This window comes from Streptomyces glaucus, from assembly GCF_039533365.1.
Lineage (GTDB): Bacteria > Actinomycetota > Actinomycetes > Streptomycetales > Streptomycetaceae > Streptomyces > Streptomyces glaucus.
Map to the genome: position 1 here is coordinate 1 of NZ_BAAATK010000044.1, position 56,101 is coordinate 56,101.

Annotated in this window: 51 protein-coding genes (1 of these 51 cut by a window edge); 27 read left to right on the plus strand and 24 right to left on the minus strand. The window is 75.0% G+C overall.

Annotated elements, in window-relative coordinates; all coding sequences use genetic code 11:
• Positions 1-190: 190 nt before the first annotated feature.
• Positions 191-421 (plus strand): hypothetical protein, encoded by a 231-nt coding sequence (locus tag ABD363_RS25630; protein WP_344607601.1) that lies wholly within the window; start codon positions 191-193, stop codon positions 419-421.
• A 9-nt stretch (positions 422-430) separates the two neighbouring features.
• Here ABD363_RS25630 and ABD363_RS25635 read toward each other — a convergent pair whose 3' ends face one another.
• The 3 genes from ABD363_RS25635 to ABD363_RS25645 form a co-directional block, all read right to left on the minus strand.
• The gene (locus tag ABD363_RS25635; RefSeq protein WP_344607603.1) at positions 431-1,621 is read right to left on the minus strand and encodes an amidohydrolase; all 1,191 of its coding nucleotides are present in this window, start codon (positions 1,619-1,621) and stop codon (positions 431-433) included.
• Positions 1,622-2,002: 381 nt separating this feature from the next.
• On the minus strand, positions 2,003-3,370 hold the full coding sequence (locus tag ABD363_RS25640; protein ID WP_344607605.1) for a trypsin-like serine protease: 1,368 nt from the start codon (positions 3,368-3,370) through the stop codon (positions 2,003-2,005).
• Between the two features lie 146 nt (positions 3,371-3,516).
• Positions 3,517-5,181, minus strand: a complete 1,665-nt coding sequence (locus ABD363_RS25645; RefSeq protein ID WP_344607607.1) for an alkaline phosphatase D family protein — start codon at positions 5,179-5,181, stop codon at positions 3,517-3,519.
• A 292-nt stretch (positions 5,182-5,473) separates the two neighbouring features.
• Between ABD363_RS25645 and ABD363_RS25650 the strand changes: the two genes are divergently transcribed.
• From ABD363_RS25650 to ABD363_RS25665, 4 genes are all read left to right on the plus strand, one after another.
• Positions 5,474-7,009: an FAD-dependent monooxygenase gene (locus ABD363_RS25650; RefSeq protein WP_344607609.1), complete on the plus strand. Its 1,536-nt coding sequence runs from the start codon at positions 5,474-5,476 to the stop codon at positions 7,007-7,009.
• A gap of 59 nt (positions 7,010-7,068) precedes the next feature.
• Positions 7,069-7,770 carry a helix-turn-helix transcriptional regulator gene (locus ABD363_RS25655; RefSeq protein WP_344607611.1) on the plus strand — a complete coding sequence of 234 codons (702 nt, stop codon included), beginning with the start codon at positions 7,069-7,071 and terminating at the stop codon, positions 7,768-7,770.
• The gene (locus ABD363_RS25660) at positions 7,767-8,744 is read left to right on the plus strand and encodes a pyridoxal-phosphate dependent enzyme (RefSeq protein WP_344607613.1); all 978 of its coding nucleotides are present in this window, start codon (positions 7,767-7,769) and stop codon (positions 8,742-8,744) included. The genes ABD363_RS25655 and ABD363_RS25660 overlap by 4 nt, the downstream gene beginning before the upstream one ends.
• A gap of 130 nt (positions 8,745-8,874) precedes the next feature.
• Positions 8,875-9,234: a cupin domain-containing protein gene (locus ABD363_RS25665; protein WP_344607615.1), complete on the plus strand. Its 360-nt coding sequence runs from the start codon at positions 8,875-8,877 to the stop codon at positions 9,232-9,234.
• Between the two features lie 542 nt (positions 9,235-9,776).
• Here ABD363_RS25665 and ABD363_RS25670 read toward each other — a convergent pair.
• From ABD363_RS25670 to rhaI, 6 genes are all read right to left on the minus strand, one after another.
• Positions 9,777-10,445 carry a LutC/YkgG family protein gene (locus tag ABD363_RS25670; RefSeq protein WP_344607617.1) on the minus strand — a complete coding sequence of 223 codons (669 nt, stop codon included), beginning with the start codon at positions 10,443-10,445 and terminating at the stop codon, positions 9,777-9,779.
• On the minus strand, positions 10,442-11,929 hold the full coding sequence (locus tag ABD363_RS25675; RefSeq protein WP_344607619.1) for a LutB/LldF family L-lactate oxidation iron-sulfur protein: 1,488 nt from the start codon (positions 11,927-11,929) through the stop codon (positions 10,442-10,444). The genes ABD363_RS25670 and ABD363_RS25675 overlap by 4 nt, the downstream gene beginning before the upstream one ends.
• A complete protein-coding gene (locus ABD363_RS25680; RefSeq protein WP_344607621.1) occupies positions 11,926-12,681 on the minus strand; it encodes a (Fe-S)-binding protein in 756 nt (251 codons plus the stop codon). The genes ABD363_RS25675 and ABD363_RS25680 overlap by 4 nt, the downstream gene beginning before the upstream one ends.
• 74 nt (positions 12,682-12,755) lie before the next feature.
• Positions 12,756-14,207: a rhamnulokinase gene (locus ABD363_RS25685; RefSeq protein ID WP_344607623.1), complete on the minus strand. Its 1,452-nt coding sequence runs from the start codon at positions 14,205-14,207 to the stop codon at positions 12,756-12,758.
• Positions 14,208-14,212: 5 nt separating this feature from the next.
• Complete coding sequence (locus tag ABD363_RS25690) at positions 14,213-16,252, minus strand: bifunctional aldolase/short-chain dehydrogenase (protein WP_344607625.1); 2,040 nt, start codon at positions 16,250-16,252, stop codon at positions 14,213-14,215.
• A gap of 111 nt (positions 16,253-16,363) precedes the next feature.
• Positions 16,364-17,524: an L-rhamnose isomerase gene (gene rhaI / locus ABD363_RS25695; RefSeq protein WP_344607627.1), complete on the minus strand. Its 1,161-nt coding sequence runs from the start codon at positions 17,522-17,524 to the stop codon at positions 16,364-16,366.
• A 289-nt stretch (positions 17,525-17,813) separates the two neighbouring features.
• Here rhaI and ABD363_RS25700 point away from each other — a divergent pair, with 289 nt between their 5' ends.
• The 9 genes from ABD363_RS25700 (at position 17,814) to ABD363_RS25740 (ending at position 27,905) form a co-directional block, all read left to right on the plus strand.
• A complete protein-coding gene (locus ABD363_RS25700) occupies positions 17,814-19,328 on the plus strand; it encodes a sugar ABC transporter ATP-binding protein (RefSeq protein ID WP_344607629.1) in 1,515 nt (504 codons plus the stop codon).
• 124 nt (positions 19,329-19,452) lie between these two features.
• Positions 19,453-20,493 (plus strand): ABC transporter permease, encoded by a 1,041-nt coding sequence (locus ABD363_RS25705; protein ID WP_344607631.1) that lies wholly within the window; start codon positions 19,453-19,455, stop codon positions 20,491-20,493.
• Entirely contained in the window at positions 20,486-21,496 is a 1,011-nt protein-coding gene (locus tag ABD363_RS25710; RefSeq protein ID WP_344607633.1) for an ABC transporter permease, read from the plus strand. The genes ABD363_RS25705 and ABD363_RS25710 overlap by 8 nt, the downstream gene beginning before the upstream one ends.
• A 29-nt stretch (positions 21,497-21,525) precedes the next feature.
• Complete coding sequence (rhaS, locus tag ABD363_RS25715; protein WP_344607635.1) at positions 21,526-22,608, plus strand: rhamnose ABC transporter substrate-binding protein; 1,083 nt, start codon at positions 21,526-21,528, stop codon at positions 22,606-22,608.
• Between the two features lie 17 nt (positions 22,609-22,625).
• Entirely contained in the window at positions 22,626-22,946 is a 321-nt protein-coding gene (locus tag ABD363_RS25720; protein WP_344607637.1) for an L-rhamnose mutarotase, read from the plus strand.
• Positions 22,947-22,962: 16 nt separating this feature from the next.
• Complete coding sequence (locus ABD363_RS25725; RefSeq protein WP_344607639.1) at positions 22,963-24,381, plus strand: BNR repeat-containing protein; 1,419 nt, start codon at positions 22,963-22,965, stop codon at positions 24,379-24,381.
• An 83-nt stretch (positions 24,382-24,464) separates the two neighbouring features.
• Positions 24,465-25,490 carry a LacI family DNA-binding transcriptional regulator gene (locus ABD363_RS25730; protein ID WP_344607641.1) on the plus strand — a complete coding sequence of 342 codons (1,026 nt, stop codon included), beginning with the start codon at positions 24,465-24,467 and terminating at the stop codon, positions 25,488-25,490.
• A gap of 98 nt (positions 25,491-25,588) precedes the next feature.
• Positions 25,589-26,890: an alpha/beta fold hydrolase gene (locus ABD363_RS25735; RefSeq protein WP_344607643.1), complete on the plus strand. Its 1,302-nt coding sequence runs from the start codon at positions 25,589-25,591 to the stop codon at positions 26,888-26,890.
• A gap of 289 nt (positions 26,891-27,179) precedes the next feature.
• Entirely contained in the window at positions 27,180-27,905 is a 726-nt protein-coding gene (locus ABD363_RS25740; protein WP_344607645.1) for a DUF2470 domain-containing protein, read from the plus strand.
• A gap of 96 nt (positions 27,906-28,001) precedes the next feature.
• Here ABD363_RS25740 and ABD363_RS25745 read toward each other — a convergent pair whose 3' ends face one another.
• Positions 28,002-29,252, minus strand: a complete 1,251-nt coding sequence (locus ABD363_RS25745) for an FUSC family protein (RefSeq protein ID WP_344607647.1) — start codon at positions 29,250-29,252, stop codon at positions 28,002-28,004.
• A 407-nt stretch (positions 29,253-29,659) separates the two neighbouring features.
• On the opposite strand from ABD363_RS25745, the gene ABD363_RS25750 reads away from it, so the two are divergent.
• The gene (locus ABD363_RS25750) at positions 29,660-31,036 is read left to right on the plus strand and encodes an erythromycin esterase family protein (RefSeq protein WP_344607649.1); all 1,377 of its coding nucleotides are present in this window, start codon (positions 29,660-29,662) and stop codon (positions 31,034-31,036) included.
• Between the two features lie 11 nt (positions 31,037-31,047).
• On the opposite strand, the gene ABD363_RS25755 is transcribed toward ABD363_RS25750, so the two are convergent.
• Both ABD363_RS25755 and ABD363_RS25760 read right to left on the minus strand, forming a co-directional pair.
• Entirely contained in the window at positions 31,048-31,542 is a 495-nt protein-coding gene (locus tag ABD363_RS25755; protein WP_344607651.1) for an FBP domain-containing protein, read from the minus strand.
• Positions 31,543-31,678: 136 nt separating this feature from the next.
• A complete protein-coding gene (locus ABD363_RS25760) occupies positions 31,679-32,329 on the minus strand; it encodes a PAS domain S-box protein (RefSeq protein ID WP_344607653.1) in 651 nt (216 codons plus the stop codon).
• 151 nt (positions 32,330-32,480) lie between these two features.
• Here ABD363_RS25760 and ABD363_RS25765 point away from each other — a divergent pair, with 151 nt between their 5' ends.
• The 3 genes from ABD363_RS25765 (at position 32,481) to ABD363_RS25775 (ending at position 37,564) form a co-directional block, all read left to right on the plus strand.
• Entirely contained in the window at positions 32,481-35,651 is a 3,171-nt protein-coding gene (locus ABD363_RS25765; RefSeq protein ID WP_344607655.1) for a cytochrome P450, read from the plus strand.
• A gap of 314 nt (positions 35,652-35,965) precedes the next feature.
• Positions 35,966-37,255 (plus strand): ROK family transcriptional regulator, encoded by a 1,290-nt coding sequence (locus tag ABD363_RS25770; RefSeq protein ID WP_344607657.1) that lies wholly within the window; start codon positions 35,966-35,968, stop codon positions 37,253-37,255.
• Positions 37,256-37,318: 63 nt separating this feature from the next.
• Positions 37,319-37,564: a hypothetical protein gene (locus ABD363_RS25775; protein WP_344607659.1), complete on the plus strand. Its 246-nt coding sequence runs from the start codon at positions 37,319-37,321 to the stop codon at positions 37,562-37,564.
• A 75-nt stretch (positions 37,565-37,639) separates the two neighbouring features.
• On the opposite strand, the gene ABD363_RS25780 is transcribed toward ABD363_RS25775, so the two are convergent.
• The 3 genes from ABD363_RS25780 to ABD363_RS25790 form a co-directional block, all read right to left on the minus strand.
• Entirely contained in the window at positions 37,640-38,668 is a 1,029-nt protein-coding gene (locus tag ABD363_RS25780) for an SDR family oxidoreductase (RefSeq protein ID WP_344607661.1), read from the minus strand.
• Between the two features lie 435 nt (positions 38,669-39,103).
• Positions 39,104-40,420 carry an aromatic acid exporter family protein gene (locus ABD363_RS25785; protein ID WP_344607663.1) on the minus strand — a complete coding sequence of 439 codons (1,317 nt, stop codon included), beginning with the start codon at positions 40,418-40,420 and terminating at the stop codon, positions 39,104-39,106.
• A 30-nt stretch (positions 40,421-40,450) separates the two neighbouring features.
• A complete protein-coding gene (locus tag ABD363_RS25790; protein ID WP_344607665.1) occupies positions 40,451-41,122 on the minus strand; it encodes an HAD family hydrolase in 672 nt (223 codons plus the stop codon).
• A 294-nt stretch (positions 41,123-41,416) separates the two neighbouring features.
• Here ABD363_RS25790 and ABD363_RS25795 point away from each other — a divergent pair, with 294 nt between their 5' ends.
• The 3 genes from ABD363_RS25795 to ABD363_RS25805 are packed head-to-tail and all read left to right on the plus strand — an operon-like array spanning position 41,417 to position 43,536.
• Positions 41,417-42,226: an SDR family oxidoreductase gene (locus ABD363_RS25795; RefSeq protein ID WP_344607667.1), complete on the plus strand. Its 810-nt coding sequence runs from the start codon at positions 41,417-41,419 to the stop codon at positions 42,224-42,226.
• A 10-nt stretch (positions 42,227-42,236) separates the two neighbouring features.
• Positions 42,237-43,253 carry a DNA topoisomerase IB gene (locus ABD363_RS25800; protein ID WP_344607670.1) on the plus strand — a complete coding sequence of 339 codons (1,017 nt, stop codon included), beginning with the start codon at positions 42,237-42,239 and terminating at the stop codon, positions 43,251-43,253.
• A 43-nt stretch (positions 43,254-43,296) separates the two neighbouring features.
• Positions 43,297-43,536, plus strand: a complete 240-nt coding sequence (locus tag ABD363_RS25805; RefSeq protein ID WP_344607672.1) for a hypothetical protein — start codon at positions 43,297-43,299, stop codon at positions 43,534-43,536.
• A gap of 48 nt (positions 43,537-43,584) precedes the next feature.
• Here the strand turns inward: ABD363_RS25805 and ABD363_RS25810 are convergent, their stop codons facing one another.
• The 4 genes from ABD363_RS25810 to ABD363_RS25825 form a co-directional block, all read right to left on the minus strand.
• Positions 43,585-44,154, minus strand: coding sequence for a VanZ family protein (locus ABD363_RS25810; RefSeq protein ID WP_344607674.1), 570 nt, complete (start codon positions 44,152-44,154; stop codon positions 43,585-43,587).
• A gap of 106 nt (positions 44,155-44,260) precedes the next feature.
• Positions 44,261-44,923: a DUF4230 domain-containing protein gene (locus ABD363_RS25815; RefSeq protein ID WP_344607676.1), complete on the minus strand. Its 663-nt coding sequence runs from the start codon at positions 44,921-44,923 to the stop codon at positions 44,261-44,263.
• Positions 44,924-45,057: 134 nt separating this feature from the next.
• On the minus strand, positions 45,058-45,438 hold the full coding sequence (locus tag ABD363_RS25820; RefSeq protein WP_344607678.1) for an anti-sigma factor antagonist: 381 nt from the start codon (positions 45,436-45,438) through the stop codon (positions 45,058-45,060).
• Positions 45,439-45,639: 201 nt separating this feature from the next.
• The gene (locus ABD363_RS25825) at positions 45,640-46,590 is read right to left on the minus strand and encodes an NADP-dependent oxidoreductase (protein WP_344607680.1); all 951 of its coding nucleotides are present in this window, start codon (positions 46,588-46,590) and stop codon (positions 45,640-45,642) included.
• Between the two features lie 385 nt (positions 46,591-46,975).
• On the opposite strand from ABD363_RS25825, the gene ABD363_RS25830 reads away from it, so the two are divergent.
• Entirely contained in the window at positions 46,976-47,368 is a 393-nt protein-coding gene (locus ABD363_RS25830) for a VOC family protein (protein WP_344607682.1), read from the plus strand.
• Positions 47,369-47,397: 29 nt separating this feature from the next.
• Here the strand turns inward: ABD363_RS25830 and ABD363_RS25835 are convergent, their stop codons facing one another.
• Complete coding sequence (locus ABD363_RS25835) at positions 47,398-47,697, minus strand: DUF4235 domain-containing protein (protein WP_344607684.1); 300 nt, start codon at positions 47,695-47,697, stop codon at positions 47,398-47,400.
• A gap of 103 nt (positions 47,698-47,800) precedes the next feature.
• The gene (locus ABD363_RS25840; RefSeq protein WP_344607686.1) at positions 47,801-48,826 is read right to left on the minus strand and encodes a glutathione S-transferase family protein; all 1,026 of its coding nucleotides are present in this window, start codon (positions 48,824-48,826) and stop codon (positions 47,801-47,803) included.
• A gap of 282 nt (positions 48,827-49,108) precedes the next feature.
• On the opposite strand from ABD363_RS25840, the gene ABD363_RS25845 reads away from it, so the two are divergent.
• The gene (locus tag ABD363_RS25845; protein ID WP_344607701.1) at positions 49,109-50,077 is read left to right on the plus strand and encodes a cation diffusion facilitator family transporter; all 969 of its coding nucleotides are present in this window, start codon (positions 49,109-49,111) and stop codon (positions 50,075-50,077) included.
• Between the two features lie 155 nt (positions 50,078-50,232).
• Here ABD363_RS25845 and ABD363_RS25850 read toward each other — a convergent pair whose 3' ends face one another.
• Both ABD363_RS25850 and ABD363_RS25855 read right to left on the minus strand, forming a co-directional pair.
• Positions 50,233-50,682: a nitroreductase family deazaflavin-dependent oxidoreductase gene (locus tag ABD363_RS25850; RefSeq protein WP_344607688.1), complete on the minus strand. Its 450-nt coding sequence runs from the start codon at positions 50,680-50,682 to the stop codon at positions 50,233-50,235.
• Positions 50,683-51,190: 508 nt separating this feature from the next.
• Entirely contained in the window at positions 51,191-51,391 is a 201-nt protein-coding gene (locus ABD363_RS25855; protein ID WP_344607690.1) for a hypothetical protein, read from the minus strand.
• Between ABD363_RS25855 and ABD363_RS25860 the strand changes: the two genes are divergently transcribed.
• Together ABD363_RS25860 and ABD363_RS25865 are read left to right on the plus strand one after the other, a co-directional pair.
• Positions 51,390-52,586, plus strand: a complete 1,197-nt coding sequence (locus tag ABD363_RS25860) for a cytochrome P450 (protein WP_344607692.1) — start codon at positions 51,390-51,392, stop codon at positions 52,584-52,586. The genes ABD363_RS25855 and ABD363_RS25860 overlap by 2 nt on opposite strands.
• A gap of 13 nt (positions 52,587-52,599) precedes the next feature.
• Complete coding sequence (locus tag ABD363_RS25865) at positions 52,600-52,800, plus strand: ferredoxin (RefSeq protein WP_344607694.1); 201 nt, start codon at positions 52,600-52,602, stop codon at positions 52,798-52,800.
• A gap of 57 nt (positions 52,801-52,857) precedes the next feature.
• Here ABD363_RS25865 and ABD363_RS25870 read toward each other — a convergent pair whose 3' ends face one another.
• Positions 52,858-53,412 (minus strand): TetR/AcrR family transcriptional regulator, encoded by a 555-nt coding sequence (locus ABD363_RS25870; RefSeq protein ID WP_344607696.1) that lies wholly within the window; start codon positions 53,410-53,412, stop codon positions 52,858-52,860.
• 93 nt (positions 53,413-53,505) lie between these two features.
• Here ABD363_RS25870 and ABD363_RS25875 point away from each other — a divergent pair, with 93 nt between their 5' ends.
• Positions 53,506-53,964, plus strand: a complete 459-nt coding sequence (locus ABD363_RS25875; protein WP_344607698.1) for a nuclear transport factor 2 family protein — start codon at positions 53,506-53,508, stop codon at positions 53,962-53,964.
• Positions 53,965-54,394: 430 nt separating this feature from the next.
• On the plus strand, positions 54,395-56,101 hold part of the coding region annotated (locus ABD363_RS25880; RefSeq protein ID WP_344607700.1) for a type I polyketide synthase (this coding region is incomplete at its 3' end). The annotated region continues 4,078 nt past the right edge of the window; 1,707 of 5,785 annotated nt are visible.

A 56,101-nucleotide genomic window follows, 5' to 3' on the forward strand; every position in this document is an offset into this window, starting at 1 on the left:
GCCCTGAAAGGGCAACCACCCGCCAGCCGCGTCCCCAACCTCACGGGTCAGTACAACTAGCGGTCCCCGGACCGTGGGAGGGCTCACACGCCCGGGCGCGACGCCGCCGGCGCGCCCGGGCGGCGGCCGTTTCCGCTCCCGGCCCCGGGGGAACCCGCACAGCCCCTGAGACCCGACCGGAGGTGCGGAGATGACCGACCAGCACGACGCTCATGAGGACCCCCGGGCCGACCAGTACGCGCGGGCGCGGGACGAGGACGAGCCGGGCGCGCACTCCGGCTCCGAGAGCCAGGCGCGGGAGCGCACGGTCCCGGGGACGGCGAGCGCCAAGGAGGGCTACCAGACCGGGCGCGGCACGACGGCCGGCAAGCCCCTGGAGGGCGTGGAGGCCGAGGAGGGGGAGGAGCCGGGCCGGGAGTGACGGCCGGCGTCACTCCCCGGCGGCCGGCGCCGCCCGGTGCCGGGCCCGGGCCTCCTCGCGCAGCTCCGGGTCGAGCAGGACGTCCGCCGCGGTGCACGCCAGCGCCTCCGTCGCCGCGGCCAGCACCTCGCGGGCCCGGCCGGAGGCGGCGGCCTCGGCGAACCCGGGGGTGTGGTCGGACCCGTCCTCGCCCATGATCGCGACGAACGGGTGGATCGCCGGCACCCGCGCGCTGACGTTGCCGATGTCCGACGACCCCAGGTACACCCCGGGCACGGGCGGCGTGAGCGCGATCCCCGCCCGGGCCAGGTGCCCGGCGAACCGGTCGGAGAGCACGCCGCTGTCCCGGAAGTGCTCGTAGCGGACCGTGGCGCGCTCCACCTCGGCCCGGGTGCCGGTGGCCCGGGCGACGCCCTCGGCGCAGGTGCGCAGCTGCCCGGCCAGCTCCTCCAGCGCCCCGGTGGTGGCCGCCCGCAGCCCGAACAGGCCCTGCGCGTACTCGGGGACGATGTTGGTGGCCGTGCCGCCGTGGGTGATGATGCCCTGCACGTGCGAGGCCTCCGGCAGGCGCCGCCCCACCACGCCCAGCACGTTGAACAGCTCGATCAGCGCCGCCAGCGCGTCGACGCCCTCGGTGGGACTGCCCGTGGGGTGCGCGGCCCGCCCGTGGAAGGCCACCCGGTACTGCACCTGCGCGGTCAGCGGCGCCCGCCGCCAGTCGTGCACCCCCGGGTGGAACATCAGCGCCGCGTCGACGTCGTCGAACACCCCCGCCTCCACTTCGGCGGCCTTCCCGCCGCCGCCCTCCTCGGCGGGCGTGCCCACGGCCAGCACGCAGCCGGGGGAGCCGTCCAGCGCGACGCGCGCCGCGAGCGCCGCGCCCAGGCCGGCGGCGGCGATGAGGTTGTGGCCGCAGGCGTGGCCGAGGCCGGGCAGGGCGTCGTACTCCAGCAGCAGCGCCACCGCGGGACGGCCGCGGCCGGCGCGGGCGGCGAACGCGGTCGGCAGGCCCGCCACCCCGCGCTCCACCGCGAACCCGGCGCGTTCCAGCTCGCCGGTGAGCAGGGCCGCCGCCCGGTGCTCGGCGAAGGCGTACTCCGGGTCGGCGTGCAGCCGCAGCGCGATGTCCCACAGCGCGTCGGCCCGGCCGGTCACCTCCTCGTGGATCTTCCGGTGGATGTCGTCGAGTGCGCGGGTCACGCGGCCTCCCGGGGCTCGGATGCGGCGGATGTCGTCGCCCACCGGGTTCCGCCGTCCGGGCGCCATGACACCCGCGGTGTTCCGGCGGGCACGCGCCGCGACACCGCGGGACGGCGTGCCCGGCGGCCGTGCCGCGGCCCCGGACACCGGTATGTGCGCACGGCGGCGCGGTTCCGGCGCCCCGCCGTCCTTCCGCAGCGGGGCGGCCCCCGGCCGGCGGGCGTTCCCGGGCTTCCGGCCCGGCACCGCCCCGGCCGGGGCGCCCGCCCGCCGGTACCGCGCCCGGGACGCGTCCGCGGCCACCGCGTACGCCTCCCCCGCGGAGGACCGGCCGGCGCCGGCCCAGTGCGGGGCCCCCGCGCCGGGCCGGCCGCGCGCCTCCTACACCCGCTGCCACAGGGCCGGGGTGCCCTCGGGCGGCCAGCCCTGCTGCGCCTGGTGGCTCTGCAGGCACCGGTAGCGCACACCGGCGCGGGTCACCGTGGCGCCGGCGGCGTAGACACGGCCCGCGGCCCACGCGGTCGCCGCCGCGCCGTCCTGGGCGGCGTCCTGGCCGGACGCCGTCCTCAGGGTGAGGCCGAAGTCGTCGAGGATCGGGTTGACCGGCTGGTGGAACGTGATCCCGCCGCTGGTGCAGTCGCCGGTGCCGCCCGAGGTGACGCCCTGGGCCTGGGAACCCCAGACGTAGGGGCCGCCCGAGTCGCCGGGTTCGGCGCACACCGTGGTCCGGGTCAGGCCGTGGACGGTGCCCTCGGGGTAGCTGACGCTCGTGTCGTGCTGCCGGACGGTGCCGCAGCGCCAGCCCGTGGTGGAGCCGGCGCGGCAAATCGACGCCCCGACGAGGGCCTCCGCCGAGCCGGTGATCCTCGTCCGCGTGCCGCCCTGCCCGCGGACGTCGGCCGTCGCGGCCCACCCGCTGTCGACGCCCACCCAGGCCATGTCCTTGCCGGGGAACACCGCGGCCCGGAACGTCCCCTGGTCGCTCCGGTCGGAGCCGGTGGTCCGGGCGCCCGCCCGGCCGCAGTGCCCCGCCGTGACGAAGCCCTGCTGCGCGCCTTTGGTGACGGAGAAACCGACGGTGCAGCGGGCCCTGCCGTCGATGTGGTAGGCGTCACCGCCGACGAGGTCCGCCAGCACCCGCGGCCGGAGCGCCGACACCCGGACGGCCACGCCCTGCGCCTGGACACCGGCGGCCCTGATGAGGGCGTCGGCGGCGGACCGCTTCGTGGCCTGGACGACGACCCGGTTCGCCGGCACGTCGACGTACCGGACGGGGGTGTCGGAGGTCTTCGCCCGGGCGGCGGCCGCGTCCAGCTTCCCCTTGACCGCCCGCAGGCCGGCGAGCGGGGTCCGGACGACGACGGCCCTGGCGCCCTGGGCCCGGATGACGGGCGCGTCCGCGGCGCGGGTGGTCGCGACGGTGAGCTCGGCGGAGGTCGCGCCGCGCACCCAGGCGCCGGCGAAGCGGTCGCCCAGGGCGCCGCGCAGGCGGCCCGCCCGGGCGCCGGCTTCCGCCTCGTTGACCAGCCGGGCGGCCGCCTGGTCCGGGGTCAGCCCCAGGTCGCGCTGGAGCGCGCGCAGCACCTCGGGCGACGGCCGGTCGGCACCGAGCGTCTGGGCAGCGCCGGGCCGGGAGTCCGGCGCGGGCGGCCGCGCGGCCGCCGCGGCCGCGGGGAGCGAGGTCAGGACGAGGGCGCCGAGAGCGGTCAGGGCGGCCCGGCGCCGGGCCGCGGCGTGTCTGCCGACCATGCGATGTACCTCCTGCGAGTACGGGGGGGACTGCGGGGAGGTCATAGGCCTTGCCGCAACGGCCCGGACCGATGTCACGGACGGTCCCGCTTCGCGCGATGGGGGACGCCGGGGGTGCCATGTGCAGTACGCGGGCCCGGGGCGGCTCACGCGGGTTTCAGGCCCGGCGCGCCCACCTCGGTGACGAAGGACGCGGCCGTGGTGACGGGGGCACCGGGCGTGGTGACGGCGGGGACGGTCCGGAAGTCGATCCGGGCGTCGCTACGTCCGAGTCCGACCCGGACGTAGCCGCGCCTGCCGTCGTAGAACCGCAGGTGCGGGTTGGCCCTCAGGTACGTGTCCCAGGTGGCCGGTCGCTCCGTGCCGTCCCCGCCGCTGGTCACGGAGGTGGCGGTCAGTTCCGTGCCGACGGTCCTCGACCCCGGGTCGTCGAAGTCCTCCTTGATGTCGAAGGCGTACGCCACGTGGACGTCACCGGTGAGCACCAGCCAGTTGTCCACGCCGGCCGCCCTCGCCCCGGCGACGACCCGGTCGCGGGAGGCGCGGTAGCCGTCCCAGGCGTCCATGGAGACCCTGGCCGGGTCGCCCAGGTCGAACTTGCGCTGGGAGAAGCACACCTGCTGGGGCGTCACGTTCCACAGCGCGGTCGAGGTCCGCCAGCCGTCGATCAGCCAGCGTTCCTGCGCGTCCCCGGTGATGGTCCGCCCGGGGTCGTCCGACTCGGGCCCCGGCACGTGCGGCCGGTCGCCGTAGGCCTGGTCGGAGCGGTACTGGCGGGTGTCGAGGACGTCGAACTGGGCGAGCGTGCCCCAGTGCAGCCGGCGGTACAGCAGCGCGTCGGGGCCCTGGGCCAGCTGGGCGGCCCGCAGCGGCTGGTTCTCCCAGTACGCCCGGTAGGCGGCGGCCCGCCGCACCAGGAACTGCTCCGGCGGGCTGCCGTTCTCGTCGACGGCGCCGGCGTAGTTGTTCTCGGTCTCGTGGTCGTCCCAGGTGACCACGAAGGGATGGGCGGCGTGCACGGCCCTGAGGTCCGGGTCGCTCTTGTACAGCGCGTAGCGCATCCGGTAGTCCGCCAGCGTCGTCGTCTCCCGGGCGAACACGTCGGGCAGCCCGGCGCCGGTGTAGCGGCGTGCGCCGCCCACGGCGTCGACGGGGTACTCGTACAGGTAGTCGCCGAGGTGGAGGACCACGTCGACGTCGTCCTCGGCGAGGTGCCGGTGCACCGTGTAGTAGCCGTCGTGGTAGGCCTGGCAGGCGACGGCGGCGAGCCGGAGGGCGGCGGTGTCCTCGCCCGGGCCGGGGGCGGTGCGGGTGCGGCCGGCCGGGCTGATCCAGGCGCCGGCCCGGAACCGGTAGTGGTACTCGGTGCCGGGCGCGAGGCCCTTGACGTCGACGTGCACGCTGTGGCCGTACTCGGGATGGGCCTCGGCGACGCCCCGCTGCTCGACGCGGGCGAAGAGCTCGTCCCGGGCCACCTCCCACTCCACGGCGACGCGCTGCACGCCCAGCCCGCCGTCCGGCTCGAACGGGGCGGGAGCGAGCCGGGTCCACAGCACCACCGAGTCCGGCAGCGGGTCCCCCGAGGCGACTCCGAGGGTGAACGGGTCGTCGGTGATGCGGGCCGCGTCGCGCACGGGGACGGCGTACGCGCCGCGGACCGGCAGGTTGGTGCCGAAGGCGAGCGCGGACGCCGTCGCGGTGACGGTGAGGAAGCGCCGGCGGGCCAGGTGCGGGGCGGCGGCGCGCAGCGCGGCGTCGTGCGGGGAGAAGGCGTGCTCGGACAGTGCTTCGGGACGGTCCGTCGGCGCCATCTGGTGTCCTCTCGTACGGGGCGGGCGGCTCCACGGACGCGCGGCACGCGCGACCGGGTCGCCCCGGGCGGCCGCCCCCGCGCCCACCGGTCCGCGGATGTGGATCACGCATGCTAGGCGGACGGGACGCGCGGAACCGGCAGGGCGTGCGGAGCGGTCACACGGGAGGCGGTACGGGCGCCGGGCCGGCGCGGCGCCGCCGGGGCCGGCGGGGTGACGGCCCGGCGCCGGCCGGCGCGGCGTCCGGCGGCGCCGCCGGGCCGCCACCCGCGTCCCGCACTACCGTGGACCCATGACGGCACCCGTGGACGTGCTGGTGGTCGGCGCCGGGCCCACCGGGCTCGCGCTCGCCGCCCAACTGCGCGCCTTCGGGGCCCGGTTCCGCATCGTCGACCGTGCGCCCGGCCCGGTGCGCGAGTCCCGGGCGCTCGCCGTCCAGCCCCGCACCCTGGAGGCGCTGGCGGGCTTCGGCGTGACGGACGACCTGGTCGCCCGCGGCAGCCCCGCGCTGCGGCTGCGGCTGCACCTGCCCCGGCGCGAGGTGCGGCTGCCGCTCTTCGACACCGGGCTGGCCGGCACCGCCTACCCCTTCCTGCTCTTCCTGTCGCAGGCGGAGACCGAGCACGTCCTCGGCGCGCACCTGCGCGCGCGGGGCGTGCCGGTCGAGCGCGGCACCGCCCTGGCCGGACTGCGGCGGCGGGGCCCGTACGCCGACTGCCTGCTGCGCGGCGCCGACGGGCGGGAGGAGACGCTGCGGGCCCGTTACGTCGCCGGATGCGACGGCGCCCACAGCGCCGTCCGCGACCTCGCGGGCATCGGCTTCGAGGGGCGCGCCTACCCGCAGACCTTCCTGCTCGCCGACCTGGAGGTGGACGGCCTGGAACCCGGCGCCGTGCACACGTATCTGAGCGGGGCGGGCGTGCTGTTCTTCTTCCCGCTCGGCGCCCCGGCCGGCTGGCGGATCCTCGCGATGCGGCCGCCCGGCGCCCCGGACGCCGAGGTGACGCTGCCGCTGCTGCAGCGGATCGCCGACCGGTACACGGCGGGCCGGGCGCGGCTGCGGGACCCGGTCTGGACGACCGCCTTCCGCATCCACGACCGCGGCGCCGCCCGCTACCGCGCCGGGCCCTGCTTCCTCGCCGGGGACGCGGCCCACATCCACAGCCCGGCCGGCGCGCAGGGCATGAACACCGGCATCCAGGACGCCCTCAACCTGGGCTGGAAGCTCGCCCTGGTGTGCCGGGGCGCCGCCCCCGAGGAGCTGCTGGAGACCTACGAGGCCGAACGCGCCCCGGTGGGCCGTGCCGTGCGGCGCCTGACCGACCTGGCCTTCACCTTCGCCACCGGCCGCGGCCCGGCCGCACGGTTCGCCCGCACCCGGCTCGCCCCGCTGCTGGCCCCGTTGGTGCCGCGGACCGCCGCCGTGCGCCGCCCGGTCTTCCGCCGGGTCGCCGAACTCGCGGTCCACTACCGCCGCGGCCCCCTGGCCACCACCGGCCCGCGGCCGCCCGCCCGGGGCCCGCGCGCGGGGGACCGGCTGCCCGACCTCCCGCGCGGCCTGCAGGCGCGGACGGCGGCACCGGCCTGGCACCTGCTGCTCGCCGGACCACCGCACCGGTGGCCCGACGCCCGCCTCGCCCCGGTCCTGGACGGGCGGACGGACCTGATCGCCGTCCACCGGCTCGGCGACCGCGGCCCCTGGCCGGACACCGCCCACGGCCTCGTCCGCCCCGACGGCTACCTCGGATACGTGGCGGGCGGCGCGGACCTGGCCGGGCTCGGCGCGTACGCGGACCGCTGGATCCTCCCCGCCGAAGAAATGGACTGACAGTCCAGTGAATGGACATGTAGTCTAAGGGCGATGAGCGACGAGGAAGCGGGTGCCCGGTGACGGACGAGCGGCGGACCCCGGACGGCGAGCGGGACGCGATCCTGGCCGCGCTGATCCCGGTGGTGCACGGGATCGCGGCCACCTTCGGCCCGGTCTGCGAGGTGGTCCTGCACGACTACCGGCGCCCCGAGCGGTCGGTGGTCGCCGTCGCCGGCTCGGTGACCGGGCGGCGGGCGGGCGGGGCGATGAGCGAGATCGGCATGCGGGTGCTCGCCCGCGGCGACGAGGCGGCCGACGAGCTCAACTACCTCACCCGGACCGGGAACGGGACGCTGGTGAAGTCCTCCACCATGGTGCTGCGCGACTCCACGGGCGCCGTGTTCGGCGCCCTGTGCGTCAACCTGGACGTCACCGCCGTCGACCGGGCCCAGGCCCTGCTCGGCGCCCTCGCCGGCGGCGCGGGCGCGCCCGCCGACCTGCCGACGACCGCCTTCGGCAACGACATCGACGCGGTGGTCGACGCCATCGTCGACGCCCACCCGCTGCGCCGGCACAAGGGCTGGGCGGAACTCGACCGGGCGCAGCGCCTGGAGCTGTTCCGGAGCCTGGACGCCCGCGGGGTGTTCGCCGTGCGCCGCGCCGTCGAGCAGGTCGCCGCCCGGCTCGGCATCTCCCGCGCCTCCGCCTACAGCTACCTGTCCCGGGCCCGGGCCGCGGCCGGCCCGGATCCCGGCCCGACCGAAGGAGCGGACACGTGACGACCACCACCCCACCGGTCACCCTGGACGACGTACGGGACGCCGCCGCCCGGCTGGCGGGCGTCGCGCACCGCACCCCGGTCCTGCGGTCGCGGACCCTCGACGCGCTCGTCGGCGCCGAGGTGTTCCTCAAGTGCGAGAATCTCCAGCGGGTGGGCGCCTTCAAGTTCCGCGGCGCCTACCACGCGGCCTCCCGTCTCGCACCCGGGCAGCGGGCCCGGGGCCTGGTCGCCTACTCCTCCGGGAACCACGCCCAGGCCGTCGCCCTGGCCGCCCGGGAACTCGGCACCACCGCCGTGATCGTCATGCCCGAGGACGCCCCGCCGTCGAAGCGGGCCGCCACCGCCGGCTACGGCGCCGAGATCGTCACCTACGACCGCTACCGCGGCGACCGCGTCGCCCTCGCCGAGGCCCTGGCGGCCGAGCGGGGACTGACCCTGATCCCGCCCTACGAGCATCCGCACGTCATCGCCGGGCAGGGCACCGCCGCCCTGGAACTCCTGGAGGAGACGGGGGAGCTGGACGCGCTGGTCGTCCCCGTCGGCGGCGGCGGACTGATCGCGGGGAGCGCCACGGCGGCCAAGGGGCTGTACCCGGGGACACGGGTGATCGGCGTCGAACCGGAGGCCGGCGACGACACCAGGCGGTCCCTGGAGGCGGGGCGGCGCGTCGCCGTCCCGGTGCCGCGCACCATCGCCGACGGGCAGGCCCTGCACATCCCCGGAGAGCTGACCTTCTCGATGAACCGGCTGCTCGTCGACGGGATCGTGCTGGTCTCCGACGACGAGATCCGGGACGCGATGCGGTTCGCCTTCGAACGTCTGAAGACCGTGGTCGAGCCGAGCGGCGCGACCCCGCTGGCCGCCCTGCTCACCGGCCGCCTCGGCCGCCTCCCGCGCCGGGTCGGCGTGATCGTCTCCGGCGGCAACGTCGACGCCGGACGCTTCGCGCGGCTCTGCGGCCAGAAGGACTGAGGGCCGCCCCGCCGGGTGGCGGCCCCGGTCCGGCGGACGGACGATGGGGTGGGGCGGTACGCCGCCGTGCCACCGGGCGGGCGGCGACCGGCCCGGGCCGCGCGGAGCGTGACCGGAAGGGAGGAGCGTCATGCTGGAGGTCAAGACGCTCGACAAGCCGGACGAGCGGCGCGATTTCCCCCGCGGACACCTCGAAGCCGTCCACCTGACAGGGCTGGACTTCGCGGTGGCCACCTTCGAGCCGGGCTGGCGCTGGTCGGAGTCCGTGGCTCCGATCGCCGGGACCGGCAGCTGCCGGGTCCACCACAACGGCTACGTCGTCCAGGGACGCATGTGCATCCGCATGGACGACGGCGCCGAGCACGAGGTGGGCCCCGGCGACGTCTTCGTGTGCCCGCCGGGCCACGACGCCTGGGTGGTGGGCGACGAGCCCGTCGTCGCCTACGACTTCGCCGGGCAGATGGCCACGGAGTACGCGAAGGCGCGGTAGCGGCGCACCCCGCCGTTCCTCCGGCAGCCGGTCCGCCGAGGCGCCGGACCGCCGGGGGAACGGCACTCGCGCGTGCCGGCCCCGGACCGGCGCGGCCGTCGGCGCAGCGTTCCCCGCGGCCTGCGCGGAAAGCGCCGTCGGCACCGGACCCACCTTTTGAACTGTTTCAAGTCTCACCCTCAACTGAAGGGTGAGGGTGGGGCATCGTGGAGGCATCTGCACGTTGTTCGTGCCGCTTGACGGATGGACGCGTGTCATCGGCGCCACTGGCTTCGACGGCCGGCCTGAATCGGTACCACCCCGGCCGGCCGGAGGGACACGGCACGCATGACGGAGCCGGCGGCGCGGCCCGCGGAAGAGTGCGGCGCGGGACGATGCTCACCACGGCGCCGCGCCCGCCTCGGCCGCCCCCGCCCCGGACCGCGTCACCGGGACCGGCCCGACGGTCGAGCACCGCACCGACCCGCTCGGCGCGGACGCCGAACCGTGAGTCCGCGAACTCGGCCTGCACGACACCGGGGCCCAGCGGCGCCGTCCGGCCGCTACGAGGTGACCGCCGAACTCCCCTGACCGCTCACCAGCACCACCTCCAGGGTGCGCGGGCCGTGCACCCCCTCGACCCGGTCCAGTTCGATGTCGCTGGTCGCCGACGGGCCGGAGATCCAGGTCAGCGGACGGGCCGGGTCGAGCCGGCCGAGGGCCTGCGGCACGGAGGAGACGACCTGCTCGGGGACCCGCACGACGCAGATGTGGTGGTCGGGGACGAGCGTGATGCGGCGGCGGCCCTGATCGGGGCCGCCGTCCAGCACGATCGTGCCGGTCTCGGCGACGGCGACCGCGCAGCCGGTGACCACGCTGTCGACCCGGTCCAGCTCGTGCGGGGTGCTCGACGCCAGGTCCGGGACCTGCTCGGCCCGGACCTCCGCGAGCCAGGCGGGGTCCAGGCCCGGCGGTACGAGCACTGTCCGCGCGCCCCGCGCGGCCAGCATCCCGGCGAGCGTCGCCGCCAGGTCGCCGGCCGTGCAGCGGTGCACGACGGCCCGGTAGTCCGCCAGGTTCTCCGCCAGCAGGTCCACCGTCGCCCCGGTGTCCAGCCCGCCGTGCTCGCGCAGGTAGGCGCGCGGGACGGCCTCCTCGTACGGCGTGTCGTCCGGCGGGACGTCCGCCAGCGCGCGCCGCACCCGGCCCAGGATCCGTTCCCTGCTGCTCACTTCGCGCCGTCCTTTCCGCCACGTGTGCGCTGCCACCAGTCGCGGAAGGGTTCCGCGGGCACCGGCGGCAGGTCCCGGGTGCCGCTCCAGGCCCGGCCGGGCCCCGGCAGGGTGCGCGGGTGGAAGCGGCGGGTGCGGGACGCCAGCCGCTGCCCGGTGCGCAGCGCGCCCGGACGGGTCAGCGCCCAGCGGGCCGCGCGCATCGCCGCCCGCTCGGCGGCGTGCCCCTTGGCGGGCTTGAGCACCACCCGGTTGCCCCCGCGGACCACGGGCCCGCCCTGCACGACCCGTTCCCGCAGGTGCACCAGCACCTCGGGGATGTCGATGGCGACCGGGCACACCTCGTAGCAGGCCCCGCACAGACTCGACGCGTACGGCAGCGAGGCGTCGATCTCGCTGGCCGTGCCCCGCAGCTGGGGGCTGAGGATCGCGCCGATCGGGCCGGGGTAGACCGAGCCGTAGGCGTGGCCGCCGGCCCGCTCGTACACCGGGCAGACGTTCAGGCAGGCCGAGCAGCGGATGCAGCGCAGCGCCTGGCGGCCGACCTCGTCGGCGAGGGTGTCGGTGCGGCCGTTGTCCAGCAGCACCAGGTGGAAGACGCGCGGCCCGTCGGCCGTCCGGGAGTCCGTCGTGCCGGTCCACATGGAGGTGTACGGGTTCATGCGCTCGGCCGTGGAGGAGCGGGGCAGGGTCTGCAGGAACACCTCCAGGTCCCGCCAGGTCGGCACCACCTTCTCGATGCCGACGACCGAGATCAGCGTCTCGGGCAGGGTCAGGCACATCCGCCCGTTGCCCTCGGACTCCACGACGACCAGCGTGCCGGTCTCGGCGACCATGAAGTTGGCGCCGGAGACGCCGACCTTGGCGCGCAGGAACTTCTCCCGCAGGTGCAGGCGCGCGGCCTCGGCGAGCTCGGCGGGAGTGTCGGTCAGGTCCTCGGGGGCCGGACGGCCCCACGCGCCCATCTCGTCGCGGAAGATGTCCCGGATCTCGCCCCGGTTGCGGTGGATGGCCGGGACCAGGATGTGCGAGGGCCGGTCCTTGCCCAGCTGCACGATCAGCTCGGCGAGATCGGTCTCGTACGCCCGGATGCCCGCGGCCTGGAGGGCCTCGTTGAGGCCGATCTCCTGCGTGGCCATCGACTTGACCTTGACGACCTCCGACTCGCCGGTCTCCTTGACCAGGCGGGTCACGATCCGGTTGGCCTCGTCGGCGTCGGCGGCCCAGTGGACGGTGCCGCCCGCGGCCGTCACCGCCTCCTCCAGCTGCACCAGGTAGCGGTCCAGGTGGCGCAGCGTGTGGTCCTTGATCCGCTTGCCCGCCTCGCGCAGGGCCGCCCAGTCGGGGACCTCCGCGACCGCCTTCGCCCGCTTGGCGCGGATGGTGCGGGTGGCGTGCCGCAGGTTGCCGCGCAGGGTCGCGTCGCGCACGGCCTCGTGCGCGGCCTTCGGGAACGCCGGCATGCCGACGAACGTGCCGCTCATGACGCCGGTTCCTCCTTGGTGCTCGCCAGGATCTCCGCGATGTGCACCGGCCGCATGTCCGCCTTGAGCCGGGTCATGGTGCCGCCGATGTGCATCAGGCAGGAGTTGTCGGCCGCGCACAGCACTTCCGCGCCCGTCGAGGCGGCGTTGCGCACCTTGTCCGCGCCCATCGCCGCGGAGACGTCGGAGTTCTTCAGCGCGAAGGTGCCGCCGAAGCCGCAGCACTCCTCCGCACCCGGCAGCTCGACCAGCTCCAGCCCCTCCACGGCCCGCAGCAGCCGCCGGGGCCGGTCGCCCAGGCCCAGGCCGCGCAGCCCGTGGCAGGTCGGGTGGTAGGTCACCGTGTGCGGGTAGTACGCCCCGACGTCCGTCACCCCCAGCACGTCCACCAGGAACTCCGTCAGCTCGTACGTCCTGGGCACCACGGGCGCCAGGGCGGCGGCGAGGGCGTCGCCGCGCCCCTCGGCCCGCGCCCGCTCGCCCATGCGCGGGTACAGCTCCCGCACCATCGCCCCGCACGACCCCGACGGCGTGACGACCGCCTCGTAGTCCCGGAAGACGTCGGCGAAGTGCCGGGCCAGGGGCTCCGCCTCGTGCCGGTACCCGGTGTTGTAGTGCGCCTGCCCGCAGCAGGTCTGGGCGACGGGGAAGTCGACCTCGACGCCCAGCCTGGTCAGCAGCTTCACCACGGCGCGCCCGGTGTCCGGATAGAGCGTGTCGTTGACACAGGTCAGGAACAGGGCGACACGCATCGCGGCTCCTTGTGGTCGATCATCGGACGGGTTGCAGGGTAGTCCCGGGCCACGGCCCGGGGGAGGCCCCCGGGTCAGCTCCCGGCGAGCCGGGCCTCGGCCGCGCGCCACCGGGCCGTGCCGCCGCGCGGCTCGTACCGGGTCAGCGGCTGGGTGCGGACGAGCAGACGGCGCGTTCCGGCCAGGTCGCCGGCCAGTCCGTGGGCGCGGGCCTGCACCAGGACGTTGCCGAGCGCCGCCGCCTCCGCCGGGCCCGCGACCACCGGCAGCCCGCAGGCGTCGGCGGTGAGCTGGCACAGCAGCGCGTTGCGGGTGCCGCCGCCGACGACGTGCACGACGTCGACCGGATGACCGGCGAGCCGCTGCGCGTCCTCGACGGCCCTGCGGTGGGCGAGGGCGAGGGAGTCGAGGATGCAGCGGGTGACCTCGGCGCGGGACTCCGGCACCGGCTGCCCCGAGGCCCGGCAGGCCTCGGCGATCCGCTCCGGCATCCGGCCCGGCGCGAGGAACGCGGCGTCGCCGGCGTCCACCACCGACCGCAGCGCCGGCACCCGGGCGGCCTCCCGCAGCAGCTCGCCCAGGTCCGGGTCGCCCCAGGCCCGTACGCACTCCTGCAGCAGCCACAGCCCCATGATGTTGCGCAGGTAGCGGACCGTGCCGTCCAGTCCCAGCTCGTTGGTGAAGTTGGCGGCGCGGCTCTCCTCCGTCAGCACCGGCGCGGACAGCTCCAGGCCCGCCAGGGACCAGGTGCCGGTGCAGATGTACGCGAACCGCTCGCCGTCGGCCGGGACGGCGGCCACCGCGGAGGCGGTGTCGTGCGAGCCGACCGCCGTCACCGGCACCGGGCCGGTCAGCCCGGTCTCCTCCAGCACCTCGGGCCGCAGCACGCCCGCCGGGTCGCCGGGGTGCCGCAGCGGCGCGAACAGGCCCAGGTCGATGCCGAGCCGCTCGGCCACGTCGTGCGCCCAGTCACGGGTGCGCGGGTCGATCAGCTGGGTGGTGGAGGCGTTGGTCAGCTCGGTGCCCTGCTCGCCCGTCAGCCAGTACGTCAGCAGGTCGGGGATGAGCAGCAGCCGCTCGGCGCGGGCGAGCTGGGCGGAGGAGCGGGCCGCGGTCAGCTGGTAGAGGGTGTTGAACGGGGCGTACTGCAGCCCGGTCGCGGCGTACAGCTCGGACGCGGGCACGGTCGCCCACACCTTCTCCGCGACGCCCTCGGTGCGGCCGTCGCGGTAGTGCACGGGGTTGCCCAGCAGCGCCCCGTCCGCGTCCAGCAGCCCGTAGTCCACCGCCCAGCTGTCGATGCCGGCCGAGTCGAGCCGCCCGCCGCTGCGGGCGCCGGCCGCGCGCAGCCCGTCCAGCACCCCCGCGTACAGCCCGAGGACGTCCCACCGCAGCCCCTCCGGCACGCGCACCGGCCGGTTGGGGAAGCGGTGCGCCTCCTCCAGCTCCAGGCTGTCGGGGCCGACGCGGCCGACCATGACGCGCCCGCTGGACGCGCCGAGGTCGACCGCGGCGTACGCCTTCACGCCCGTCACCGCAGGAAGGCGGCGGCGACGCCGGCGTCGACCGGGACGTGCAGGCCGGTGGTGTGGGTCAGGTCGCCGCCGGTGAGCGCGAAGACGGCGTTGGCGACGTGCTCGGGCAGCACCTCCCGCTTGAGCAGGGTGCGCTGGGCGTAGAACTCGCCGAGCTTCTCCTCCGGCACCCCGTACACGGCCGCGCGCTGCGCGCCCCAGCCGCCGGCGAAGATCCCCGAACCGCGCACCACGCCGTCCGGGTTGACGCCGTTGACCCGGATGCCGTGCTCGCCCAGCTCGGCCGCCAGCAGCCGCACCTGGTGCGCCTGGTCGGCCTTGGTGGCCGAGTAGGCGATGTTGTTCGGCCCGGCGAAGACGGCGTTCTTGGAGGCGATGTAGACGATGTCGCCGCCCAGCCCCTGCGCGATCATCACCCGGGCCGCCTCGCGCGAGACGAGGAAGGAGCCGCGGGCCATGATGTCGTGCTGCAGGTCCCAGTCCCTGGCGGAGGTCTCCAGCAGCGGCTTGGAGATGGAGATGCCGGCGTTGTTGACCACCAGGTCGACCCCGCCGAAGGCCAGCACCGCCGCCTCGAACGCCTCGGCGATCTGCTCCTCGGAGGTGACGTCCACGGTCACGGCGACGGCCCTGTCCGGGCCGCCCAGCTCCTCGGCGACGGCGGCGGCGTTGTCCCCGTTCAGGTCCGCGACGACGACGCACGCCCCCTCGGCGACCAGCCGGTGCGCGATCGCCTTGCCGATCCCGCTGCCCGCGCCGGTCACCAGCGCCACCCGCGTCGCCAGCGGCTTGGGCTTCGGCATCCGCCGGAGCTTGGCCTCCTCCAGCGCCCAGTACTCGATGCGGAACTTCTCCGACTCCTCGATCGGCGCGTACGTCGACACCGCCTCGGCGCCCCGCATGACGTTGATCGCGTTCACGTAGAACTCGCCGGCCACCCGGGCGGTCTGCTTGTCCTTGCCGAAGCTGAACATGCCGACGCCCGGCACCAGCACGATCGCCGGGTCCGCGCCGCGCATCGCGGGGGAGCCGGGCTCGGCGTGCCGCTGGTAGTAGGCGGCGTACTCCTCGCGGTAGGCGGCGTGCAGTTCCTTCAGCCGGGCGATCGCCTCGTCCAGCGGGGCGGCCGGCGGCAGGTCCAGGACCAGCGGCCGGACCTTGGTCCGCAGGAAGTGGTCCGGGCAGGAGGTGCCCAGCGCGGCCAGCCGCGGGTGCTCGGCCCGCGCCAGGAAGTCGAGCACGACGTCGGAGTCGTCGAAGTGCCCGACCTGCGGCCTGTCCTGCGAGGCGACGGCGCGCACGTACGGCGCGAGGGCCGCGGCCCGCTCCCGCCGTTCGGCCTCGGGCAGCGGCTCGTACCCCTCGATCACCGGGCCGAACGGCTCCGGCCTGCCCCGCTCGGCGAGGAACCGCTCGGCGGTGCGGATGATGTGCAGCGAGTTGCGCTCGCACTCCTCGGAGGTGTCGCCCCACGCGGTGATGCCGTGCCCGCCCAGGATGCAGCCGACGGCCTGCGGGTTGGCCTCCTTCACGGCCGCGATGTCCAGTCCGAGCTGGAACCCGGGCCGCCGCCACGGCACCCACACCACGGTGTCGCCGAAGCACTCGGCGGTCAGCTTCTCCCCGTCGGCCGCGCAGGCGAGCGCGATCCCGGAGTCGGGGTGGAGGTGGTCGACGTGCGCGGCCTCCACCAGCCCGTGCATGGCCGTGTCGATGGAGGGGGCCGCGCCGCCCTTGCCGTGCAGGCAGTAGTCGAACGCGGCGACCATCTCGTCCTCGCGCTCGACGCCCGGGTAGACGTCCTTGAGCGCCCGCAGCCGGTCCAGCCGCAGCACGGCGAGCCCGGCCTCGGTGAGCGTGCCGAGGTCGCCGCCGGATCCCTTGACCCACATCAGTTCCACGTCGCCACCGGTGACGGGGTCGGTGCCGGTGCCCTTGGCGGAGGCGTTGCCGCCGGCGTAGTTGGTGTTCCGGGGGTCGGAGCCGAGCCGGTGCGAGCGGGCGAGGAGGGCGGCGGCTTCGGGATGGGTTGCCATGGGTTTCGGTTCCCTTTCAGGAGAAGAGGCGTGGACAGGGGCGCGGGGCGCCGGGGAGGTGCGGCCGCGCCGCGCGGGCGCGGCCGGCGCGGGACAGGCTCCGGCGGGCGCTCACGCCCCCCACCCGGCCTGCTGCCCGCCGACCCGCTCGGCGGCGATCTTCTCGGCCCACCCGGACCGCCGGTAGGCGGCCATCGGGTCGGGGTCCAGCCCCATCTCCTCGCGCACCTCGGCCAGCAGCGGCCGCACGTCCGTGTTGTAGGCGTCCATCAGCACGGCGTTGGCGCCCAGCACGTCGCCCTCCCGCTGTGCGGCGTCCAGCGCCTCCCGGTCGACCAGCAGCGCCTTGGCGGTGGCCTCCTGCACGTTCATCACCGACCGGATGATCGCCGGGATCTTCGCCTCGATGTTGTGGCACTGGTCGAGCATGAACGCCACCTGCGGCGAGAACCCGCCCCCGCGCACCACCTCGTACATGATCCGGAACAGCTGGAAGGGGTCGGCGGCCCCGACCATCAGGTCGTCGTCCGCGTAGAACCGGGAGTTGAAGTCGAACCCGCCGAGCCTGCCCTCCCGCAGCAGCGTCGCCACGATGAACTCGATGTTGGTGCCGGGCGCGTGGTGCCCGGTGTCGACGACGACCTGCGCCTTCGGGCCGAGCCTCAGGCAGTGCGCGTACGCCGTGCCCCAGTCCGGCACGTCCGTGGTGTAGAAGGCGGGCTCGAAGAACTTGTACTCCAGCAGCATCCGCTGGTCGTCGCCGAGCCGCTCGTACACCTCGGCCAGCCCTTCGGCCAGCCGGTCCTGCCGGGCCCGGATGTCGTCCTGCCCGGGGTAGTTGGTGCCGTCGGCGAACCACAGCTTCAGGTCCTTCGAGCCGGTGGCGTCCATGATGTCGACGCACTCCAGCAGGTGGCCGAGGGCCTTGCGGCGCACGGCCGGGTCCGGGTGGCAGATGCTGCCCAGCTTGTAGGCGTCGTCCTGGAAGGTGTTGGAGTTGATCGCGCCGAGCCGCACCCCGCGCTCCTCGGCGTACCGGGCCAGCGCCGCGTAGTCCTCCACCCGGTCCCACGGGATGTGCAGCGCGACGGTCGGCGCGACCCCCGTGAACTCGTGCACCTTGGCCGCGTCGTCCAGTTTCTCCTGCGGGGTGCGCGGCACGCCCGGTTGCGCGAACACCTTGAAGCGCGTTCCCGAGTTCCCGTACGCCCACGACGGCGTCTCGACTGCCTGGGTCTTGAGAGCGGCCTTCACCGCGGCGAGCTCGGTCACTTCGGGGCTCCTGTGACGTCCGGTCGGAAAGGGGGGTGCTGACGGATCAGCTGAACGGCTTCGTCATGAAACGATTCAAGGGCCGAAGCTATGAGCCCCCCGCAGGGGTGTCAACCCCTGTGACCGAGCCGCTTCCTCGTGACCTGCGCGTGACCTTCGGGCATCGAAAGTTTTTCGATACCGACCCATTGACGTGACATGGGCCGCATGCCTAACGTCCCGGCAACCAAGTTGAAACCTTTCACGACGCCGTGAGGGCCGTCCCGCCGGCGTCGTCGAGGAGCCCCCCATGACCCACCCGTCCACCACGGGTCCGGCCCCGGTCCTGGCGCTCAGGGACATCTCCAAGTCCTTCGGCGCGGTCCGCGCCCTGCGGGACGTCTCCCTGGAGCTGTTCCCCGGGGAGGTGCACGCCCTCGCCGGGGAGAACGGCGCGGGCAAGTCGACCCTCATCAAGACGCTCGCCGGGGTGCACCGGCCGGACGCCGGCCAGGTGCTGCTCGACGGTGAGCCGGTCGTCTTCTCCGGCCCCGGCGACGCCCGCGACGCCGGCATCGCCGTGATCTACCAGGAGCCGACCCTCTTCCCCGACCTGTCGATCGCCGAGAACATCTTCATGGGCCGCCGGCCCAGGCGCACCCTCGGCCGCATCGACCACAAGGCCACGCACGCCGCGACGGTCGCCCTGATGCGGCGGCTCGGCGTCGACCTCGACCCCGACCGGCCCGCCCGCGGCCTGTCCATCGCCGACCAGCAGATCGTCGAGATCGCCAAGGCGCTCTCCTTCGACGCCCGCGTCCTGATCATGGACGAGCCGACCGCCGCCCTCACCGGCAGCGAGGTCGCCCGTCTCTTCGGCGTCGTGCGCACCCTGCGCGAGCAGGGCGCCGCGGTGCTGTTCATCTCGCACCGGCTGGAGGAGATCTTCCAGATCTGCCGGCGGGTGACCACCCTGCGCGACGGCGCCTGGATCGCCAGCGAGCCGCTGGCGGGCATGACCGAGGACGACCTGGTCCGCCGCATGGTCGGCCGCGACCTCGACGAGCTGTACCCCAAGCAGGCGGTGAGCCCCGGCGAGGTCGCGCTCAGCGTGCGCCGGCTGACCCGCGAGGGCGCCTTCACCGACATCTCCTTCGAGGTGCGGCGCGGTGAGATCGTCGGCCTCGCCGGACTCGTCGGCGCCGGACGCACGGAGGTCGCCCGGGCCGTGTTCGGCATCGACCGCTGGGACGCCGGCGAGGTCGAGGTCGACGGGCGCCGCCTCACCAACGGCGCCCCCTCCACCGCGATGGCCGCCGGACTCGCCCTCGTCCCGGAGGACCGGCGCGCCCAGGGCCTGGTGATGGACATGTCCATCGAGCGGAACATCGGCCTCACCGGCCTGCGCACCACCGTGAGAGCCGGGCTGATGGACCGGCGCGCCGAACGCAGCCGCTCCCTGGACTGGGCGGTACGGCTCCAGGTGAAGTACGCCCGGATCGCCGACGCCGTCTCCACCCTGTCCGGCGGCAACCAGCAGAAGGTCGTCCTCGCCAAATGGCTCGCCACCGGCCCCAAGGTGCTGATCGTGGACGAGCCGACCCGCGGCATCGACGTCGGCACCAAGGCCGAGGTGCACCGGCTGCTGAGCGAGCTGGCCGCCGACGGCGTGGCCGTCCTGATGATCTCCTCCGACCTGCCGGAGATCCTCGGCATGGCCGACCGCGTGCTGGTGATGCACGAGGGCCGGCTGACCGCCGAGATCCCGCGCTCCGAGGCCACCGAGGAGACCGTGATGGCCGCGGCCACCGGGAGGGCCGCGTGAGCCGGAGACACCGCCCACGCCCGCCGGGCGGCGGGGGAGCACGCGCGGCCGCCGGGCCGCGGACGAGCACGATGCCCGCGCCCGCGCGCCGCGCGGGCGCGGAAGCGAACGAAAGGAGGACGGCATGACGGTCACCGCTCCGGACCGCACCCCCGTCACCGACGTGCCCCGGTCCAGCGGCACCCGGCTGGTCGACCGCGTCTTCAGGATGCGCGAACTGGCCATCCTCGCCGTCCTCCTGGTGATGATCGTCGTCACCCAGCTGGGCAACAGCGAGTTCCTGTCCGAACAGGGCATCAAGGACCTGCTGCTGAACGCGACCATCCTGGTGCTGGTCGCCACCGGCCAGTCCCTGGTCGTCATCACCCGCAACGTGGACCTGTCGGTCGGCTCCGTCCTCGGCATCAGCGCCTTCGCCGCCGGCACCTACCTCCAGGGCGGCGGGGACTCCGTGCCGGCCGTGCTGCTGGCGGTCCTGACGGGGGTCGGCTTCGGCCTGCTCAACGGCCTGCTGGTCAGCCTCGGCCAGGTGCCCGCGCTGGTGGTCACCCTCGGCACGCTCTACATCATCCGCGGCATCGACTCCATCTGGGTCGGCTCCCGCCAGATCACCGCGGCCGACCTGCCCGGCTCCTTCGTCGACTTCGGCTCCGGCGGCGTCCGGGCCGTGCCGTACCTGGCGCTGATCGCGCTCGCCGTGCTGGTGGCCACGGCCTACTACCTCAAGCACTTCGGCAGCGGACGCGAGCTGTACGCGCTCGGCTCCAACCCCGAGGCCGCCCGCCTCGCCGGCATCCCGGTGCGCAAGCGGATCCTCGCCGCGTACACCTTCTGCGGGGCGCTCGCCGGACTCGCGGGCGCGCTGTACCTGGCCCGGTTCGGCAACGTGGACTCCGGCACCGGCAACGGCTACGAACTCACCGTCGTCAGCGCGGTCGTGGTCGGCGGCGTGGTCTTCACCGGCGGCTCCGGCAGCGTCTACGGCGCGGCCCTCGGCGCGCTGCTGCTGACCTCCGTCAACAGCGTGCTGCCCGCCCTCGGCGTCAGCTCCGTGTGGGTGCTGGCCATCAACGGCATCCTGCTCATCTGCGCCATCGCGGTCGACCGGGTCGTCGCGCTGCGCGTGGCCTCCGCCCTGAAGAAGAGGAACGCCCGCCATGCCTGAGTCCGTCATGCGCGCCGTCCGCTGGGACACGGTCGTCGGCGCCCTCCTCGTCGTCGTCCTGCTGCTCTCCTTCGGCTTCGTCGACGGCTTCGGCAACGCGCTGAACCTGTCGTTCCTGATCGGCAACACCCTGCCGATCGCGCTCATCGCCCTGCCGATGACGATGCTCGTGGTCTGCGGGGAGATCGACCTCTCGGTCGCCTCGACGGCCGGCCTGTCCGGCGCGGTGATGGGCGCCCTGTGGAACCAGGGCATGGCCATCGAGGCGATCATCCCGGTCTGCCTGCTGCTCGGCGTGGTCTGCGGCCTGGTCAACGGCCTGCTGGTGACCAGGCTCGGGCTGCCCTCGCTCGCCGTCACCATCGGCACCCTCGCCGCCTACCGGGGCATCGCGCAGATCGTGCTCGGCTCCGACGCGGTGACCGACTTCCCCGCCCCGTACCTGGACTTCGCGGCCGGACGCATCGGCGACACCTTCGTCCCCTACGCCCTGCTGCCCTTCCTGGCCCTGCTCGCCGTCGCCGTGGTCGCCCTGCACGCCACCCCGTTCGGGCGGTCGCTGTTCGCGATCGGCGCCGGCGAGGAGGCCGCCCGGTTCGCCGGCGTCCGCGTCCGGCGGCAGAAGCTGATCCTGTTCACCGCGACCGGCCTGATGGCCTCCCTCACCGGCGTCTTCTGGGCCCTGCACTACGCCAGCGCCCGCTACGACAACGCCACCGGCCTCGAACTGTCCGTCGTCGCCGCGGTGCTGCTCGGCGGCATCGACTTCGACGGCGGCAAGGGCACGCTCGGCGGCGCGATCGCGGGCGTCTTCCTGCTCGGCGCGCTGCAGAACGTGATGAGCCTGCAGGACGTCTCCGCCCAGTCGCAGATCGTCGTCACCGGCGTCCTGCTCGTCCTGTCCGTGCTCGGCCCCCGGGTCGCACGGCAGGTCTCCGCCGCGAGGGCCGGGCGCCGAGCCGCCTCAGCGCCGGTGTCCAAGGCACCTACGCCGACCTCGTAAGCCCGCTCCCACCCTCGTAAGGAACCGCCATGCGCAAGCCGCCCCTCCGCCGCACCTGCGCGGCCCTCGCCGCCGTCACCTCCCTCGCCCTGGCCGCCACCGCCTGCGGCGGCACCACCAAGGAGGACGTGAAGAACGAGGGCGGCGCCGCCGCCACCGCCGGCAAGGCCGACCCGAACGCGGCCACCAAGAAGGGCCTGACCGTCGGCTTCCTGCCCAAGCAGGTCAACAACCCCTACTTCACCACCGCCGGCCAGGGCGGCGAGAAGGCCGTGAAGGAGCTGGGCTCCACCTACAAGGAGGTCGGCCCGTCCAGCGCCACCGACACCTCCGGCCAGGTCTCCTACGTCAACACGCTCACCCAGCAGCAGGTCGACGCGATGGCCGTCTCCGCCCAGGACCCCGGCGCCCTGTGCACCGCGCTCAAGCAGGCCATGAACAACGGCATCAAGGTCGTCACCTACGACTCCGACACCAAGCCGGAGTGCCGCAACGCCTTCATCTCGCAGGCCTCCGCCGAGGACCTGGGCCGCACCGAGGTGCAGCTGCTCGCCGAACAGATCGGTCACAAGGGCGAGATCGCGATCCTGTCCGCCGCGCAGACCGCGACCAACCAGAACACCTGGATCGAGTTCATGAAGAAGGAACTCGAGGACCCCAAGTACAAGGACATGAAGCTCGTCGAGATCGCCTACGGCAACGACGACGCGCAGACGTCCTTCCAGCAGACCCAGGGCCTGCTCCAGGAGCACCCGAACCTGAAGGGGATCATCTCCCCGACCACCGTCGGCATCAAGGCCGCCGCCCAGTACCTGTCCGGCTCCAAGTACAAGGGCAAGGTCAAGCTGACCGGCCTCGGCACCCCCAACGACATGCGCAAGTACGTCAAGAACGGCACCGTCGAGGCGTTCGAGCTGTGGGACCCGGCCAGGCTCGGCGAACTGGCCGGGCGCACCGCCGTCGCCCTGGCCTCGGGGCAGATCACCGGCAAGGAGGGCGAGACCTTCCGGGCCGGCGCCATGGGCGAGTACACCATCGGCGAGGACGGCGTGATCAACCTCGGCAAGCCGACCGTCTTCGACGCGAAGAACATCGACGACTTCGACTTCTGACCCGGGAGCGGTACTTCATGCAACGCGTCTGTTTCCTGCTCAAGGTCCGCGAGGACCGGATCGCCGAGTACCGCGAACGCCACGCCGCCGTGTGGCCGGAGATGCGCGAGGCGCTGACGGCCACCGGCTGGCACAACTACTCGCTCTTCCTGCGCGACGACGGCCTGCTCGTCGGCTACCTGGAGACCGAGGACTTCGAGGCCGCGCGGGCCGCGATGGAGGCCACCGAGGTCAACGCCCGCTGGCAGGCGGAGATGGCGCCCTTCTTCGAGGCCCTCGACGGCGCCCGCCCCGACGAGGCGATGAAACCGCTCACCGAAGTGTTCCACCTCGACTGATCCGGAGGACGCGCCCATGAGACGACGCAGTGTGCTGACGACCGCCGTGCTCGCCACGGCCGCGCTGGCGGCCCCGGGCACGGCGCGCGCCGCCGCCCCCGGCCCGTCGGTCACCCGGACCGGCACCACCCTGCTGGACGACCGGGCGATCTACTTCGTGTCGTACGACGGCCTGGTCAACAACAACTCCTTCCAGAAGAACGGCCTGCTGACCTACCGGGGCCACCAGTACGCCGCCTGGTACACCGCCGACCGCAACGCCGTCGTCGGCCGGCGCGCGCTCGGCGCGAGCACCTGGCAGACGGTCCGGGTCGGGCACACGCTGCGCTACGACGACTCCCACAACGTCGTCTCCATGGGCGTCTCCCGGACCGACGGCCGCCTCCACCTGCACATGGACTCCCACAGCGACGGCTTCACCTACGTCAAGTCCGTCGCCGGGCTCCTGGACGACCCCGCCGGCCTGAGCTGGACCACGAGCCGCTTCGGCGCCCCGCAGTCCACCCTCGACGGGCTGACGCTCACCTCGCAGTTCACCTACCCGCAGTTCGTCGCCACCCCCGAGGGCCGGCTCCAGCTCAGCTACCGCGCCGGCGTCTCCGGCAACGGCCGCAACGCCCTCGCGGAGTACGACGGCGCGCGGTGGACCGCACTGGGGGAGTGGACGTCCGCCACCGGCAACTACACCAGCGAGCACGGCTCCTCCACGGCCCGCAACATGTACCTGCACGGCATCGACTACGACGTCCGCGGCCGGCTGCACGCCTTCTTCACCTGGCGCGAGCAGAACGCCGCCGTGATGTGTTCCCGCGGCGGCATCACCAACCACGACACCGGCTACGTCTACTCCGACGACCGCGGACGCACCTGGCGCAACCACGCCGGCACCGTCGTCGGCACCACCGGAGGACCCGACCGGGTCTCCGTCACCGACGCGGGCCTCGTGGTGGACCCGCTGAACCCGGACCACTCCCTGATGAACCAGGAGAGCCAGGCCACCGACTCCGCCGGCCGCCCGCACGCGATCATCTCCTACGTCCCCGGCCGCTTCGGCCGGTGCACCACGGACTACGTCGCCGACCGCACCGCGCACGGCCGCGCCTTCCACCTGCGCCGGACCGCCTCCGGCACCTGGCGGAAGACCGAGATCCCCGTCCCGCCGAACTCCAGCCAGCGCACCAAGCTGGTCCTGGACCGGTACGACAACGCGTATGCGATCCTTCCCTTCGGCCGCATCGCCGGCGCCTCCGCGGCGTCCGGGCACACCGACTGGAAGCTCCTGTTCGACGGCGGCGGACTCGACGCCTTCGGCGAGGTCGTGGTCGACGAGACGCGCGTCGCGCAGGACGGGGTGCTGTCGTTCCTGTACCAGGAGAGGTCCAGCGGAACCACGCCCTCGGCGCTGCGCGTCGTCGACTTCCGGCTGCCCGCGTGATCCGCGATCGTGCCGAACGGGTGCGCGAGTAAGGTGAAGGCGCACCCGCCGCCCCTCAGTGAAGCCCTGGAGGTCCCTGCCCGATGGCCCAGTCGGTGGGTATCAAGGACGTCGCCCGCGCCGCCGGAGTCTCCGTCGGCACCGTGTCGAACGTCATCAACCGTCCGGACACGGTCGCCGCCGAGACCCGTGCGCGCGTGCTGTCCGCGATCGACCGGCTCGGCTACGTCCGCAGCGAGTCCGCGCGCCAGCTCCGCGCCGGCCGCAGCCGGATCATGGGACTGCTCGTCCTCGACATGGGCAACCCCTTCTTCGTCGACGTGGCGCGCGGCGCCGAGCGGGCCGCGCGCCAGGCCGGACTCGGCGTGATGGTCTGCAACAGCGCCCAGAGCACCGGCGAGGAGGCCGAGTACCTGTCGCTCTTCGCCGAGCAGCGGGTGCGGGGCGTGCTGCTGACCCCGGCCGACGCCTCCGGGCGCAACATCGAGACGTTCCGGCGGCACAACATCCCCTTCGTCCTCGTCGACCGGGTCGCCGAGGGCGCCGCCGGGTGCTCGGTCTCCGTCGACGACGTCGCGGGCGGCGCCCTGGCCGTGCGCCACCTCGTCGACGCCGGGCACCGCTCCATCGCCTACGTCAGCGGGCCGCCCGGCCTCAACCAGGTCCGCGACCGCCGCACCGGCGCGCTGAACGCGCTCGCCGAGGCCGGCCTCGGCCCCGACGCGCTGCGCGAGCTGCCCACCGAGCGGCTGGACGTGGCCGCAGGCCGGGACGCGGGCGCCCGTCTGCTCGGCCTCGCCGACCGTCCCACCGCCGTCTTCTGCGCCAACGACCTGCTCGCCCTCGGCGTCCTGCAGGCCATGTACGCGGCCGGGGTCGGCGTCCCCGACGACCTCGCGATCGTCGGCTACGACGACATCGAGTTCGCCGCCGCGGCGGCCGTCCCGCTCACCTCCGTACGGCAGCCCGCCGTCACCATGGGCGCCCTGGCCGCCGAGCTGCTGCTGGAGGAGACCGAGGCGGGGAGCGGGGCGAGGACCCACGAGCACCGGCGGGTGGTGCTCCAGCCCGAACTGGTGGTGCGCCGCTCCAGCCTGTCGGCCCGCTGACCGGGCGTCCGGCACGTGGGTGCGCCGCGCGGTCGGCCCCCGGCGAGGGTGTGCTGAACTGGGACACGGCCTGAAAACCGTCCGTCCCGGGAGCCCCGTTGACCGTCAGCTACCGCCAGCCCGGCGTCGTCCTCACCGACCACCGCTTCACCGTGCCCCTCGACCACGACGACCCCGCGGGCGAGACGATCGAGCTCTACGCCCGCGAGGTCGTCGCGAGCGACAAGACGCACCAGGACCTGCCGTGGCTGGTCCACCTCGCGGGCGGCCCCGGCTTCGGGGCCGCCCGTTTCGTCGGCCGGCAGGCCTGGCTCGGCCGCGCCCTGGAGGAGTACCGCGTCCTGCTCCTCGACCAGCGCGGCACCGGCGCCTCCACCCCCGCCAACCGGCAGACCCTCCCGCTGCGCGGCGGTCCCGCCGAACAGGCCGACTACCTCACGCGTTTCCGCGCCGACGCCATCGTCCGCGACTGCGAGGCGATCCGCCCGCAGGTCACCGGCGGCGCCCCCTGGACCGTCCACGGCCAGAGCTTCGGCGGCTTCTGCACCGTCAGCTACCTGTCCCTGGCCCCCGAGGGCCTCGCCACCGCCCTGATCACCGGCGGCCTGCCCGCCCTGGACGCCCACGCCGACGACGTCTACCGGGCCGCCTACCCGCGCATCGAACGCAAGGTCGCCGCCCACTACGCCCGCTACCCGCAGGACGTCGAGCGCGCCCGCCGCATCGCCGACCACCTCCTCACCCACGAGGTGGTCCTGCCCGGCGGCTACCGGCTCACCGTCGAGGCCTTCCAGTCCCTCGGCATCCTCCTGGGCAGCGGCGACGGCAGCCACCGCCTGCACCACCTGCTGGAGGACGCCTTCGTCCGCACCCCGCAGGGCTTCGCGCTGGCCGACGCCTTCCAGGAGCAGGTCCAGGGCCTGCTGTCGTACGCGGGCCACCCGCTGTACGCGCTCGTCCACGAGGCGATCTACGCCCAGGACGCCCGGCCCACGGCCTGGTCGGCGGAGCGGGTCCGGTCCGAGTTCCCGCAGTTCGACGCCGCCAAGGCCCTCGCGGGCGACGAACCGCTGCTGTTCACCGGCGAGTCGGTCCACCCCTGGCTGTTCGACTGCGACCCGGCGCTGCGCCCGCTGCGCGAGACGGCGGAGCTGCTCGCGGCCCGCACCGACTGGCGGCCCCTGTACGACCCGGCCCGCCTCGCCGCCAACGAGGTGCCGGTCGCGGCGGCCGTCTACCACGACGACATGTTCGTCGACACCGCCCACTCGCTCGCCACCGCGCGGGCCGTCCGCGGGCTGCGCACCTGGGTGACGGACGAGTACGAGCACGACGGCGTACGGGTCGACGGCCCCCGCGTCCTGGGCCGGCTGCTCGCGCTGGCCCGGGGCGAGGTCTGACACCGGAGCCCCGGGCCGGCGCGGACCCGGCCCGGGGCGAGGCCCGCGACCGGCGTGTCCGGACCCGGCCACGCGGTCCCGTGCCCGGCGCGCCCGGACCCCGCCGGGTGTTCCCGTCGTCCGGGCGGGACCCGGGGGCCCGCGGGGCCCGTCGGGGGTCTCGTCCTCCCGCGCGGGGCTCCTCGCGCGCCCTCGCGTTCCGGAAGGCCCCGCGAAGACCGCAGCGGCCGGTTGGCGCACGCCGTGATCTCCGCTAGGTTAGGCAAGGCTTACCTAAGGGAGGTATGGGATGGGTGACAGCCACACCTGGACGGCCGCGCCTGCCGCGGCGGAGCGGGCCCGTTCGGTGCTCGCCACCGCGTGGTCCTGCGCGGTGACGGCGGAGGGCTGCCGCGAGGAGTTCGCCGGCGCGCACACCGTGGCCGAGGACGGCCGGGTGCTCCTGCGCGTGCCCGAGGACAGCGCCCTGCTCGCGGCCGCCGTCTGCGCGCCCCGCGGCGAGCCGTCCGCCGTGCTGGAGTTCGCCGACGTCTCACCCGTCCCCGTCCGCCACCGGATCCGCGCCCGGCTCCGGCTCGCGGGCTGGTTCGCCGCCGAGGACGACCGGCTCGCCTTCCGGGCCACCCGGGTGGTGCTGCGGCAGCCGTCCGGCGCCGTGGTCGTCGGCCTCGACGAGTTCGCCGGCGCCGCGCCCGACCCGCTGGCCGCGGCCGAGGCCGGACTGCTGACCCACCTCGCCGACCGCCACCCCGACGCCGTCGAGCGGCTCACCCGCCTCGTCGACCGCGCCGCCCTGCACGGCGCGGTCCGCGTCCAGCCCCTCGCGGTCGACCGGCACGGACTGACGCTGCGCATCGAGCGGGCCCGCACCCACGGCGACGTACGGCTGCCGTTCCACCAGCCGGCCGACACCGTCGCACAGCTCACCGAGCGCGTGCACGTGCTGCTCGGGCGGGCGAGCGCCGCCTCCTGCCCCCGTGCGCTCCAGCGGCAGCGCACGGACGGCGACGGGTGAGGCGGACGGCCCGCCGCCGCGCGGCGCGCCCCGCCCGCGGGGAACACGCCGAGCGGGCCGGACAGGCCGGGGCCGCCGGGCGGTCCCGGCGGCCCGTCAGGGGGAACGGCGCGCGGCGGCGGCGCGGTTCCGTCCCGGCCGCGGAATCCGTACCCGTTCCCGCAGCTTGGTCAGCCGCGGCAGGCGTTCCCGCTGCTCGCGGGTGTGCCGGTCCAGTTCCTCCAGCAGCCGGCGCGAGCGGTGCTCGGTGTCGAGTTCGTCGAGGATGCGGTTGACCTCGGTCAGGACCGCCCCGTGCAGCTGCCACCGGCGGGCGTCGCGCCGTATGTCGTCCAGGAGCAGCTGGGCCAGCTTGTCGCGGGTGGCCGCGGCCTGCCGCAGCTCGGCGGCGAGCCGGTCCTCGGCCGACTCGGCGTTCTCGCTGACGCTGGTGGTGACCAGCACCGCGAAACTGACCACGGCGTCGGAGATCTCGGCCAGCAGCTGCTCCACGGCGGCGCCCGTCTCCGGCGTGAACAGCGGCTCCGGGTCGCGCTCCTTGGCGAGGTCGGTGAAGGTGCGCGCCAGCACCCGCAGCACCACCGTGCAGATCTCCAGCGTGTCCAGGCCGGTGCGCAGCACCACCCGGTGCAGCAGGCCCTCGCGGACGCGGGGGTTGAGCCGCAGACTGTCCTCGGCCTGCCGCAGGGCCGCGTCCACCTCGACGATGTCGTGGTCCAGGCGCCGGGCCTCGTGCAGCCGTGCCGCCGCGCGGTGCACGGGCGTGCGGCCCGCGGCCTCCTCACCCATGCGCAGCATCAGCTGCCGCACCCGCCGGGCCAGTCCCTCGATCGACTCGCCCGCGTGCTCCACCCACACCGGCGGGGCGAGGAGCAGGTTGAAGGCGAGTCCCACGACCGCGCCGATCAGCGTCTCCAGGATCCGGGCCCACGCGGTGTCCCCGATGGAGGTGACGCCCAGCACCAGCATCGCGCTGATCGCCACCTCGGGCACGTACTCGTCGACGCGCACCAGGTGGCCCACCCAGAGGGAGGCCACGATCAGCAGCGCGAGACTCCACCAGGTCAGGCCCACCAGCAGGCTGAAGGCGATGGCGACGAGAACCCCGGTGACGACCGCGTTCACCCGGCGGATGCCGTTGGTGAGCGTGGCGTACAGGGTCACCTGGACGACGAGCAGCGCGGTCAGGGGCGCGGTGAGGGGGGCGGACTCCGGGCTCAGGCGCAGCGCGATGACATAGGCGATCGTCGCCGCGGCGGCCGATCGCAGCGCCTGCACGACGACGGGGTCCCGGCGTCGCTTGACGTACCGTACGGCCGACTCCGTCCACTCACGTACCTCTCGCATCCTCGGGCTGTTCCCCTTCCCCCGGGGTATCGAACATATTCGGACAGGACGGTAACCGGACGCACGAAGCCGGAACCGTCCTCCCCGCGCGGGCGGCCGGGCCCCGCGGCCTCGGCCGCCGAATCCGGCGGCCCGGGACGACGGCCGGGCGGACGGGCCGGACCAGGCGTTCGCCGCCCCGAGGGGCGGCCGGCGGCGGCGCGGCCCCGGCCCGCCGGCCGGCCGGCCGGACAGCCGGTCCGCCGGCGGACCCGGCGGCCGCGCCCGCTCGTGCCGCCACCGCCGCAGCGAATCGGCCAGGACCGCACCCTGGGGGAAACCCCCGCCGCCCACCCGTGGTTCTCCGCACCCGGGGACGGCGGCCCGCACCATGGCGCCCGGGCCGCCGCGGTCGACAGCCTGGAACCATGCGACAGCACCGGACCGGAACCGCTCTGACCCTGCTCGTCACCCTCACCGCCGTGACGGCCGGCGCCCAGGCCGTGGCCGCTCCGCCGGCCCCGCCCGGCCCCCGGGCCGTGGCCGCCCCGTCCGCTCCGTCCGAGGCGGCGGTCGTCGAGGCGCTCGACCGCGCCGCCCACCCGCTGCGCACCGTCGAACCCGGCGGCGGCACCCGGGACCTGCGCGCCCTGGACCGGATGATCGGCGACGCCTCCGTGGTCGGCCTGGGCGAGGCCACCCACGGCTCCCACGACTTCTTCGCCCTCAAGGACCGCGTCTTCCGCCACCTCGTCGAGGAGAAGGGCTTCCGCACCTTCGCCCTGGAGGCGCCCTGGAGCACCGGCCTGCGGCTCGACGACTACGTGGTGCACGGCAAGGGGGACCCGCGGCGCATCATGAGCGAGGAGTTCCAGCGCGACTACCTGTGGTGGAACAACGCCGAGTACCTCGGGCTCGTCGAGTGGATGCGGGCGTACAACGTCCGCCACCCCGAGGACCCCGTCCGGTTCATGGGCGACGACACCGGCTGGACCGGACCCGAGCTGTACGACGAGGTCACACGGTACGTGGCCGCCGCCCGCCCGGAGCTGAGCGCACGCTTCGCCGAGCTGTACCGCGGGCTGCGGCCCACCACGGCGACCGGGCGGTACATCGAGGAGTACCTGGACAAGCCGTACGCCGAGCGCAAGGAGAGGGCGGACCGCACCGGCGAGGCCCTGCGGCTGCTGAAGCGGCAGGGGCCGCGCGGCGACCGGGAGGCGTACGACCGGGCCGTGCAGCACGCCACCGCGATCGACCGGACCGCGCGGCAGTACGCCTTCGACCTCGACGACCCGGCCCAGGCGGCGGAGGCGATGCGCTACCGGGACGAGGCGATGGCCGCCAACGTCCTCTGGTGGCAGCGGCACACCGGCACGAAGGTGCTGCTGTCCGCGCACGACGCCCACATCGGCCTGCTGTCGAGCGACCCGGCCCGCTACCCGAGGATGCAGGGCGAGTTCCTGCGGGACGGCCTCGGCGCCGGGTACGTCGGCGTCGGCGTCACCTTCGGCCGGGGCTCGTTCAATGCCACCGGCCCCGACGGCGCCGTCCGCCGCTGGACCCTGGGGCCGGCCGGGCCGGGCAGCAACGAGCACACCCTCGACCGGGTGCGCCACCGCGACTACCTGGTCGACCTCAGGACCGTCGGCTCACCGGCCCGCGCGTGGCTGAGGCAGGCGCGGGAGACCCGCAGCATAGGCACCGGCTACCCGGACGGCCCGTACGACATCGCGCTCGCCCGCACCTACGACGCGCTGATCCACCTGCACCGGGTGGAGGCGGCGCGCCTGCGGGACCGCTGACCGGCGCGCGGTCAGGCGTACAGCTTGTCGAGGAAGGCGGACAGATTGCCCGTGGTGCGGGCGATCTGCTCCTCCAGGGTCAGGCTCTCCTCGTACCGGACCCCGGTCTCCGGGAGCTTCCTGCCGCGCACGTACAGGGAGCAGGCGAGGTCGGTGCACATGTACAGGCCCACCGAGTTGCCCTCGCGGCCCGCCGGGCCCGCCTTGCGCGCGGTCATCAGCGACACCCCGCCCCGCGGATGGGTGGTCAGGCACAGCGCGCACATGCTGCGGTGCAGGAAGCCGCGCTGGGCGGGCTGGAAGCGCAGCGCCACGCCGACCGGACGCCCCTGGCGTTCGGCGACCAGATAGCTGCGGTCGGGCGCCCCGGGATCCCGCCAGCCGAGGAAGTCCAGGTCGTCCCAGGGACGCTCGGCGAGATCACGGGGCACGGCCAGACGCTTGGCATCGCCCTTGGAGCAGTTGATGAACGAGTCGCGGATGTCCTGCTCGGTGAGTGGTCTCATGCGGGCCTCCCGGAGATCGGAACCTAGGGACCCTAGGTTTTCGCCTAGAGTACGTAGCCGTGGTGGGGGAGGCCAGCGGTTTTCGGGGAGGCGGCGAAGACCCCGCCCGCCCGGCGCGCCGGAGAGCGGCCACGGCCTACTCCGCGCCCGCGGGCGCCGGCGGCCACACGCCCGGCGCGAGGACGCCCAGCGCGTAGGCGCGGGCGACCAGCTCGGTGCGGTTGGCCGCGCCCCAGCGCGCCGACAGGCGCCGCAGGTGGTACGTCACCCCGTCCGCGGTGAGGCCGGTCTCGCGGGCGGCGCGGGCCGTGGTGGCGCCCCCGGCGAGCAGCGCCAGGATGCGGGCCTCGACCGGCGCGACCCGCGCCGGCGCCCGCCCGGCCGGTCCCCGCCCGCCCGGCTCGCGCCCGCCCAGCACCCGCAACATCACCAGCAGCGCGGGCGTGTCCTCCACGGTGTCGCTGACCGGGTCCGCCGTCAGCTCCCCGTACCGCTGCCCGCCGCCGGGCGCCGCCCAGCGCACGGCCACCTGGTAGCGCGACCGGTGCCGCAGCCGCAGCGCCTCGGCGATCCGCTCCACCTGGGTCGCCTCCCGCGGGCGGAACAGCTCCAGCACGTCCCGGCCGCGCAGCCGCCCCGGCGTGGTGCCGCACTCCGCCGCCATCGCCGGGTTGGCCAGCAGGACCGCCCCGTGCACGTCGCACACCGCGACCGGCACCGTGACCCGGTCGAAGAGCGTCAGAGCGCGGTTGCGCCACCGCACGGCCTCCAGCCGGTCCGCGTCCACCTGCACCTCCTGCCACGACCTGCCGCGACACGCAAGGGCGACACGCCTGCGTGTACTACACAATCATGTAGGGCGACGGCGTGGCCCGCGGGGTCCCGTGGAGCACGCTGGAGCGCGGCAGATCCGTATCGCGAAAGGCAGTTGCCGCGTCATGTCCTCCACCGTGCCGCACCCGCGGACCGCACCCGCCCGCTCCGGCGTGCCCGTCGTCGACGTCTCCGCCACCGGCCCCGGCCGCACCCCGATCCAGCAGGCCATGAACCTGATGCGGGAGCACGGCCCGGTGCTGGTGCGGCGGCTGCACGGCCGGGACACGCTGTTCGTCGCCGACCTCGGCCTCGTGACCGAGCTCGCCGACGACCGGCGGTTCGCCAAGCACGTCGGGCCCGCCCTGGAGAACGTCCGGGAGTTCGCCGCCGACGGCCTGTTCACCGCGTACAACGACGAGCCCAACTGGGCCAGGGCGCACGACATCCTGATGCCCGCCTTCGCCCTGGGCTCGATGCGCACCTACCACCCGGTGATGCTGGAGGTGGCCCGCCGGCTCATCGACGGCTGGGACCGCGCCGCCCGCGCCGGACGGCCCGTGGACGTCCCCGACGACATGACCCGGATGACCCTCGACACCATCGGACTCGCCGGGTTCGGCTACGACTTCGGCTCCTTCACCCGGGACGAGCCGCACCCCTTCGTCGAGGCGATGGTCCGCTGCCTGGAGTGGAGCATGACCCGCCTCGCCCGCACCCCGGGCGAGGACCACACGGCGGCCGACGCGGCCTTCCGGGCGGACGCCGCCTACCTTGCACAGGTCGTCGACGACGTGATCGCCTCCCGCACCGGCACCGGCCGGCGCGACGCCACGGACCTGCTCGGCCTCATGCTCACCGCCCGGCACCCGGCCGACGGCACGGCACTCGACGCCGCCAACATCCGCAACCAGGTCATCACCTTCCTGATCGCCGGCCACGAGACGACCTCCGGCGCGATGTCCTTCGCGCTGTACCACCTGGTCAAGCACCCGACCGCGCTCCGGCTGGTCCAGCGCGAGGTGGACGCGCTGTGGGGCGACCGGGCCGACCCGGAGCCGACCTACGAGGACATCGGCAGGCTCACGTACACCCGGCAGGTGCTCAACGAGGCGCTGCGGCTGTGGCCGACCGCCGCCGCCTTCAGCCGGCAGGCCCGCGAGGACACGCTGCTCGGCGGGCGGATCCCGCTGCGCGCCGGGCAGGGCGTGGTGGTGCTGACCCCGATGCTGCACCGGCAGCCGGTCTGGGGCGACAACCCCGAGCTGTTCGACCCCGCCCGCTTCGCCCCCGAGGCGGAGGCGGCGCGCCCGGTGCACGCCTTCAAGCCGTTCGGCACCGGCGAACGGGCCTGCATCGGACGGCAGTTCGCGCTGCACGAGGCGACCATGCTGCTGGCGATGCTCGTCCACCGCTACCGGCTGCACGACCACGCCGGCTACCGGCTCACGGTGAAGGAGACCCTCACCCTCAAACCCGACGGCTTCACCCTGACCCTCACCCCGCGCACCCCCGCCGACCGCGTCCACTCCCCGCTGCCCGGCGCGGCCGCCGGCCCGCGGCCCGCCGCGGACACGGCCGCCCCGCCCGCCCGCGTCCGCCCCGGCACCGGCGTCCTGTTCCTGCACGGCAGCAACTACGGCACCTGCCGCGAGTTCGCCGCCCAGCTCGCCGACGAGGCCGCCGCGCTCGGCTGCGAGACCCGGGTGGCCCCCCTCGACGCCTGCGCCGGGGACCTGCCCACCGACCGGCCCGTCGTCATCACGGCCGCCTCCTACAACGGCCGCCCCACCGACGACGCCACCGCCTTCGCCGCCTGGCTGGAGGGCGCACCGGACCTGACGGGCGTCACGTACGCCGTCCTCGGCGTCGGCGACCGCAACTGGGCCGCCACCTACCAGCACGTCCCGGCCCGGATCGACGACCGCCTCGCCGAGCTCGGCGCCACCCGGCTGCTCGACCGCGCCGCCGCCGACGCCTCCGGCGACCTGGCCGGCGCCGTCCGCGACTTCGCCGCCCGGCTGCGCACCGCCCTCCTGCACCACCACGGCGACCCGGACGCCACCGCGCCCGGCGGCGGCCCCGCCGCGGCGTACGAGGTCCGCGCCCTGACCGGCGGCCCGCTGGACGCGCTCGCCGAGCGGCACGGCCTGGTGCCCATGACGGTGACCGAGGCGTACGACCTCACCGCCCCCGGCCACCCGCGCCGCAAGCGGTTCGTCCGCCTGGCCCTGCCGGACGGCGTCACCTACCGCACCGCCGACCACCTCGCCGTCCTGCCCGTCAACGCGCCCGGCCTCGTCGAACGCGCCGCCGCCGCGTTCGGCGTCGACCTCGACACCGTGCTGGACATCCGCGCCACCCGCCCGCGCCGCGCCGGCCTCGCGGTGGACCGGCCGCTGACGGTGCGCCGGCTGCTGACGCACCACGTCGAGCTGCAGGAACGCCCGAGCGCCGGACAGCTCGCCGTGCTCGCCGCCGCCCACCCGTGCCCGCCCGAACGGGCGGCGCTCGCGGCCCTCGCCGACGACCCGCGCACCCTCGTGGAGATCGTCGAGGACCACCCCGCCCTGCGCGGCGCCCTGGACTGGCCGCGCCTGCTCGACCTGCTCACCCCGATCCGCCCCCGCCTCTACTCCATCTCCTCCTCGCCCGCCGTCGACCCCGGCCACGCGGACCTCATGGTCTCCCTGCCGAAGGTCCCGGCCCGCTCCGGCAGGGGCACCTACCGCGGCACCGGATCCGGCCACCTCGCCGCGGTCCGGCCCGGCGACACGGTGTACGCCCGCGTCCAGCCCTGCCGGGAGGCCTTCCGCGTCGACGGCTCCGCCCCGGTCGTGATGATCGCCGCGGGCACGGGCCTGGCTCCCTTCCGCGGCGCGATCGCCGACCGCACGGCGGCCCTCGCCGAGGGCGCCGAACTTCCGCCCGCCGTCTGCTACTTCGGCTGCGACGCACCCGACGCCGACTTCCTGCACGCCGACGAGCTCCGCGCCGCCGAGGCCGCCGGGGCCGTCTCGCTCCGCCCCGTCTTCAGCGCCGCCCCCGAGCGCGGTCTCACCTTCGTGCAGCACCGGATCGCCGCCGAGGCGGACGAGGTCTGGGCCCTGCTGGCCGCGGGCGCCCGGGTGCACGTCTGCGGCGACGGCGCCCGCATGGCGCCGGGCGTGCGGGAGGCGTTCCGTACCCTGTACCGCAAGCACACCCCGGCCGCCGACGAGGCGCCCGCCGAGGAGTGGCTCGACGGGCTGATCGCGGCCGGACGGTACGTCGAGGACGTGTACGCGGCCGGCTGACGCGGGGGAGGGACGGACGCACGGTGACGGACCCCTGGGAACGGCCCGGCACGTCCCCGCGGCGTCCGGCCCGCGTCCGGCCCGCCCTCCGCCGCGCCCCGCTCCTCGGCCGCGCCGGCCGGGACGCCCCCGCCGGGCGGCGGCGAGGAGCAGGGGCGCCGGGCCCGGCGGACGGGCGCCCCGCACCTGGCGGCGGCGCTGGAGAGATCCGGGGCCCGCTTAGTTCACAGCATGAATTAAGAGGTTGAGAAAAGTCGCGCCGGACCGCTCCGCAGAGGTATGTTGCAGGTCGGACAGGGTTCGGAGGGAGCCATATGGCGGGGCGGAACGGGCGCACGGTGCGCGACCTCAGACGGGCCAACCGTACGGTCGTCCTGCAACGGCTCTACTTCGACGGGCCCCTCAGCCGCTTCGAGCTCGGCCCGGCCACCGGCCTCAGCTCCGGTTCGGTCAGCAACGTCGTCGCCGATCTGATCGCCGACGGGCTGGTCGAGGAGGCCGGCAGCGTCGACTCCGACGGGGGCCGCCCGCGCACGCTGCTGCGCGTGGCGCCCGGCAGCGGCCACATGATCGGCGTGGACGTCGGCGAGACCCGGGTGCGGATCGAGCTGTTCGACCTCACCCTCACCGAACTCGCCCGCGCCGAGCGGCCGCTCGCCCAGCAGCGGTACGACGTCGGGGTCATCGTCGGTCACATCCGCGACGGCATCGCGGAGGTCCTCGCCGCCGCCGGCGTCGCACCGGACCGGCTCCTCGGCGCCGGCGTCGGCGTGCCCGGCATCGTCGAGCGCACCCCGGACCGCGGCGCCGTCGTGCACGGGCAGACCATCGGCTGGGACGCGGTGCCCCTGGAGGCGCTGCTCCGCTCCGGTTCCCAGCTGCCCGACACGGTCCCGTACCTCATCGACAACGGCGCCAAGACCCTCGGCCAGGCCGAGATGTGGTTCGGCGCGGGACGCGGCGCCCGCAACGCCCTGGTGGTGCTGTTCGGCTCCGGCGTCGGCGCCTGCCTGGTCACGCCCGAGGTGGAACACGGCCGGGCGGTCGAATGGGGCCATCTGACGGTACGGGTCCGCGGGCGCCGCTGCCGCTGCGGTGCGCTCGGCTGCCTGGAGGCGTACGCGGGCGCCGAGTCGCTGCTCGCCCGCTGGCGCGAGGAGGGCGGGCGTCCGCCGGAGGGCACCGACGAGGAGACCGCGCTCACCGCGATGCTCGCCGCCGCCTACCCGCCGGACGGCGGGACCCCGGACGAGGTGGCGCTCGCCGTGCTGGAGGAGACCGCCGAGTACCTGGGCGCCGGACTGTCCGACCTGATCAACCTCTTCCAGCCCGAGCGCATCCTCATCGGCGGCTGGGCCGGTCTCCAGCTCGGCGCCCGCTTCCTGCCCGCCGTGCGCCGGCACGCGATGTCGTACGCGCTGCGCCACCCCGCCGAGAAGGTGACCGTCGACCTGGGCCGGCTCGGCCCCGACGCGGTCACCGTCGGCGCGGCGATCCTGCCGCTCGCCGACTTCTTCGCCCGCGGCGGCCGGCGCCCCGAGCCCGCCCCCGAGTACCCGGTGCCCGCCTGGCGCACCGCGCTGCGGGAGCGGGCGCCGCGCTGAGGTTTCGCCGGTCACCGCGGAGGTACTCGCCCCACCCTTCGAAGCACGTGAAGGGAGTACGTCGTGACCGACCACCGACTCGAAGGGCCGGGGGAGAGCGGCGGGCCCGTTCCGCGGGACATGCAGGACCAGCAGGCGCACGCCGGCGAGGACCCGTGGGAGGCCGCCCCCGCCCGCGCGCAGGACGACACCGAGGAGCAGGACGAGAGCCTGCCCGACACCGACGAGTCGGGCACGGGCCGGCGGGGCGCCCCGCACTCGGGCGCCGCGCACCCGGAGCACCCCGTGCCGGACGAGTCGACCGGCTGACGCCGTCCGTCCCCCTCGCGCCACCGCCCCGGCCGCAGCGGCCGGGGCGGTGGCGCGAGACGGACGCCGCGGTGGTCAGCCGGCCTTGCCCGCGTGCAGCGGCGCCGTCCGCGCCCCCGCGCCCTCCCGCAGTCCCGCCAGGAACTCCTCCAGCACCTCGGTCGCCGTACGCTCCGGGCGCCAGCCCAGCTCCGTCCGCGCGCGGGTGCAGTCCATCAGCGGCAGCCGCAGGACCGCGTCGAAGAGGTGCGGCGAGGCGGGCAGCAGGTGCAGGCCCCACGCGGCGGCGATCGCCGAGCGGGCCGCGGTGCGGGGCAGCCGCACCGTGCGGGTGCCGAGCATCTCGCCCAGCAGCTGCGCGTCGACCGGCGGCTCGGCGGCCAGGTTGAAGGGGCCGCGGGCCTCGGAGCCCACCGCGAGCAGGAAGGCCCGGGCCGCGTCGTCGGTGTGCAGCACCTGCGCCCGAAGCCCCGGGACGTCCGGCAGGAAGGGCAGCAGCTCGGGGCGGATCAGCGGGCCCGGCAGGAACCGGCCGCCGAAGATCCGCCGCTGCTCGCTCGCCGACTCCCGCTTGAACAGGAACGCGGGCCGCATCCGCACCACCCGGACCTGGGGATGCTCGTGCTCGAAGATGTCCAGCGCACGCTCCAGATAGGCCTTCTCCCGGCAGTACGCGGCGTCCGGCCAGCCGTGCGTCGGCCAGGACTCGTCCACCGCGTGGCCCTTCGGCCCGGGCGAGTAGGCGCCGACCGACGAGGCGTGCACCAGCGTGGGCACACCGGCCGCGGCGACCGCCTCGAACACGCGCAGGGAGCCGAGGACGTTGGTGCGCCAGGTCGTCACCGGGTCGTGCGTCGGCTGGAACGCCCACGCCAGGTGGATCACGGCGTCCGCCCCGGTGAACTCCCCGGTCGGGTCGGCCTGCTCGGACGCCAGGTCGACGGTGGACCAGTCCGTCTTCGGCGGCGACCAGGCGGGGATCCGCCGGGCCAGGCCCCGCACGGACCCGACGGCGGGATCCTCCGAGAGGAGACGCACCACGCTGGTGCCCACGTTGCCGGTGGCGCCCGTGACCACGACCTTGCTGCCCGTTCCGCTGCTCACCTTCCGCTCCTCTCGGCCGGTTGCCCTGGCGGGCCGACCGAGTACCCCGGCCGGGGGAGATGCACGCGGAGGGCCGCGGGGGAACGGACCGGCCCGGTGGGCGCACGGACCCGGCGAAGGCTCCGCGCCGCTTCCCCGCGCACCGCTTCCCGCGCCGTCCCCCCGGCGGACCGCTTCCCCGCGCACCGCCGCTTCCCGCACGGCGAACGGGGCCACGCCCGTCGGCTCCGCCGACGGCTCCCGCAGGCGCGCCGCCCGCGGGAGGCAAGGAGAAAGCCCCGACCGGACGGGGGAATCACGGTCGGGGCGTCGAGGGTGGGCACGGAGGGCGGTCGCCTCGCGGCGAAAGGCTCCACAGGGCTTCAGCCGAACGATCGTCCCTGTGGGCGGAAGGTGAGGCCCGGGGACACTGTCCCCTCCGTACCCACGGCTGGTTCAACGGCCGGCCGGCCGCGCCTGTTCCCCCTGCCGCGGCCGCTCGGGGTGATCCGAGTCACTGTCGTGACGGGCCCGGAACGTCTCGGCCCAGAGGTTCTCCGCCTGCAGCAGCAGCGTGCCGAGGACCGTCGCCCGCGCGGGCCCCCGCTCGGCGTGCTCCCGCAGCCCTTCCTGCAGCTGTGCGTGCAGGTCCTCCAGCGCCTCCTCGGTCCGCTCGTCCGGGTGCGCGTCCGCGCGGCCGTCCAGCAGCCGGCGGCTCTCCGCGTGGCAGGCGTCCCCGATCAGCTCCAGCAGGCGCGCGTACGCGTCCAGCACCGGGCCCTCGGGCGGGGCGGGCGTCCGGCGCTCGTCGGCCGCCACCGCCAGGGTGTGGATCAGCGCCGTGAGGTGCCCGGTGACGCGGCCGAGCCGGTCGTCCTCCTCCTCGGGCGGCGCGGCGGGCGGCACGCGGCGCAGGGCGCGCAGCGGGCGGTAGGTCAGCCGCAGGCTCTCCTGGCTCCAGGCGCGGGCCGAGCGCAGCGCGTCGAGGCGGCGCTGCAGCCGTGCCGTGGCGCTCGACCAGCCGTCCGAGGTCTGCGCGTCCCACTCGGTCGCGCGCAGGTCGGCGGCGACGGTGTGCAGGACGTCACCCGCCTCCCGGGCGAGCGCCGCCAGGTTCTCCCGCACGTCCCGCAGGTGGATCGGCGGCAGGACGAGCGCGTTGACGGCGACGCCGATCACCGCGCCGAGCACCGCCTGCCCCACCCGGTGGCCGACCGCGGACGCGGAGACGGCCCCGGAGGCCAGAGTGAACACCGCCGTGGTGGCCGCGTAGACGCCCTGGTCGCCGAAGCGCGGCCAGTTGGCGAGCAGCATCAGCACCGGCACGGACAGGGCGAGGGCCGCCGTCGTGTCACCGGCGACCGCCTGGGCCGCCGACGCCAGCAGCGTGCCCACGCAGATCGCGGCGCACTGCTGCGCGGCCCGCCGCAGCGAGCTGTAGACGGTGGCCTGCACCAGCACCAGCGCCACCCAGGGCGCCATGAGCGCCATCGGATCGCCCAGCCACACGCGCGCGACCAGCCAGGCGAGCAGCGCCGCCGCGGCGGCCTTCAGCGACTGCACGACCAGATCGCGCTCCCGGCCCGGCCCGCGCCAGGCGGCCCGGGCCGCCCGCCCGACGCTGCGCGCCTCCCGCTCGACGGCCCGCGCGGCCCGCGTCCCGGGGCCTCCCCGGTCGCCTCGTCGTCGCGGCGCGCCCGGCGGACCGGTCTCCCGGTCCGCCGGGTCGGCGACGCGTTCCCTTCCTCGTAGCGCATCCGTCACACGGGTCATCCGCTGTGGGTATCCGTGTGACCGGATCTCTCACGCCGCGGAGCCGTCCCCGAGGGGGCTGTCCGCCAGGGACGCCAGCAGGTGGGCGGGGTCGTCGTAGACGGCGTCCGCGCCCGCCTCCTCCAGGTCGGCGCGCGGGATGCCGCCGCACAGGACGGCGACGCAGCGCACCCCGGCCCTGCGGCCGGCCCGCATGTCCCACACGGTGTCGCCGACGAACACCGCCCGCTCGGCGGGCACCCCGGCCAGCTCCAGGGCGTGCTCCACCGGCTCGGGCGAGGGCTTGCCCGTGTCGACGTCGTCGGCGCTCGCCGTGGCGTCGATCGCGTCGTCCGCGTCGAGCGCGCGCCGCAGGGCGTCCAGTTCCGCGCCGCCCGCCGAGGTGGCGAGCACCACCTTCCAGCCGGCGCGGTGCAGGCGCCGCAGCAGGTTCCCCGCGTCGGGCAGCGCGGGCAGCCGGTCGAAGTACTGCCCGTACAGCGCCTTGTGCGCGGCGCTCAGCTCCGCGTCGCGGTCCTTGTCCCGGTCGTCGCCGAGCAGATGGCCGACGAGGTCGGCGGAGGCCAGGCCCACGGCCCGGTGGACGGCGTGCATCGGCACCCGGTGGCCCGCCTGCCGGAAGGCCTCCCACCAGGCCAGCACGTGGAGGTGATTGGTGTCGACGAGGGTTCCGTCGACGTCGAACACGGCCGCCCGTTCCATGCACCCGTCCTCCCTGTCGTTCCTGTCGTTCCTGTCGCCGACGCGTGTCGCCGTCGCCGGTGTCACCGGTGCGCTGCCGTCCCGGGTACCACGCCGGCCGTCCGCCACTCGGGACGGCGTGCGCCGCTCCCGAGTCCGGCCCGCCGCCCCGGCGAGGCCACCGGCCCCCTCGCCCGGTTTCCCCACGGCCCCGGCGCTCCGGCGGCCGTACGGCGCATCAGCCGGTTTGTCCGCAACGGACCCGGGTACTGCGAAGCGTCGTCACTCCGTCACACACCGGCCAGGAGGCACCTCATGTCCACCCCCGCCACGTCCCGCACCAAGGTGGCCGTGATCACCGGCGCCGACTCCGGCATCGGCAAGGCCACCGCCGTACGCCTGGCCCGGGCGGGGATGGACGTCGGCATCACCTGGCACAGCGACCAGGAGGGCGCCGAGGCGACCGCCGAGGAGGTGCGCGCCCACGGCCGGCGGGCCGCCGTGGCCCGAATGGACCTCACCCGGCTGCCCGACGCCGCGGACACGGTCGACGAGCTGTGCGAGGAGCTCGGCCGTATCGACGTGCTGGTCAACAACGCCGGCACGGGCACCATGACGCCCTTCCTCGACCTGAAGCCGGACGACGTCCGCGAGGTCGTCGACGTCGACCTGATCGGCCCCTTCCTGTGCGGGCAGAAGGCGGCGCGGCACATGATCCGGCAGGGCGGCGGCGGCCGGATCGTCAACGTGACCTCCGTCCACGAGCACCAGCCCCGCGTGGGCGCCGCCCCGTACTGCGCGGCCAAGGGCGGCCTCGGCCTGCTCACCCAGGTGATGGCCCTCGAACTCGCCGAGCACGGCATCACCGTCAACGCGGTCGCCCCCGGTGAGATCGCCACGCCGATGACCGGCCAGGAGGACACCGACCCGCACACCGAGAGCCGCCCCGGCATCCCCCTCGGGCGGCCCGGCGACGCCCGCGAGGTCGCCGCCGTGATCGCCTTCCTCGCGAGCGACGACGCCTCGTACGTCACCGGCGCCTCCTGGAGCGTGGACGGCGGGATGCTCCGCATGGGCCCGCAGGCCGGGTCGCACCTGACCGGCGACGACTGGCGCCGTCCCTGAGCGGGGCACCGTGCGTCTGCGTACCAGCTCCTGCGAGCAGCCGGGATTCCGCCGCGTCCGCTGCGGGCGCGGCTTCCGCTACCTGGACCACCGGGGCGAGCCGCTCACCGACCCCGGGCAGCTCGCCCGGATCAAGGCCCTGACCGTCCCGCCCGCCTGGCGGGACGTGTGGATCTGCCGCTGGCCCAACGGCCACCTGCAGGCCGTCGGCACCGACGAGGCCGGGCGGCGCCAGTACCTGTACCACGAGGAGTTCCGCGCCCAGCAGGAGCAGGCCAAGCACGAACACGTGCGGGAGGTCGCCCGTGCCCTGCCCGAGCTGCGCGCCAGGGTCGCCGCCGACCTCGCCGGGCGCGGCCTGAGCCGGGCCCGGGTCACCGCGTGCGCCGTACGCCTGCTCGACCTCGGCTTCTTCCGCATCGGCAGCGACCGGCACACCCGGCAGAGCGAGACGTACGGGCTGACGACGATGCTCCGCGAGCACGTCACCTGCGGCCGCGGCGAGATCGCGTTCAGCTACCCCGCCAAGGGCGGCGTCGAGATGATCCGGGCGCTCGTGGACGACCAGGCGCACACCGTCGTACGGGCCCTGCTGCGGCGCCGGCGCGGCGGGGAGCGGCTGCTGGTGTACTGGGAGCGGGGCGCCTGGCACGACCTGCACGGCGACGACCTGAACGAGGCGCTGCGGCGGCTGTCCGGGACCGACATCACGGCCAAGGACTTCCGCACCTGGCACGCGACCGTCCTCGCCGCCGTCGCGCTCTCCGTCACCGCGGGGGAGGCCCGCGCCACCGCGGCGGCCCGGCGCCGGCAGATCAGCCGCGCGGTCCGCGAGGTCAGCCGCTACCTGGGGAACACGCCCGCGGTGTGCCGGGCCTCCTACATCGACCCGCGGGTCTTCGAGCTGTTCGAGCAGGGGCGCACCGTCGCCGACGCGCTCAGCCGCCTGGGCGAGCACGGCGACTTCGGGCGCCCCGCCACGCAGGGGGCCGTCGAGGCGGCGGTGCTGGAGCTGCTCAGCGGGTGACTGCGGGCGCCGCCCCGGCCGGTTCCGGCCTACGCTCTATTGCATGACCGAAATCTCGAGCCCGCACATCGCCCGTCCGCGGATCATGGTGCTCGGGGTCCAGCCGGGCACGCCACCGTTCCGGATCGTGGAGATCGACGGCCAGGTGGTCGGCGAGGCGAAGACCGTCACCGACGTGCTGGAGGCCGCCGCCGCGTTCGGCATCACCGTCCACGACCTGGACGACCCGGACGTGGTCCGCTGGGTGGGCGGGGACAAGTTCACCTGGACCGTGCGCCGGTGACCTGGGCGGGGGAGGCGACGGCGGCCGCCGTCGCCTCCCCCGCCCAGGTCACCGCGGGGCACGAGCGCCCCGCCGCGGCCGGCCGCGCCGCCCCCGCGCGTGCACCGCGCGGCTCAGCCGCCGCCCCACCAGCAGGTAACCGGCCAACGCCCCCGTGGTGTTGAGGATGACGTCGTCGATGTCGAAGGCGCGTCCGGTGATCAGGGCGCCCTGCGCGAACTCCACCAGCAGCATGACGAGGGCGGTGAGCAGCAGCACCCGCAGCACGCTCCGCGTCCCCGGCGCGAGGACGGGCACCAGGACGCCGAACGGGACGCCGAGCAGCAGGTTCCCGCCGATCTGCCGGGCGGCGTCGCGCAGCGCGGGCTGGTCCAGATAGGCCCGCAGGGAGCGGCCCGGACGGAGGTTGGTGTGCGTCAGCGCCTCCGAGGCGGGGGAGGGTTGCAGGGTGAGCCGCGCCAGCACCACCGCGAAGGCGACCATGACCGCGAAGGCGAACAGCATCACCAGCAGCCGGAGGGGAAGGGGCAGCGGGCGCCGCTCGCGCCGGGGCGCGTCCTGGGACTCGGCGGTGCGGGACCGCGCCATGAAGCGCGGACGCGAGCCTGCGTGGTCCATTCGGTCCTCCAGTCCTCGACTTCGTGGCGTGGTAAGCCGGTTACCCGTCGATCGGCGGACGATTCCGCGCCGCCGGCGGCTCCCCGGGAACGGGCAGCCGCCGGTCTCAGCCCCCGTAGGACACGTGCACCTCCTGGAAGCCGAGGGAGCGCAGCAGGCCTTCGAGCATCTCGGTGGTGTTGCGCTCGGCGCGCGCGGTCAGCCCGCTCTCCTTCGCCGCGTCGCCGATGTGCCGTACCGCGGCCTGCTGCACCGCCTGTTCGCCGTTCGGGTTGCCCGAGAACAGGTCGCCGAGGCGGTCGAGCAGGCCGCGCTGCTTGGAGACGGCGTAGGAGCGGTCGGGGTCCAGGGCGGGCTTGCCGAGCGCGGCGTGCGGCAGCCGGAGCGTGGCGGACGTGCGGTCCTCGTCGACCCGCACGTCGTCCTCGCCGACCTTCCCCAGGTCGACGTAGGCGTCGACGGTGCCCGCGCCGACGTACAGGGTGCGGGTGCCGCGGATGGCGTCGGGCACGTACCTGGTGTCCTTCTCCAGGTCCACGACGACCTGGAAGGTGCCGGAGGCGGCGTCGTACCGGCTGATGTCCTGGATGGACTGCAGGAGCGCGGGGCCGGAACGGTCGTGGGTCTCGGTGCCGAACAGGTCCTTCAGACCGGGGAGCACGCTGAGCCGGAGCCCGGCGAAGAGCACGGCGAGCACGAGCACGACCGCGGTCACCGCCTTGACCCAGCCGGGCACGCCCCTGGGAATGCGCCTGATGGGAGTCGTCATGGCGACGGCCCTCCTTCCTACGGTCCGCATTCCCCCCGATTCCCTTGCCAGACCGCCTTGTCGGCGCCGGCCGGCCCTCCCGGGCCCCGGCGCGTTCCTGCGGATCTGACGCGGGCCCAGGGACCCGGTCGCGGTCACACGGGGCCCGGCGCGGCCTCGGACCGGCTCAGGGCCGCGTCCAGCGTCGGCTGCGGGGGCAGCAGCCGGGCCAGGCCGGTGACCCGCAGGACGCGCAGGGTCAGCGGGTGGGAGCAGACGAGGCCCACCTGCCCCTGACGGGCGAGCACCCGGCTCCGGGCCCGGTACAGCAACCGCAGCCCGGAGCAGTCGAAGAACTCGATCCGGCCGAGGTCGAGCACGATCCGGGCGCCGGGACGGCCCGTCTCCCGGTCCAGGTGCGGAGCGATCTCCGCGGCGGCGGCGATGTCGATCTCGCCGCGGAACTCCAGCACCGTGTGCCCCCGGTCCCGGTGGACGCGCAGATGCCGGGTGAGCGGCGCAGGGTCCTGCCGCACGACGACCTCGCCTCCAACCTGCTCCGTGGGTGGCGGGGCCGCGGGTCACCGCGCACCCCCGCCCCGCAAGTTACCCCCGACAGAGTGAATTTGAGCATGTTCGATTGACATATGTCTCTGAATTCTCCCTGAGGGAGCGGGTGTTGTCCGAAGTCCGCCGCCCGGCCGCGGGCCGGGACCCTCCGGGCCGGGGACGCCGGGTCAGTCCATCACCAGCACCAGCTTGCCCGTGGTACGGCCGGTGTCGCCGAGCGCGTGCGCCTCGGCGGCCCGGGCCAGCGGGAAGGTCCGCGCGATCGTGGCGCGCAGCCGGCCCGCCTCGACGAGCTCCGCGATCGCCTTCATCCCGGTGTGGTCGTGGTCGACGAGCATCTGCACCGCCCGCACACCGAGCCGCTCGGCCTCCGCCTGGAACGTGTCCGGGCCGCCCGCCAGGAGCGACACCACGATCCCGCCCGGACGCAGCACGCGCAGCGAGCGCACCGAGACGTCGCCGCCGAGGGTGTCCAGGACGACGTCGACGTCCTTCACGGTCTCGGCGAAGTCCGTCTCCCGGTAGTCGACCGGCTCGTCCACGCCGATGGACCGCAGGAACTCGTGCTTGCCCGCGCTCGCGGTGCCGATCACGTACGCGCCGCGCTCCTTGGCGAGCTGCACGGCGACGTGCCCCACACCGCCGGCCGCCGCGTGGATCAGCACCCGCTGCCCCGCCCGCACGTCCGCCAGCTCCACCAGGGCCTGCCACGCGGTCAGCGACACCAGCGGCAGCGCGCCGGCCTGGACGTGGTCGATCCCGGCCGGCTTGTGCGCGAAGGCACGGGCCGGGGCGGTGACGTACTCGGCGTGGGAGCCGTGGCCGAACGGGTACGGCAGCATGCCGAAGACCTCGTCGCCCGGCCGGAACAGGGCGACGCCGATCCCCACCTCCTCCACCACACCGGAGACGTCCCAGCCCAGCACGAACGGCGGCTCGCCGAGGAACACGCCGTGCGCGCGGTGCTTCCAGTCGGTGGGGTTGAGGCCGGCGGCGCGCACCCGGACCAGCACCTCGTTGGGCCGCGGCGCGGGACGCTCCAGCCGCACTTCCTTCAGGACCTCGGGACCGCCGAGAACGTCCTGGCTGATGGCTCGCATCGTGTTCGTCTCACTCATGGTGGACCAGCCTGCCGGTTCGCGCCGCCCGGGAAAAGCATGATCGCCGTTCGCCGGCGGGCCGCCACCCTTCGGCAGGAACGCGCCGTGCGGCAGGGATGTGCCGGGCGGCGTGGGCACGCGGCGGCCCCGGCACCCGACGGGCACGCCCCCTCGGACGGGCCGCGCACCTTCCCGCGCCGCGCCGGGGACCGGAGCCGCACCGGCGCCTCCGTGCCGTCCGCAGCGCGTACGGGCCCGGCGCGCGGCCGGCGGGGGCCACGCGCGGCAGCCGGAGCGCGACGGACGGTGGCCGGCCGCCGACTGAATCGGCCGGGCCGGGATATCCGCAAGGAAGAGGGCCGCGGGGCACGACCGCCCCGCGCCCGGACCCTTCGGAGGAGAGATGGCACTGGTGAAAGCGGGCCTCGTGGTGCTCGACTGCGCCGAGCCCGAGAAGCTCGCCGTGTTCTACAAGGAACTGCTGGAGGCCGAGGAGACGGACGCGAGCGCCAACCGGGTGGAGATCAGGAGCGCCGACGGCACCCGGATGGCGTTCCGCCGCGACGCCAACGCGACGCCGCCGAGCTGGCCGCGCCCGGAGAACTCCCTCCAGGCCCACCTGGACTTCATGGTGGAGGACCTGGACGCGGCGGAGCGCAGGATCGTGGAGCTCGGCGGGCGTCCGCTGGAGGCCAAGGCGGCGCCGGGCCCGTACGAGGAGCGCGGCTTCGCCGACCCGGCGGGCCACTCGTTCACCGTGCGCCGCGTGGCGCCGACGTCCCCCAAGCAGGGCTGACGCCGGCGCCGGGGCGGGGCGGGACCGGGTCAGTCCCGGCCGCCCTTCTCCTTGGCCGGCCAGATCCCGGTCCTGCGCTCGATGGCCTTGGCGCCCGCGCGGTCCACGGCGCTGCGCACCACGGCGAAGATCGCCCCCTGGACCGCGGCGGCCAGCAGGATCTCCCCCCAGCCGCGGTCCGGGTCCAGCGCGTCGGGCGCGTCGTCCTCGTGCCGGACCACCTTCCACGTCTTCTGGAAGGCGAGCCCGGCCAGCGAGCCGCCCACCCAGCCCAGGGCGAACCCGAGCGGCTGGTAGGCGAAGGGGAGCTTCCTTTTCTTCTTGGCCACGTCAATCTCCTTGCTGCACGGTGCTGTGCACGTGATCGGACGGATGTCGTACGGATGCCGTACGAGTGCCGTACGGACGTCGGGGGATGCCGGACGGGCGCGGTCAGGGCCTGCCCCGCGCCGGGACCTCCTCGCCGGCGCGGACCGGCCCCGGCGGCGTGCCGTCACCGAACGGCCGGCCGCCCAGTTCCTCGCGGTGATGGGGCGTCAGCCAGCCGGACAGGTCGGGCCCCAGGGGCACCACACCGGTCGGGTTGATGCCGGTGTGCACCTGGTAGTAGTGGCGCTTGATGTGGTCGAAGTCGACGGTGTCGCCGAAGCCGGGCGTCTGGTACAGGTCGCGGACATACCCCCACAGCACCCGGTTCTCCGTCAGCTTCCAGCGGTTGCACTTGAAGTGACCGTGATAGACGGCGTCAAACCGGACCAGGGTGGTGAACAGGCGGATGTCCGCCTCCGTGATGGTGTCGCCGACGAGATAGCGCTGCCGCTCCAGCCGCCGCGCGAGCAGTTCCAGCCGCCGGAACACCGCCGCGCACGCGGCCTCGTACTCCTCCTGCCCGGTGGCGAAGCCCGCCCGGTACACGCCGTTGTTGACGTCCTCGTAGACCTCCGCCGTCACCTCGTCGATCTCGTCCCGCAGCGCCTGCGGGTACAGGTCGGGCGCCCCGTCCCGGTGCAGGGCCGTCCACTCGGTGGCGAAGTCCAGGGTGATCCGCTGGTAGTCGTTGGTGACCAGCTTCCCGCTGGGCACGTCCACGATCGCGGGCACGCTCACCCCGCCCGGGTAGCCGGTCTCCCGCCGGTCGTAGGCCTCGCTGAGGTAGCGGATGCCGAGGACCGGGTCACGGCCGTCCGGGTCGAGGGTGAAGCGCCAGCTGCGGTCGTCCTGGAGGGGATCGGCGATCGCCAGGGACAGGGCGTCCTCCAGGCCGAGCAGCCGGCGGGAGATCACGGCCCGGCTCGCCCAGGGACAGGCCCGGCTGACGACCAGCCGGTACCGGCCCGCCTCCACCGGCCAGCCGTCCCGGCCGTCCGCGGTGATCCGGTCCGTGAAATGCGCCGTGGACCGCCGGAACGCCTTCCGGCCGTAGGCGGTGTTGCCGGTGCCCCCGCCGTCGCCGCTCATGCCGACTCTCCTCACTGTCGTACGGGTGCTCTGGTGGACGCGTTCCCGTTTTTCCGCCGACGGCACTGGTGAGGGGGCCGAAGGGGCGAGTGGCCGGTCGCGGGTGTGAGCCGCGCGGGCCGGGGCAGACGCCGTCCCGTGAGGGGCACACCCACGGAACGCGACACGGACGGGAAGGCGGGCAGGGAACCGCGACGGGGGAGGGGCAGGGTGGCCGAGGGGGCAGCGGAACGAGGGAAGGACCAGGTGACCGAGGGGACGACGGAGCACGGGAAGGACCGGCTGACCGAGGGGGAGCGGCAGCGCAGCAGGGACCGCAGGACCCGCGTCACCGTGCTGGTGGCGCTCGCGGCCAATCTGGTGATCGCGGCCGCCAAGGCGGTCGGCGGCCTGGCCGCCGCCTCCCCGGCGCTGCTGTCCGAGGCGGCGCACTCGGTGGCCGACAGTCTGAACGAGGTGTTCCTCCTCGCCGCGCTGCGCCGCAGCCGCCGCCCCGCCGACCGGCGTCACCCCTTCGGGTACGGCAAGGAGCGGTTCTTCTGGTCGCTGCTCGCGGCCGTCGGCATCTTCGTGATGGGCGGCTGCTTCTCCTTCTTCCAGGGCGTCGAAGCCCTGCGCGACGACACCGAGGAGCGGTTCAGCGGGTACGTGGCCGGTCTGGTCGTGCTCGGCGTCGCCCTGCTCGCCGAGGGCGGCTCGCTGCTGCGGGCCCTGTACCAGGCCCGCCGCCAGGGCGGCGCGAGCGGCCTGCGCGACCCGGCGCTGCGCACGGTCGTCGCCGAGGACGGCACGGCGGTGCTCGGGGTGACCCTCGCCCTCGTGGGCATGGCGCTGCACATGGCCACGGGGCAGGTGGTGTGGGAGGCGGGCGCCTCGCTGGCGATCGGCACCCTGCTCGTGTACGTCGCCTACCGTCTCGGCCGCGAGGCCCGCGACCAGCTGATCGGGGAGGCCGCCGACCCGGAGGCGGCCGGCCGGATCCGGGCGCTGCTGGAGGCGCAGCCCGAGATCGACAGCGTGGAGGCCCTGCTCACGATGAAGACCGGCCTCGACTCCGCCCTGGTGGCCGCCCGCGTCGACCTGGTGCCCGGCCTGGACAGCGAGCGGGTGGAGGAGGTCGCCGTGCGCATCAAGCGGTCCATCGCCCACACGGTGCCCGAGGCGCAGCAGATATTCCTCGACGTGACCGACCGGCCCGCCCGGGAGGCAGGGGAAAGCCCCGCCGCGACGGGGGAACGCGGCGGGGCCTGACCCAGGGGTGCCCCGGCCGGCGCGGGTTCATGCCTCCCTGGGGGGAAGAATTTCCGGCGCGGGCGGATCCTCGCCGTCCGCGTGAGCGGGGCACCCGGCGCCGTGGCTCCGGCACCGCCGGTCACGGCCGTCCGGGTGCCGCCGCTCACCGCGGCTCAGGCGGCGTCGACCGGCTCCAGCACGAAGACCGGGATTTCGCGGTCCGTCTTCTTCTGGTAGTCGGCGTACGGCGGGTAGGCCGCGACGGCACGCTTCCACCACTCGGCCTTCTCCGCCCCCGTGACCTCACGGGCCGTCATGTCCCACTTGCGCGGCCCGTCCTGGAGCTCCACCCGGGGATGGGCCTTGAGGTTGTGGTACCAGAAGGGGTGCCGGGGCGCCCCGCCCTGGGAGGCGACCACGGCGTAGCGCCCCTCGTGCTCGACCCGCATCAGCGGCGTCTTGCGCAGCTTGCCCGACTTCGCGCCGCGGCTCGTCAGCAGGATCACCGGCAGCCCCGTGTCCAGCAGGGTCGTGCCCTTGGTGCCGCCGGAGCTCTCGTACAGCTCCACCTGCTCGCGCACCCACTGCTCCGGGCTGGGTTCGTACTCGCCCTCAAGAGGCATGGCTTCCGTCCCGTCCTCGAGTCGTACGGTCTTTCCGGCACCGCGTCACACCGGGTGCCTGTACCGGCCATTCCTACCGCGACGCGGCGAGCGTCACTCCTCGGGCGCCGCGCCCGCCCGGCCCCCCGGCACGGGCGGCGCCGCCCGCCACGCCGTGGATCGGGCGCCCCCGCACCGGCGCCGTCCGCCCCCGCGAGCCCGCCGCGCGCCCCGTACCCGGGGAGGCGCGGCCCGGCCGAACGGGTGCTCGTCGAGGCGAGGCCGGGAGGTGCTGGGCGGGGTCCGCGAACCGCCGCGGCCGCGGGGCGGCCGTATCGCGCCAGGTCCGTACCGCGCCCGACCGTGCGCGACGGGCCGGCCGCTCGCCACCGCGCGTACCGGGACACCCGCGCCGTGGCCCGTGCCTTCGCCCCGTGGGCGGAGCCGGGCCTCGCGGCCGCCGCAGGGACGGGACGCGGGGCGCGCCGGCCGGCCGCCTGGCCGGATGTCGAGGGCCACGACACCCGCATCACGCACGGGTGTTCGCATGCCGCCCCCGCCGTCCAGCGGCGGCGGCGCGCCGATCGCACGGGTGGCCGAACCGGCGGCAGCGTTCCTCGGCCAGATCGCGCGCCCCGCTGATCTGGCCGAACTTCGCGTCGCCCCATGGATGCCCGAGGCATCTAATGATGATCGGCACGCCGCTCCCATCGCCTGCGAGGTCTTCCATGACGGAACTGACGCGACCCGTCGCCTTCCCCCAGGACCGGACCTGCCCCTACCATCCGCCCACCGGCTACGACCCGCTGCGCGGCGCCCGGCCGCTGGCCCGCGTCACCCTCTTCGACGGCCGCGAGGCCTGGGTGGTCACCGGGCACGCCCTCGCCCGCACCCTGCTGGCCGACCAGCGCCTGTCCACCAACCGCACCCGTGAGGGCTTCCCGGCGCCCACGCGGCGGCTCGCGGCGGTCCGCGACCGCACGGCCGCGCTGCTCGGCGTCGACGATCCCGAGCACCGCGCCCAACGGCGCATGGTGCTCGCCGACTTCACGCTCAAGCGCGCCACCGAACTGCGCCCGCAAATCCAGCGGATCGTGGACGAGCGGCTCGACGCGATGATCGCCCAGGGGCCGCCCGCGGAACTGGTGACCGCCTTCGCGCTGCCCGTGCCGTCCATGGTCATCTGCGCCCTGCTCGGCGTCCCCTACGCCGACCACGACTTCTTCGAGGAGCAGTCCCGGCGGCTGCTGCGCGGCCCGGAGACCGCCGACGTGCTGGACGCCCGCGACCGGCTGGAGACGTACCTCGGCGAGCTGATCGACAGCAAGCGCGAGGAGCCCGGCACCGGTCTGCTCGGCGACCTCGTCCAGCGGCAGGCGCGCGAGGGCGGGGTGGACCGCGAGGAACTGGTGTCGCTGGCGGTCATCCTGCTGGTCGCCGGACACGAGACCACCGCCAACATGATCTCGCTGGGCACCTACGCCCTGCTCCAGCACCCCGAACGGCTGGCGGAACTGCGCGCCGACCCCTCGCTGCTGCCCGCCGCGGTCGAGGAGCTGATGCGGATGCTGTCGATCGCGGACGGGATGCTGCGCGTCGCCGTCGAGGACATCGAGGTGGCCGGGACGACGATCCGCGCGGGCGACGGTGTGATCTTCTCGACCTCCGTCATCAACCGCGACGAGACCGTCTACCCCGAGCCGGACACCCTCGACTGGCACCGCCCCGCCCGCCACCACGTCGCGTTCGGCTTCGGCATCCACCAGTGCCTCGGCCAGAACCTCGCCCGCGCCGAGCTGGAGATCGCCCTGGGCACCCTCCTCGGCCGGCTGCCCACGCTGCGCCTGGCCGTCCCGGCGGATGAAATCCCCCACAAACCCGGCGACACGATCCAGGGAATGCTGGAACTCCCCGTGACCTGGTAAGAGGCTTCCGGACATGCGCATCGACATCGACAAGGACACCTGCATCGGCGCGGGGCAGTGCGCCCTGACCGCCCCGGACGTGTTCACCCAGGACGACGACGGCTACAGCACTCTCCTGCCCGGCCGCGAGGACGGCGGCGGCAGCCCGCTGGTGCGGGAGGCGGCCCGCGCCTGCCCGGTGGGAGCCATCACCGTGTCGGAGACGGTGGGCTGACCCCCGCGGGACCCGGACCCGGCGCGGCCCGGAAGGCGGCGCCGGCCGCCCCCGGGCTCAGCGGGCGGCTCGCAGCAGGACCCGGGCCGCCTCCCGGGCGTCACGCGCCGGCCCGGTGTCGCGGGTGACGCCCGCCGTGACCATGGCGCCCTCGGCCAGCAGGAGCAGCCGCCCGGTGAGCGCGGCGGGCAGTCCCGCGTCGGCGACCAGGGTGCCGAGGTACTTCCGCAGCGCCTCCTTGTGCGCCCGCACCTGGGCCGCCACCCGGGGGGAGGTGGCGCCCAGTTCGCCGTACGCGTTGATCCACGCGCACCCGCGGAAGTCCGGCTCGCCGAACCACCGCTCCAGCCAGTCGAACACGGCGAGGATCCGCCGCTCCGGCTCCCCGTGCCGCTCGACGTACTCCGCGAGGCGTCCCCGCCAGCGCTCGTCGCGCCGCTCCAGATACGCCTCCACCAGCCGCTCCTTCGTCGGGAAGAGCTGGTAGAGCCGCTTGAGCGAGACACCGGACGCGCCGCGGACGTCGTCCATGCCGACGCACCGCACCCCCCGCCCGTAGAACAGCCGCTCCGCGGCGTCCAGCGCCCGCTCCCGGGCGACCGCGCTGTCCATGGGGACCTCCTTGACGTGAGAACGAGCGTTCTCCTACGGTAGCGGCCCAGCCGGAGAACGACCGTTCTCCGGCGTTGCCACGGAGGCCGAGCCATGACCGACCGCCCGCCCCTGCCGCCGTTCACCCGCGCGAGCGCGGCACAGAAAGTGCAGGCCGCCGAGGACGCCTGGAACACCCGTGACCCGCACCGGGTGGCGCTCGCCTACGCGCGGGACTCGGTCTGGCGCAACCGCGACACCTTCCTCACCGGCCGCGCCGAGATCGTCGAGTTCCTCACCGCGAAGTGGGCGCGCGAGCGGGAGTACGCGCTGCGCAAGGAGCTGTGGGCCCACGACGGCAACCGCATCGCGGTCCGCTTCCAGTACGAGTGCCGGGACGCCGACGGCCGGTGGTGGCGCTCCTACGGCAACGAGCTGTGGGAGTTCGACGAGCACGGACTGATGACCCGGCGCGAGGCCAGCATCGACGACGTGCCCATCACCGAAGGGGAACGCCGCATCCACGGCCCGCGGCCCGCGGCCGAGCGCGGGCGGTCCCTCCCGCTCCGATAGGGCCGGCGGGACCACCGGCCGGGACGGGAAGCCGTTCCCGCGGGCCGCCGCCCACCCACGCCCGGCCACGCCCGCACCGGACGGCCACCCGGGGCGGCGACGCGAGCGGCCGGCGAAGCCCCCACCGGACCCAGGAGGGCGGCGGCGCCCGCTGCGCCGCTCCCGTTACTAGGGTTTTTCCCGTCCCGACCGGCCCAGACTCCCGTCGTGCCGCATCCGAGAGAACCCGCACGGCAAGCGTGACCCGAGCCGACGGTCCTCCCACGTCCACGCCCGGGTCGCTTCGAGGGGCGGCCGCCTTCCCCCCAGGGCGGCCGCCCCTGCGCGCACCCGCGCGCCCGCGCACCGAGCAGGGACCGGCCCGTGACGACACCGGCCCGGTCCGGCCGGCGGCATCCCGCTTCGGTAACCGCTGTCGAGGTGAGTTGAGATGAACAACGAACAGAAGCTCAGGGACTACCTGAAGCGGGCCACCGCCGACCTGCGGCACACCCGGCAGCGCCTCCAGGAACTGGAGGCCGCCGCCCACGAACCGATCGCGATCATCGGCATGGCCTGCCGCTACCCGGGCGGCGTCGCCGACCCCGACGGCCTGTGGCAGCTGCTCGTCGACGGCCGGCACGGCATCGGGCCCTTCCCCGACGACCGCGGCTGGGACCTCGACGCCGTCTCGGCCACCGCGGCGGGCGGCGGATTCCTGTACGACGCCACCGACTTCGACGCCGACTTCTTCGGCATCTCCCCGCGCGAGGCGGTCGCCATGGACCCCCAGCAGCGGATCGTGCTCGAATCCAGCTGGGAGGCCATCGAGTCCGCGGGCATCGACCCCACGACCCTGCGCGGCAGCGAGACGGCCGTGTTCATGGGCGCCATGGCCCAGGAGTACCGGGCCGGAGCCGAGGACGGCGCCCAGGGCCTGCACCTCACCGGCAACGCCGGCAGCGTCCTGTCCGGCCGGATCGCCTACACCCTCGGCCTGACCGGCCCCGCCCTCACCGTCGACACCGCCTGCTCCTCCTCCCTCGTCGCCCTCCACCTCGCCGGCCACGCCCTGCGCACCGGCGAGTGCACCCTCGCCCTCGCCGGCGGCGTCACCGTCATGTCCAGCCCCGCCACCCACCTGGAATTCGGCCGGCAGGGCGGACTCTCCCCCGACGGCCTGTGCCGCTCCTTCGCCGACTCCGCCGACGGCACCGGCTGGTCCGAGGGCGTCGGCGTACTGCTGCTGGAACGGCTCTCCGACGCCCGCCGCAACGGCCACCGCGTCCTCGCCGTGGTCCGCGGCTCCGCCGTCAACCAGGACGGCGCCTCCAACGGCCTCACCGCGCCCAACGGCCCCTCCCAGCAGCGCGTCATCGAGCAGGCCCTGGTCGACGCCCGGCTCTCCGCCGACCAGATCGACGCCGTCGAGGCGCACGGCACCGCCACCACCCTCGGCGACCCCGTCGAGGCGCAGGCACTGCTCGCCACCTACGGCCGCAACCGGCCCGCGGACCGCCCGCTGCTGCTCGGCTCGGTCAAGTCCAACCTGAGCCACACCCAGGCCGCCGCCGGTGTCGCCGGAGTCATCAAGATGGTGCAGGCCATCCGGCACGGCGTGCTGCCGCGCACCCTCCACGTGGACGAGCCCAGCACACACGTGGACTGGTCGCCGGGCACCGTACGCCTCGTCACCGAGAACACCCCCTGGCCGGACACCGGCGAGCCCCGGCGCGCCGCCGTCTCCTCCTTCGGCATCAGCGGCACCAACGCCCACGCCGTCCTCGAACAGGCCCCCGCCGACACCGCCCCCGAACCCGAGGAGACCCCGGACACCCCGGCCGTCCCCGTCCCGCTCGTCCTGTCCGCCCGCACCCCGCAGGCGCTGGCCGCGCAGGCCGCCCGCCTCCGCACCGCACTGGAGCGCGCCGAGACGCCCCCGCCCGTCCGGGCCCTCGCCCGCGCCCTCGCCACCACCCGCACCGCCTTCGCGCACCGGGCGGCGTTCGTGGCCACCGGCCCCGCCGACGTCACCGCCGCCCTGACCGCCCTCGCGGCCGGTGAGACGGCCCCCGGCCTGATCCGGCGCACGGCCACCGACGCCCCCACCGCCTTCCTCTTCTCCGGCCAGGGCGCCCAGCGCCTCGGCATGGGACGG

What these genes read in the sequence shown, in the direction of transcription:
- ABD363_RS25630 (WP_344607601.1), top strand. Translation starts at nt 191, where the DNA reads ATGACCGACCAGCACGACGCTCATGAGGACCCCCGGGCCGACCAGTAC.
- ABD363_RS25640 (WP_344607605.1), bottom strand. Translation starts at nt 3,370, where the DNA reads ATGGTCGGCAGACACGCCGCGGCCCGGCGCCGGGCCGCCCTGACCGCT.
- ABD363_RS25645 (WP_344607607.1), bottom strand. Translation starts at nt 5,181, where the DNA reads ATGGCGCCGACGGACCGTCCCGAAGCACTGTCCGAGCACGCCTTCTCC.
- ABD363_RS25650 (WP_344607609.1), top strand. Translation starts at nt 5,474, where the DNA reads ATGACGGCACCCGTGGACGTGCTGGTGGTCGGCGCCGGGCCCACCGGG.
- ABD363_RS25665 (WP_344607615.1), top strand. Translation starts at nt 8,875, where the DNA reads ATGCTGGAGGTCAAGACGCTCGACAAGCCGGACGAGCGGCGCGATTTC.
- ABD363_RS25675 (WP_344607619.1), bottom strand. Translation starts at nt 11,929, where the DNA reads ATGAGCGGCACGTTCGTCGGCATGCCGGCGTTCCCGAAGGCCGCGCAC.
- ABD363_RS25680 (WP_344607621.1), bottom strand. Translation starts at nt 12,681, where the DNA reads ATGCGTGTCGCCCTGTTCCTGACCTGTGTCAACGACACGCTCTATCCG.
- ABD363_RS25690 (WP_344607625.1), bottom strand. Translation starts at nt 16,252, where the DNA reads ATGGCAACCCATCCCGAAGCCGCCGCCCTCCTCGCCCGCTCGCACCGG.
- ABD363_RS25700 (WP_344607629.1), top strand. Translation starts at nt 17,814, where the DNA reads ATGACCCACCCGTCCACCACGGGTCCGGCCCCGGTCCTGGCGCTCAGG.
- ABD363_RS25705 (WP_344607631.1), top strand. Translation starts at nt 19,453, where the DNA reads ATGACGGTCACCGCTCCGGACCGCACCCCCGTCACCGACGTGCCCCGG.
- ABD363_RS25710 (WP_344607633.1), top strand. Translation starts at nt 20,486, where the DNA reads ATGCCTGAGTCCGTCATGCGCGCCGTCCGCTGGGACACGGTCGTCGGC.
- rhaS (WP_344607635.1), top strand. Translation starts at nt 21,526, where the DNA reads ATGCGCAAGCCGCCCCTCCGCCGCACCTGCGCGGCCCTCGCCGCCGTC.
- ABD363_RS25720 (WP_344607637.1), top strand. Translation starts at nt 22,626, where the DNA reads ATGCAACGCGTCTGTTTCCTGCTCAAGGTCCGCGAGGACCGGATCGCC.
- ABD363_RS25725 (WP_344607639.1), top strand. Translation starts at nt 22,963, where the DNA reads ATGAGACGACGCAGTGTGCTGACGACCGCCGTGCTCGCCACGGCCGCG.
- ABD363_RS25730 (WP_344607641.1), top strand. Translation starts at nt 24,465, where the DNA reads ATGGCCCAGTCGGTGGGTATCAAGGACGTCGCCCGCGCCGCCGGAGTC.
- ABD363_RS25740 (WP_344607645.1), top strand. Translation starts at nt 27,180, where the DNA reads ATGGGTGACAGCCACACCTGGACGGCCGCGCCTGCCGCGGCGGAGCGG.
- ABD363_RS25745 (WP_344607647.1), bottom strand. Translation starts at nt 29,252, where the DNA reads ATGCGAGAGGTACGTGAGTGGACGGAGTCGGCCGTACGGTACGTCAAG.
- ABD363_RS25750 (WP_344607649.1), top strand. Translation starts at nt 29,660, where the DNA reads ATGCGACAGCACCGGACCGGAACCGCTCTGACCCTGCTCGTCACCCTC.
- ABD363_RS25755 (WP_344607651.1), bottom strand. Translation starts at nt 31,542, where the DNA reads ATGAGACCACTCACCGAGCAGGACATCCGCGACTCGTTCATCAACTGC.
- ABD363_RS25765 (WP_344607655.1), top strand. Translation starts at nt 32,481, where the DNA reads ATGTCCTCCACCGTGCCGCACCCGCGGACCGCACCCGCCCGCTCCGGC.
- ABD363_RS25770 (WP_344607657.1), top strand. Translation starts at nt 35,966, where the DNA reads ATGGCGGGGCGGAACGGGCGCACGGTGCGCGACCTCAGACGGGCCAAC.
- ABD363_RS25785 (WP_344607663.1), bottom strand. Translation starts at nt 40,420, where the DNA reads ATGACCCGTGTGACGGATGCGCTACGAGGAAGGGAACGCGTCGCCGAC.
- ABD363_RS25790 (WP_344607665.1), bottom strand. Translation starts at nt 41,122, where the DNA reads ATGGAACGGGCGGCCGTGTTCGACGTCGACGGAACCCTCGTCGACACC.
- ABD363_RS25795 (WP_344607667.1), top strand. Translation starts at nt 41,417, where the DNA reads ATGTCCACCCCCGCCACGTCCCGCACCAAGGTGGCCGTGATCACCGGC.
- ABD363_RS25805 (WP_344607672.1), top strand. Translation starts at nt 43,297, where the DNA reads ATGACCGAAATCTCGAGCCCGCACATCGCCCGTCCGCGGATCATGGTG.
- ABD363_RS25810 (WP_344607674.1), bottom strand. Translation starts at nt 44,154, where the DNA reads ATGGACCACGCAGGCTCGCGTCCGCGCTTCATGGCGCGGTCCCGCACC.
- ABD363_RS25815 (WP_344607676.1), bottom strand. Translation starts at nt 44,923, where the DNA reads ATGACGACTCCCATCAGGCGCATTCCCAGGGGCGTGCCCGGCTGGGTC.
- ABD363_RS25825 (WP_344607680.1), bottom strand. Translation starts at nt 46,590, where the DNA reads ATGAGTGAGACGAACACGATGCGAGCCATCAGCCAGGACGTTCTCGGC.
- ABD363_RS25830 (WP_344607682.1), top strand. Translation starts at nt 46,976, where the DNA reads ATGGCACTGGTGAAAGCGGGCCTCGTGGTGCTCGACTGCGCCGAGCCC.
- ABD363_RS25840 (WP_344607686.1), bottom strand. Translation starts at nt 48,826, where the DNA reads ATGAGCGGCGACGGCGGGGGCACCGGCAACACCGCCTACGGCCGGAAG.
- ABD363_RS25850 (WP_344607688.1), bottom strand. Translation starts at nt 50,682, where the DNA reads ATGCCTCTTGAGGGCGAGTACGAACCCAGCCCGGAGCAGTGGGTGCGC.
- ABD363_RS25860 (WP_344607692.1), top strand. Translation starts at nt 51,390, where the DNA reads ATGACGGAACTGACGCGACCCGTCGCCTTCCCCCAGGACCGGACCTGC.
- ABD363_RS25855 (WP_344607690.1), bottom strand. Translation starts at nt 51,391, where the DNA reads ATGGAAGACCTCGCAGGCGATGGGAGCGGCGTGCCGATCATCATTAGA.
- ABD363_RS25865 (WP_344607694.1), top strand. Translation starts at nt 52,600, where the DNA reads ATGCGCATCGACATCGACAAGGACACCTGCATCGGCGCGGGGCAGTGC.
- ABD363_RS25870 (WP_344607696.1), bottom strand. Translation starts at nt 53,412, where the DNA reads ATGGACAGCGCGGTCGCCCGGGAGCGGGCGCTGGACGCCGCGGAGCGG.
- ABD363_RS25875 (WP_344607698.1), top strand. Translation starts at nt 53,506, where the DNA reads ATGACCGACCGCCCGCCCCTGCCGCCGTTCACCCGCGCGAGCGCGGCA.